The organism is Pseudaminobacter sp. Soil_N_29, from assembly GCF_057656055.1.
Genome location: NZ_JBDGLC010000001.1, coordinates 1109335 through 1167005 on the forward strand (window position 1 = coordinate 1109335; position 57671 = coordinate 1167005).

At 66.1% G+C, this 57671-nt stretch carries 47 protein-coding genes and 1 riboswitch (1 of these 48 running past the window's edge); of the genes, 18 read left to right on the forward strand and 29 right to left on the reverse strand.

Annotation, left to right across the window (positions count from 1 at the left end; genetic code table 11):
• Position 1 precedes the first annotated feature (1 nt).
• Positions 2-2965 (forward strand): DNA polymerase I, encoded by a 2964-nt coding sequence (gene polA / locus AC3A4H_RS05325; RefSeq protein ID WP_487765734.1) that lies wholly within the window; start codon positions 2-4, stop codon positions 2963-2965.
• A gap of 69 nt (positions 2966-3034) precedes the next feature.
• Here the strand turns inward: polA and AC3A4H_RS05330 are convergent, their stop codons facing one another.
• The 7 genes from AC3A4H_RS05330 to AC3A4H_RS05360 form a co-directional block, all read right to left on the reverse strand.
• Entirely contained in the window at positions 3035-3811 is a 777-nt protein-coding gene (locus AC3A4H_RS05330; RefSeq protein ID WP_487765735.1) for an ABC transporter ATP-binding protein, read from the reverse strand.
• Positions 3808-4809: a FecCD family ABC transporter permease gene (locus AC3A4H_RS05335; RefSeq protein ID WP_487765736.1), complete on the reverse strand. Its 1002-nt coding sequence runs from the start codon at positions 4807-4809 to the stop codon at positions 3808-3810. The genes AC3A4H_RS05330 and AC3A4H_RS05335 overlap by 4 nt, the downstream gene beginning before the upstream one ends.
• Positions 4806-5597: an ABC transporter substrate-binding protein gene (locus tag AC3A4H_RS05340; RefSeq protein WP_487765737.1), complete on the reverse strand. Its 792-nt coding sequence runs from the start codon at positions 5595-5597 to the stop codon at positions 4806-4808. Before AC3A4H_RS05340 ends, AC3A4H_RS05335 begins: the two co-directional genes overlap by 4 nt.
• 145 nt (positions 5598-5742) lie before the next feature.
• Positions 5743-7647, reverse strand: coding sequence for a TonB-dependent receptor domain-containing protein (locus AC3A4H_RS05345; RefSeq protein WP_487765738.1), 1905 nt, complete (start codon positions 7645-7647; stop codon positions 5743-5745).
• A 166-nt stretch (positions 7648-7813) separates the two neighbouring features.
• Positions 7814-8020, reverse strand: a riboswitch (cobalamin riboswitch).
• 94 nt (positions 8021-8114) lie between these two features.
• Positions 8115-8519, reverse strand: a complete 405-nt coding sequence (locus tag AC3A4H_RS05350) for a Fur family transcriptional regulator (RefSeq protein WP_487765739.1) — start codon at positions 8517-8519, stop codon at positions 8115-8117.
• Between the two features lie 153 nt (positions 8520-8672).
• A complete protein-coding gene (locus AC3A4H_RS05355; RefSeq protein WP_487765740.1) occupies positions 8673-9842 on the reverse strand; it encodes a Gfo/Idh/MocA family protein in 1170 nt (389 codons plus the stop codon).
• 42 nt (positions 9843-9884) lie between these two features.
• Positions 9885-10943 (reverse strand): sugar phosphate isomerase/epimerase family protein, encoded by a 1059-nt coding sequence (locus AC3A4H_RS05360; RefSeq protein ID WP_487765741.1) that lies wholly within the window; start codon positions 10941-10943, stop codon positions 9885-9887.
• Positions 10944-11322: 379 nt separating this feature from the next.
• Between AC3A4H_RS05360 and AC3A4H_RS05365 the strand changes: the two genes are divergently transcribed.
• The 4 genes from AC3A4H_RS05365 (at position 11323) to AC3A4H_RS05380 (ending at position 15164) form a co-directional block, all read left to right on the forward strand.
• A complete protein-coding gene (locus AC3A4H_RS05365) occupies positions 11323-12210 on the forward strand; it encodes a sugar phosphate isomerase/epimerase family protein (RefSeq protein ID WP_348779836.1) in 888 nt (295 codons plus the stop codon).
• A 69-nt stretch (positions 12211-12279) separates the two neighbouring features.
• Positions 12280-13449: a mandelate racemase/muconate lactonizing enzyme family protein gene (locus AC3A4H_RS05370; RefSeq protein WP_487765742.1), complete on the forward strand. Its 1170-nt coding sequence runs from the start codon at positions 12280-12282 to the stop codon at positions 13447-13449.
• Positions 13450-13451: 2 nt separating this feature from the next.
• A complete protein-coding gene (locus AC3A4H_RS05375; protein WP_487765743.1) occupies positions 13452-14183 on the forward strand; it encodes a FadR/GntR family transcriptional regulator in 732 nt (243 codons plus the stop codon).
• 6 nt (positions 14184-14189) lie between these two features.
• On the forward strand, positions 14190-15164 hold the full coding sequence (locus AC3A4H_RS05380) for a hydroxyacid dehydrogenase (protein WP_487765744.1): 975 nt from the start codon (positions 14190-14192) through the stop codon (positions 15162-15164).
• 222 nt (positions 15165-15386) lie between these two features.
• Here AC3A4H_RS05380 and AC3A4H_RS05385 read toward each other — a convergent pair whose 3' ends face one another.
• The gene (locus AC3A4H_RS05385) at positions 15387-16739 is read right to left on the reverse strand and encodes an amidase (RefSeq protein WP_487765745.1); all 1353 of its coding nucleotides are present in this window, start codon (positions 16737-16739) and stop codon (positions 15387-15389) included.
• A 115-nt stretch (positions 16740-16854) separates the two neighbouring features.
• On the opposite strand from AC3A4H_RS05385, the gene AC3A4H_RS05390 reads away from it, so the two are divergent.
• Positions 16855-17913, forward strand: coding sequence for a M14 family metallopeptidase (locus AC3A4H_RS05390; protein ID WP_487765746.1), 1059 nt, complete (start codon positions 16855-16857; stop codon positions 17911-17913).
• Positions 17914-18052: 139 nt separating this feature from the next.
• Here AC3A4H_RS05390 and AC3A4H_RS05395 read toward each other — a convergent pair whose 3' ends face one another.
• From AC3A4H_RS05395 to AC3A4H_RS05420, 6 genes are all read right to left on the reverse strand, one after another.
• On the reverse strand, positions 18053-19132 hold the full coding sequence (locus AC3A4H_RS05395; RefSeq protein WP_487765747.1) for an ABC transporter ATP-binding protein: 1080 nt from the start codon (positions 19130-19132) through the stop codon (positions 18053-18055).
• A gap of 196 nt (positions 19133-19328) precedes the next feature.
• A complete protein-coding gene (locus tag AC3A4H_RS05400; protein ID WP_487765748.1) occupies positions 19329-20438 on the reverse strand; it encodes an ABC transporter ATP-binding protein in 1110 nt (369 codons plus the stop codon).
• Positions 20435-20641 carry a hypothetical protein gene (locus AC3A4H_RS05405; protein ID WP_487765749.1) on the reverse strand — a complete coding sequence of 69 codons (207 nt, stop codon included), beginning with the start codon at positions 20639-20641 and terminating at the stop codon, positions 20435-20437. The genes AC3A4H_RS05400 and AC3A4H_RS05405 overlap by 4 nt, the downstream gene beginning before the upstream one ends.
• A complete protein-coding gene (locus AC3A4H_RS05410) occupies positions 20638-21597 on the reverse strand; it encodes a carbohydrate ABC transporter permease (protein WP_348779827.1) in 960 nt (319 codons plus the stop codon). The genes AC3A4H_RS05405 and AC3A4H_RS05410 overlap by 4 nt, the downstream gene beginning before the upstream one ends.
• A 176-nt stretch (positions 21598-21773) precedes the next feature.
• Complete coding sequence (locus tag AC3A4H_RS05415) at positions 21774-22679, reverse strand: carbohydrate ABC transporter permease (RefSeq protein WP_348779826.1); 906 nt, start codon at positions 22677-22679, stop codon at positions 21774-21776.
• 72 nt (positions 22680-22751) lie between these two features.
• Positions 22752-24062: an ABC transporter substrate-binding protein gene (locus AC3A4H_RS05420; protein ID WP_487765750.1), complete on the reverse strand. Its 1311-nt coding sequence runs from the start codon at positions 24060-24062 to the stop codon at positions 22752-22754.
• Positions 24063-24460: 398 nt separating this feature from the next.
• Between AC3A4H_RS05420 and phnC the strand changes: the two genes are divergently transcribed.
• The 5 genes from phnC (at position 24461) to AC3A4H_RS05445 (ending at position 30178) form a co-directional block, all read left to right on the forward strand.
• Entirely contained in the window at positions 24461-25303 is an 843-nt protein-coding gene (gene phnC / locus AC3A4H_RS05425; protein WP_487765751.1) for a phosphonate ABC transporter ATP-binding protein, read from the forward strand.
• A gap of 77 nt (positions 25304-25380) precedes the next feature.
• Positions 25381-26295 carry a phosphonate ABC transporter substrate-binding protein gene (gene phnD, locus AC3A4H_RS05430; protein ID WP_487765752.1) on the forward strand — a complete coding sequence of 305 codons (915 nt, stop codon included), beginning with the start codon at positions 25381-25383 and terminating at the stop codon, positions 26293-26295.
• A 321-nt stretch (positions 26296-26616) separates the two neighbouring features.
• Positions 26617-27576, forward strand: a complete 960-nt coding sequence (gene phnE / locus AC3A4H_RS05435; RefSeq protein WP_487765753.1) for a phosphonate ABC transporter, permease protein PhnE — start codon at positions 26617-26619, stop codon at positions 27574-27576.
• Between the two features lie 2 nt (positions 27577-27578).
• On the forward strand, positions 27579-28916 hold the full coding sequence (gene phnE, locus AC3A4H_RS05440; protein WP_487765754.1) for a phosphonate ABC transporter, permease protein PhnE: 1338 nt from the start codon (positions 27579-27581) through the stop codon (positions 28914-28916).
• Between the two features lie 77 nt (positions 28917-28993).
• Positions 28994-30178: a M24 family metallopeptidase gene (locus AC3A4H_RS05445; RefSeq protein ID WP_487765755.1), complete on the forward strand. Its 1185-nt coding sequence runs from the start codon at positions 28994-28996 to the stop codon at positions 30176-30178.
• 6 nt (positions 30179-30184) lie between these two features.
• Here the strand turns inward: AC3A4H_RS05445 and mobA are convergent, their stop codons facing one another.
• Both mobA and AC3A4H_RS05455 read right to left on the reverse strand, forming a co-directional pair.
• Positions 30185-30811: a molybdenum cofactor guanylyltransferase MobA gene (gene mobA / locus AC3A4H_RS05450; protein ID WP_487765756.1), complete on the reverse strand. Its 627-nt coding sequence runs from the start codon at positions 30809-30811 to the stop codon at positions 30185-30187.
• Positions 30804-31697 (reverse strand): formate dehydrogenase accessory sulfurtransferase FdhD, encoded by an 894-nt coding sequence (locus tag AC3A4H_RS05455; protein ID WP_487765757.1) that lies wholly within the window; start codon positions 31695-31697, stop codon positions 30804-30806. The genes mobA and AC3A4H_RS05455 overlap by 8 nt, the downstream gene beginning before the upstream one ends.
• A gap of 136 nt (positions 31698-31833) precedes the next feature.
• On the opposite strand from AC3A4H_RS05455, the gene AC3A4H_RS05460 reads away from it, so the two are divergent.
• The 4 genes from AC3A4H_RS05460 to fdhF all read left to right on the forward strand — a co-directional run bounded on the left by AC3A4H_RS05460 (position 31834) and on the right by fdhF (position 37942).
• Entirely contained in the window at positions 31834-33090 is a 1257-nt protein-coding gene (locus AC3A4H_RS05460) for a molybdopterin molybdotransferase MoeA (RefSeq protein ID WP_487765758.1), read from the forward strand.
• Positions 33091-33134: 44 nt separating this feature from the next.
• On the forward strand, positions 33135-33377 hold the full coding sequence (locus tag AC3A4H_RS05465; RefSeq protein ID WP_487765759.1) for a sulfurtransferase TusA family protein: 243 nt from the start codon (positions 33135-33137) through the stop codon (positions 33375-33377).
• Between the two features lie 96 nt (positions 33378-33473).
• The gene (locus tag AC3A4H_RS05470) at positions 33474-35156 is read left to right on the forward strand and encodes an NAD(P)H-dependent oxidoreductase subunit E (RefSeq protein ID WP_487765901.1); all 1683 of its coding nucleotides are present in this window, start codon (positions 33474-33476) and stop codon (positions 35154-35156) included.
• The gene (fdhF, locus tag AC3A4H_RS05475) at positions 35156-37942 is read left to right on the forward strand and encodes a formate dehydrogenase subunit alpha (protein WP_487765760.1); all 2787 of its coding nucleotides are present in this window, start codon (positions 35156-35158) and stop codon (positions 37940-37942) included. The genes AC3A4H_RS05470 and fdhF overlap by 1 nt, the downstream gene beginning before the upstream one ends.
• Positions 37943-37971: 29 nt before the next feature.
• On the opposite strand, the gene AC3A4H_RS05480 is transcribed toward fdhF, so the two are convergent.
• Genes AC3A4H_RS05480 through AC3A4H_RS05495 form a run of 4 tightly spaced genes read right to left on the reverse strand, consistent with a single transcriptional unit; the run spans position 37972 to position 40947 of the window.
• A complete protein-coding gene (locus AC3A4H_RS05480; protein ID WP_487765761.1) occupies positions 37972-38589 on the reverse strand; it encodes a DapH/DapD/GlmU-related protein in 618 nt (205 codons plus the stop codon).
• On the reverse strand, positions 38586-39293 hold the full coding sequence (gene phnL, locus AC3A4H_RS05485) for a phosphonate C-P lyase system protein PhnL (protein ID WP_487765762.1): 708 nt from the start codon (positions 39291-39293) through the stop codon (positions 38586-38588). Before phnL ends, AC3A4H_RS05480 begins: the two co-directional genes overlap by 4 nt.
• Positions 39294-39295: 2 nt before the next feature.
• Positions 39296-40072, reverse strand: coding sequence for a phosphonate C-P lyase system protein PhnK (phnK, locus tag AC3A4H_RS05490; protein ID WP_348779811.1), 777 nt, complete (start codon positions 40070-40072; stop codon positions 39296-39298).
• A complete protein-coding gene (locus AC3A4H_RS05495) occupies positions 40069-40947 on the reverse strand; it encodes an alpha-D-ribose 1-methylphosphonate 5-phosphate C-P-lyase PhnJ (protein ID WP_487765763.1) in 879 nt (292 codons plus the stop codon). Before AC3A4H_RS05495 ends, phnK begins: the two co-directional genes overlap by 4 nt.
• A gap of 104 nt (positions 40948-41051) precedes the next feature.
• Here AC3A4H_RS05495 and AC3A4H_RS05500 point away from each other — a divergent pair, with 104 nt between their 5' ends.
• Both AC3A4H_RS05500 and AC3A4H_RS05505 read left to right on the forward strand, forming a co-directional pair.
• Positions 41052-41246 (forward strand): type II toxin-antitoxin system HicA family toxin, encoded by a 195-nt coding sequence (locus AC3A4H_RS05500; RefSeq protein ID WP_487765764.1) that lies wholly within the window; start codon positions 41052-41054, stop codon positions 41244-41246.
• A gap of 48 nt (positions 41247-41294) precedes the next feature.
• A complete protein-coding gene (locus AC3A4H_RS05505) occupies positions 41295-41726 on the forward strand; it encodes a type II toxin-antitoxin system HicB family antitoxin (protein ID WP_487765765.1) in 432 nt (143 codons plus the stop codon).
• A 23-nt stretch (positions 41727-41749) separates the two neighbouring features.
• On the opposite strand, the gene AC3A4H_RS05510 is transcribed toward AC3A4H_RS05505, so the two are convergent.
• Genes AC3A4H_RS05510 through phnG form a run of 3 tightly spaced genes read right to left on the reverse strand, consistent with a single transcriptional unit; the run spans position 41750 to position 43932 of the window.
• Positions 41750-42853 carry a carbon-phosphorus lyase complex subunit gene (locus tag AC3A4H_RS05510; protein WP_487765766.1) on the reverse strand — a complete coding sequence of 368 codons (1104 nt, stop codon included), beginning with the start codon at positions 42851-42853 and terminating at the stop codon, positions 41750-41752.
• Positions 42854-42856: 3 nt separating this feature from the next.
• Positions 42857-43462 carry a phosphonate C-P lyase system protein PhnH gene (gene phnH, locus AC3A4H_RS05515; protein WP_487765767.1) on the reverse strand — a complete coding sequence of 202 codons (606 nt, stop codon included), beginning with the start codon at positions 43460-43462 and terminating at the stop codon, positions 42857-42859.
• Complete coding sequence (gene phnG, locus AC3A4H_RS05520; protein WP_487765768.1) at positions 43462-43932, reverse strand: phosphonate C-P lyase system protein PhnG; 471 nt, start codon at positions 43930-43932, stop codon at positions 43462-43464. Before phnG ends, phnH begins: the two co-directional genes overlap by 1 nt.
• Before the next feature lie 105 nt (positions 43933-44037).
• Here phnG and phnF point away from each other — a divergent pair, with 105 nt between their 5' ends.
• Complete coding sequence (gene phnF / locus AC3A4H_RS05525; protein ID WP_487765769.1) at positions 44038-44784, forward strand: phosphonate metabolism transcriptional regulator PhnF; 747 nt, start codon at positions 44038-44040, stop codon at positions 44782-44784.
• A 242-nt stretch (positions 44785-45026) separates the two neighbouring features.
• On the opposite strand, the gene hemN is transcribed toward phnF, so the two are convergent.
• The 6 genes from hemN to AC3A4H_RS05555 form a co-directional block, all read right to left on the reverse strand.
• Complete coding sequence (hemN, locus tag AC3A4H_RS05530; RefSeq protein ID WP_487765770.1) at positions 45027-46376, reverse strand: oxygen-independent coproporphyrinogen III oxidase; 1350 nt, start codon at positions 46374-46376, stop codon at positions 45027-45029.
• A gap of 136 nt (positions 46377-46512) precedes the next feature.
• Entirely contained in the window at positions 46513-51123 is a 4611-nt protein-coding gene (locus AC3A4H_RS05535; protein WP_487765771.1) for a translocation/assembly module TamB domain-containing protein, read from the reverse strand.
• Positions 51120-53048, reverse strand: coding sequence for an autotransporter assembly complex protein TamA (locus AC3A4H_RS05540; RefSeq protein WP_487765772.1), 1929 nt, complete (start codon positions 53046-53048; stop codon positions 51120-51122). Before AC3A4H_RS05540 ends, AC3A4H_RS05535 begins: the two co-directional genes overlap by 4 nt.
• Positions 53049-53280: 232 nt before the next feature.
• Positions 53281-53601, reverse strand: a complete 321-nt coding sequence (sugE, locus tag AC3A4H_RS05545; protein ID WP_487765773.1) for a quaternary ammonium compound efflux SMR transporter SugE — start codon at positions 53599-53601, stop codon at positions 53281-53283.
• Positions 53602-53958: 357 nt separating this feature from the next.
• On the reverse strand, positions 53959-56586 hold the full coding sequence (locus AC3A4H_RS05550) for an AAA family ATPase (RefSeq protein WP_487765774.1): 2628 nt from the start codon (positions 56584-56586) through the stop codon (positions 53959-53961).
• Positions 56573-57671: the 3' portion of a metallophosphoesterase family protein gene (locus AC3A4H_RS05555; RefSeq protein ID WP_487765775.1), read on the reverse strand. 26 nt of this gene lie beyond the right edge of the window; the window shows 1099 of its 1125 coding nt (coding positions 27-1125); its start codon lies off the right edge, out of view; its stop codon occupies positions 56573-56575. Before AC3A4H_RS05555 ends, AC3A4H_RS05550 begins: the two co-directional genes overlap by 14 nt.

Sequence of the window (57671 nt, forward strand, 5' to 3'; positions counted from 1 at the left end):
CATGAAAAAAGGCGACCACCTCTTCCTCATCGACGGCTCCGGATACATCTTCCGCGCCTATCACGCGCTGCCTCCGCTGACGCGCAAGTCGGACAGCCTTCCGGTCGGTGCGGTTTCCGGCTTCTGCAACATGCTGTGGAAGCTGATGAAAGACGCCCGCGACACCGAAGCCGGCACCGTGCCGACGCATTTCGCGGTGATCTTCGACCATTCGTCGAAGACGTTCCGCAACGACGTCTACGAGCACTACAAGGCCAACCGCTCGGCACCGCCAGAAGACCTCGTTCCGCAGTTCGGCCTGATCCGCCAGGCAACGCGAGCCTTCGACGTGCCGTGCCTGGAAATGCAGGGCTATGAAGCCGACGACCTCATCGCGACCTATGCGCGGCTCGCCTGCGAGGCCGGCGGCGACACCACCATCGTTTCGTCCGACAAGGACCTGATGCAGCTCGTCGGGCCCTCGGTCGCCATGTACGACCCGATGAAGGATCGCCATATCGGCGTGCCCGAGGTCGTCGAGAAATGGGGCGTGCCGCCCGAAAAGATGATCGACCTGCAGGCGCTGACCGGCGACTCCGTCGACAACGTGCCCGGGGTGCCGGGCATCGGCCCGAAAACCGCGGCGCAACTGCTCGAACAGTTCGGCGACCTCGATACGCTGCTGGCACGCGCCGGCGAGATCAAGCAGGACAAGCGTCGGCAGTCGATCATCGAGAACGCCGACAAGGCGCGCATCTCGCGCGAACTGGTCACGCTCAAGAACGACGTGCCGGTGAAGGAAGAGCTGAGCGAATTTCTTCTCCAGCCGCCGAACGGCCCCAAGCTGATCTCCTTCCTCAAGGCGATGGAGTTTTCGTCGCTGACCCGTCGCGTGGCCGAAGCCACCGGCGCCGAGCCTTCCGAAATCGAGCCGGCGCGTGTGGTCGTGCAATGGGGGAAGGAGGCGCATGGGCCGGACCTGGATCTCGGCCTCGCGCCTGTTTCCACGACCGCGCCTGCAGCCGAAGCGGGCGCCGCGGCGACAGCACCTTCCTCGGAAACGACTGCGGCGCGCGCGGAAGGGCTTTCTCCTGCCGCACTTGCCGAGGCGCGCGCCCATGCGGCAGTCGCCGAAAAGATAAATCCCGACGCCTATGTCTGCATACGCGACCTGCAGACCCTGGCCGACTGGGCGGCAGAGGCCACCGAGGCCGGCGTGGCGGCCTTCAACACCGAGACGACCTCGCTCGACCCGATGCTTGCCGAACTGTGCGGGCTTTCACTCGCCACGCGCTCCGGCCGCGCCGCCTATGTGCCGCTCAACCACAAGAACGGCGAGGGCGACCTGCTCGGCGGCGGCCTGGTAGACAACCAGATCGACATCCGCGACGCATTGGCGCTCATCAAGCCGCTGCTGGAGAATCCGGCCGTCCTGAAGATCGGCCACGACGTGAAATACGACCTCGTCGTAATGAACCGGCACGGCATCGACATCGCGCCCTATGACGACACGATGCTGATTTCCTACGCGCTCGAAGCCGGCGCGGGCGGCCATGGCAGGGACGCGCTTGCCGAACGCTGGCTTGGCCACAAGACCATTGCCCACAAGGAAGTGGCGGGCAGCGGCAGGTCGACGACGTCGTTCGATCTCGTCGACATCGAAAAGGCCACCCGCTACGGCGGCGAGCATGCCGACGTGACCCTGCGCCTCTGGCGCGTGCTGAAGCCGCGCCTGGCGGCAAAGGGCGTGGTCTCGGTCTACGAGCGACTGGAGCGACCTCTGGTGCCCGTGCTGGCGCAGATGGAGCAGCGAGGCATTTCCGTCGATCGCCAGATCCTGAGCCGGCTTTCGGGCGAACTGGCGCAGGGCGCGGCGGCGCTGGAGGACGAAATCTACCGCCTAGCCGGCGAGAAGCTGAACATCGGCTCGCCCAAGCAGCTCGGCGACATACTGTTCGGCAAGATGGGCCTGCCTGGCGGTTCCAAGACCAAGACCGGCCAATGGTCGACCTCGGCCCAGGTTCTGGAAGACCTGGCTGCCGCCGGCCACGAGCTGCCGCGCAAGATCGTCGACTGGCGCCAGCTTACCAAGCTGAAATCGACCTACACCGACGCCTTGCCGGGATACATCCACCCGGAGACCAAGCGCGTACACACCTCCTATGCGCTGGCAGCCACCACCACCGGCCGGCTGTCGTCGTCCGAGCCCAACCTGCAGAACATTCCGATCCGCACGGCCGAAGGGCGGCGGATCCGCACCGCTTTCATTGCCGACAAGGGCAACAAGCTGGTGTCGGCGGACTACAGCCAGATCGAACTGCGCGTGCTTGCGCACGTCGCCGAAATTCCGCAGCTCAGGCAGGCCTTCTCCGACGGCATCGACATCCATGCCATGACCGCGTCGGAAATGTTCGGCGTGCCCGTGGCCGGCATGCCGCCAGAGGTGCGCCGCCGCGCCAAGGCGATCAATTTCGGCATCATCTACGGCATCTCGGCCTTCGGTCTTGCCAACCAGCTTTCCATCCCGCGCGAGGAAGCAGGCGAGTACATCAAGCGCTATTTCGAGCGTTTCCCCGGCATTCGCGACTATATGGAGAGCACCAAGGCATTCGCCCGCGACAAGGGCTATGTCGAGACCATCTTCGGGCGGCGGGCGCACTATCCGGAGATCCGCGCATCCAACCCGCAGATACGTTCCTTCAACGAGCGCGCGGCGATCAACGCGCCGATCCAGGGATCGGCCGCCGACATCATCCGCCGCGCCATGGTGCGAATGGAAACGGCGCTGCCGGAAGCCGGCCTTGGCGCTCGCATGCTGCTGCAGGTGCATGACGAGCTGATCTTCGAGGTGCCGGAGGCCGAGGTGGAGGCGACGCTGCCGGTGGTGCGCACCGTAATGGAGAGCGCGGCCATGCCGGCCGTGGCGCTTAAGGTACCGCTGCAGGTCGAGGCCCGGGCCGCAAACAACTGGGACGAGGCGCACTGAGCCTCGTCATCTCAACGGCCCCGTGAATCGTCAGCCCCCGCCGGTTGCCATGCCCGGCGGCGGCTCGCGTCACCTCGCGGCCGTGTCCAGAGGCACGACCAGCATTCCACCGGCGGCCTCTGAGAGATGGGCTTCGACGCCGTAAACCGCGCGCAGGCGCTCCCGCGTCAACACCTCCCCGGGCGTTCCATCAGCGATGATGGCGCCTTTGTCGAGCAGGATCAGGCGCGTGCACCAGCGCGCAGCGAGGCTGAGATCGTGCAGCGACGCGACCACCCCGCGCCCTTCCCCGGCAAGCTCGGCAAACAGCCGCATCAACGCAATCTGGTGCGAGGGGTCGAGCCCGGCCGTCGGCTCGTCGGCAAGCAGGAGCGGCGCATCCTGCGCCAGCGCCCTCGCGATCAGCACCCGCGCCTTCTCGCCGCCCGAAAGCTCGGTCGCCGTGCGATGGCGAAACGCTTCCAGTTCCATGCGCCGGATCGCTTCTTCGATCTGCGCCCTGTCGGTGGCGTCGAGGCCGGCAAAGGCCGGCCGGTGTGGCGCCCTGCCGAGCGAAACCACGGTCTCGACGGAAACGGGCCAGCCGATCTCGCGCTCCTGCGGCAGATAGGCGATGCGGCGCGCCCGCTCCCGCGCGGTCATCGTGGCGGCGTCTTGCCCGGCAATCGTGACTTTCCCCTGCGCCGTGATGAGCCCGAGAGCCGCGCGAAGCAGCGTAGACTTGCCCGCACCGTTGGGGCCGATCAGGCCCACGAACTCACCTTCGCCGACGCGCAAGGAAATGCCGTTCAGCACCGTTCTGCGCCCAAGCGAAGCGTGCAGATTTTCCACCAACAGCAGGCTCACAGCAGTGTCCTCCGCGTGCGGTAGACGAGCCAGAGGAAGAACGGCGCGCCGACGATGGCCGTGAGCACGCCGAGCTTCAGGTCTTTTTCCGGCGTGATGACACGCACCAGGATATCGGCGGCGAGCAGCACGCAGGCGCCGCCCAGCGCGCTCGCGGGCAAGAGGTGCGACGGTCGCGCCCCGACCAGCGGCCGCAACAAATGCGGCACCACGAGGCCGACGAAGCCGATGGCGCCCGCCACGGCGGTAGCCGCCCCCACGGAAGCGGCCGTGCCTAGCACGGCCAGCAACTGCACCCGGCGCAGATTGACCCCCATGCTGGCGGCGGCATCTCTGCCGAGCGTCAGCGTATCGAGCGAGCGCCCCACGCTTGCCAGCATCGCCCAGCCGGCCACAATGAAGGGGCCGGCGAGCCAGACATGCGTCATCGAACGGTCGGCGAGCGAGCCCAGCATCCAGAACATGATTTCGACCGCGGCGAAGGGATTGGGCGACAGGTTAAGCGCCAGCGAGGTCATGGAAGCGGCAAAGCTCGACACCGCCACGCCGGCGAGGATGACCGTCAAGGCGCCGCCGCGCATGCCCGCCATGGCTTGCACCACCACGACCGCGACCACCGCGCCGGCCAAGGCGGCCAGCGGCAGGCCAAGCCGGAAAACGGCGGAGAAGCCGGTATAGATCGCGATCACCGCGCCCAGCGAAGCCGAAGCGCTGACGCCGAGCAGCGCGGGCTCCGCCAGCGGATTGCGCAGATAGCCCTGCAGCACCGCACCGGAGAGCCCGAGCGTGGCGCCGATCATCAGGCCGAGGACCGCGCGCGGCAGGCGGATTTCCTGCATGATCAGCGCCATCGGCTCGGCCTTGTCGGAAAACAGCGCAGCAATGCTTTCGCCGAAGCCGATTGCCGCCGGACCGACCGTGAGCGAGAGGCCAAACAGCAGCAGCACGGCTAAGCCAAGCAGGAAGAAAAGCAGCCGAAAGCGCGCGGTCTCGCTCATCTGGTCCCCTCCACGGTTCGCGCCGCTTCTCTCATGATGCGCACCGCTTCCAGCGTGAAAGGCGCCCCGCAGATCGTGTATTTGGCCGGGACGTTGACTGCCTTCTTTCCAGCCGTCAGCGCCTTGAAGGCGGGGTGGACATAGCCCTGCCCCGCCAGCGCCGGCGCGCCGTATTGCTCCTGACTGGTGACAACCAGGTCCGGGTTTTCGAGTGCCAGCAACTCCAGCGGCAGCTTGGTGGTGCCGGCCATCCCCAGCCTGTCGGCAATGTTCCGGAGGCCCGCCGCGCGCACCGTTTCATCCACCAGCGTGCCGGCGCCGGAGGTGTAGCCGTCGGTGTAGTAAAGCGCGATCGAGCGGTTTGATGCAGGCTGCGCGCGGAGGCGCGCCAGTTCCGCATCCATACCGGAAACCAGCGCCGCGGCCTTTTCCTGTTGCCCCAGCATCTCGCCCATGCGGGCGATTTGCGCGCGAATATCTTCGAAGGAGTCCGCCGGCGCGAACTCCTCCACGCGCAGTCCGAGCCGGCGCAACAGATCGACAGTCGTCCGGGTGGTATAGGTGCCCGCCACAATGAGGTCCGGCGACATCAGGAAGATTTCCTCGGCCAGGCCGTGATTGACCACATAGCTCGCGGCCGCATCGGCCAGCACCGATGCGGTCGGATCCGTCGCCAGATTGGACACCGAATAGAGCTGCCCCTGGCCCGCGATCAGCATGGCGAGCTGATCGGTGCAGACATTCAGCGAAACCACGCGGTGGGGCGGCTGCGCCGCGAAGACCGGCACGGAGGTCGCTGATGCGATAGCGATTGCTACGCCCACCCCACGCATGGAGTATCCCGCCGCGGTCATCGCTCTCCGCCTTGTCCCTTCAGCCAGTCCCATCGCGTGCCTTCAAACGAGAGCCCGTTGTGCCGGGCCAGCTTCAAACTCAGAAGTTTCGAGTGAAGCTCAACCCGATTGTACGCCCCGGCGCGAGATATCCCTGAGAATATGGCGGAACACCATCCGCGGCGGTCAAATATTGCTCGTCGAAGACGTTCTCGACCGACAACTTGAGCTGGGATTGTGAATCCAGCGCATAGAGCGCCGTGAAATCCACCGTCACATAGTCCGCCAGCTTCCCCGTGTTTGCGGCATCGGCGTAGCGCGCCGCGCCATAGAGCAGCCTGGCCGAAAGGTTGAGCGCTTCCGTCGGGCTGTAGTTCAGCTCGGCGGTAGCCTTGAAGAGGTCGCGGTAGGGAAGATAGTTGCCGGTGTCCTGGTTCAGCGGCTGGCGGATGTCGAGTGTCGTCTTGCCGCTCCATTCCTCGCTGAACTGGTGGGCCAGCGCCGCCTCGAACCCAGTGATGCGGGCGCGGGCTACGTTCTCGGGCGTGTAGCTCGGCGCAAAGGAGGCGATCGCGTCGGTCACCCAGGTCTGGTAAAAGGCGAGGTCCAGGCTGGTGCCGGCGGCCGCCTGCCAGTTCAGCCCGACCTCATAGGAGCGCGACTTCTCCGGCTTCAGGTTCGGATTGGAAAAGCCCGGATAGTACAGCTCGTTGAAGGTCGGCGCCCGGAAGCCGGTGGCAAAGGATGCGCGCAGCACCAGATCGGCAAGCACGTCGTAACTCGCACCCACATTGTAGGTCGTCGCGCCGCCAAACTGTTCGTTGTGGTCGTAGCGAATGCCGCTGTCGACGCGAAGCGCCTCATATTCCAGCGAATACTGGCTGAAAACCGCGGCGAGCGTGCGCGAAGTGACGGCGTAGTCAATCGTGGAATCGACGTGCTCGCGATAGGCCTCGAAGCCCCCGGCCAGGATATGCGCCACGCTGCCGGTCTGGAAACCTTTCTCCGTCGAGGCAAATATGCCGTGGCGCTGCGTGTCGTATTTGGTGCTGCCGGCCACGCCCTTGCGGAAATTGGTCGAGTAGTCGAGCCCCGAGCTTGCTTCGACGGTCGAGGACCAGTCGTCCCCGTGCAGGATCTGCGCGCCGAGCTTTCCGGCGAAGGTGCTGGCATCAACCTCGTTGTCGTAGGGATAGGCGCTGTCATACTGGCTGCGGCCAGATGCAAAAAGGCCATCGGCGTAGAGCCTGCCCCAATCGAAATCCTTCGACAGCGACAGGTTCAACGAGCCCTGGAGAAAGCCTTCGTCGCCCGGTTCGTGGTCCCAGGCGAGCGGCGTGGTGAAGTCGTAGCCGCGGGTGCCGAGAATACTGCCGCCGACCGAGTAGTCCATCCCGTTGGAGGTACGCCCTTGAGCGTAGCCGGAAACGTAGCCGCCCCAAGGGTGGGTGATGCCGGTCGTTACGCTGGCGCAGGCGTCGCGGCCATCGGCGCAGGGGCCGCCCTGCCTGGTGATGATGTTGACGACGCCGCCCATGGCGTCGGCGCCATATTGCGCCGAATGCGCCCCCTTGGCCACTTCGATGCGCTCGATGGCGCTCAGCGGAATGTTGAAGATCGAGGCGGTTCCGGTCGTGGCCGCGCTTGCCCGCACGCCGTTGATGAGAACCAGCGTCTGGCTGGCCGACATGCCACGCATGTGGATATTGGCCGCGGCTCCCTGACCGCCATAGGAGACGATGGACACGCCGGTGTGGGCCCTCAACAGCGACGGCAGGTCCGGCGCGGCAGATTGCTCGATCTCCTTGGCATCGATCACGGTGACGGAGGATGTCGACCCCACCAGCGAGCTTTCTCGTCTCAGCGGCGTCGTCACGACGATGCGTTCCAGAAGCGTGGTTTCATCGTCGACCTGCTCGGCCGATGCGGTCTGGGGGAACACGATTGCCGCACAGCCGGTTGCGGCGAGCGCAAGAACACTTGCGCGCAAATTCAGTCTCTTCATTCAGCACTCCATTCGACCTGCAAGCGGGAGTTCAGCATGCAAGCTCAGAGCCGCCGATCGGAGATGTCCGGGACTGGGTCCGTCAGAATCGTCCGGGCGCGCGGCAACACTTTTTTCAAATGTCACCGCCACGGACGACCGCGCCTGAACACACCCCGTATTCAAGCATGGGTGACCGGAACAGGCAGGTCTCCTGACTTCCGGGTCAACGCTTCGCCTTCGCCTTCCCAATCGCGCGCTGCGCTCTTAGTGGCTTGGTTGAAGGAAAGCTCGCCGGTTACAGTTGCGGGGGCAGTCTCGGCTTCGACCCGAAGGTCTCACCGTGTTCCCTTTTCATCCGCCGCGAAGCGGAACCAATTCCGAATCGATTGGTAGCCACGCGGGGTTCGAAGGTCAACAGCAGAAGAGTTCGTCGCTTCCGGCCGGTGGTGGCGCGCGGCCGCATCACCTGAGGCGAGCGCGCCGGCCTATGCGGCCAACGCCGCGCATTTGGCGCAGGTGCCGCGAAATTCGATCACAGCCCTCTTCGCCGCAAAGCCGGTCGAACCGATCCAGGCGTCGAGCTGCTCGCCGATGATCTCGTCGGAGAACTCCGAGACCTGACCGCACTTGTCACATATGGCGAAGGCGATCAGCCGGTGGCTGTGGTCGTGCGGCTCGGAACATGCAACGAAGGCATTCATGCTCTCCAGCCGGTGGACGAAGCCGGCATTCATCAGGCCATCGAGCGCGCGATAGACCTGCAGCGGCGCACGAAAACCCTGCTCGCGCAGTTGGTCGAGCAGCATGTAGGCGCTGAGCGGGCCGCTCGCAGCCTCGAGTTTCTCGAGCACGCGAAGCTGGTTCTTCGTCAGCTTTTCCCTTGCCGCCATGATGCCGCTCGCCCTTCCTAAACCCTGCAACCGAAACTTGGCCCGAATTGCCGGGTTTGTCACCTTTGAGAGCTCACATAGCGATTGGCCGGGCAAAATGCCACTGCCGGGGCCCGGCGGTGGCAATGGTGAGGGCAGCCCCAGCCAATTCCGTCAGAGTTTGGTCCAGGCCGCGTTCTTCTTGGAAGACTTCACGCAGGCTTCGACGAAGGCCACGCCTTCCACGCCGTCCTCCACCGTGGGGTAGAGCACGTCGTTGCCCGGATTGCCGTTGCGGCGCGCGGCGCGGATCGCTTTGGCAGCCTCTGCATAGATGGTGGCAAAGCCTTCCAGATAGCCCTCCGGGTGCCCAGCCGGCACGCGCGTGACCCGCGCTGCGGCCGGCCCGGCGCCCGCGCCGGCACGGGTCAGCAGCCGCTTGGGCTCGCCGAAGGGCGTGTGCCAAAGGTAGTTCGGGTCGCTCTGCGTCCACTCGATGCCGCCTTTGGTGCCGTAGACCCTGAGTTTCAGGCCATTTTCGTTACCGGGCGCGACCTGGCTTGCCCACAGCATGCCCTTGGCCCCGCCCTTGAAGCGCAGCATGACATGCGCATTGTCGTCGAGCTGGCGGCCGGGCACGAAGGCGTCGAGGTCGGCCGAAAGACTGTCCAGCTCCAGCCCGGTGACGAAACGGGCGAGATTGTAGGCATGGGTGCCGATATCGCCGGTGGAGCCGCCGGCGCCCGACTGCTTGGGGTCGGTGCGCCAAGCCGCCTGCTTGGACCCATGATCCTCCGCCTTCTCGGTCAGCCAGTCCTGCGGATATTCGGCCTGCACGACACGGATTTCGCCGAGCTGGCCATTCTGCACCATCTCGCGGGCCTGCCGGATCATCGGATAGCCGGTGTAGTTGTGGGTGAGGACGAAGACCTTGCCGGTTTTTTCCACCAGCGCGGCAAGCTTCCTGGCGTCGGCCAGGTTGGAGGTCAGCGGCTTGTCGGAGATGACGTGGATGCCCGCCTCCAGGAACGCCTTGGCGGCCGGATAATGCATGTGGTTGGGCGTCACGATCGCCACCGCCTCGATGCCGTCCGGGCGCTTGGCCTCGGTCTTGGCCATCTCCTGGAACGAGCCATAGCTGCGCTCCGGATCAAGCCCGAGTTCGGCGCCCGATGCTCTCGCCCTTTCGGGATCGGACGAAAGCGCGCCGGCCACCAGCTCGAATTCGCCGTCGAGGCGAGCGGCGATGCGGTGCACCCCGCCTATGAAAGCACCCTGCCCGCCGCCCACCATGCCGTAGCGGATCGGGCCTTCCCTGCGCTCGCTGCGTCCCTCAATGGTCATCTTGAAACCTCCCCTCCTCGCTCGTCCGGTCTCGTCTCGATTTCAGGCAATGCCCATCATCTTGCGCAGCGCCGCCCGGTCCGTTTCCCCGCCCGCAAAATCGTCGAATGCCTTTTCCGTCACCCGGATGATATGGCTGTCGATGAAGGGCGCGCCCTCGGCAGCACCCACTTCCGGATGCTTCAGGCAGCACTCCCATTCCAGCACCGCCCAGCTGTCATAGTCATAGGCAGCGAGCTTGGAGAAAATGCCCGAGAAATCGACCTGCCCGTCGCCGAGCGAGCGGAAGCGGCCGGCGCGTTGCACCCAGCCCTGGTAGCCCGAATAGACACCCTGCCGCCCGTCCGGATTGAACTCGGCGTCCTTGACGTGAAACGCCTTGATGCGTTCGTGGTAGATGTCGATGAAGGCGAGATAGTCGAGCTGCTGCAGCAGGAAATGCGACGGGTCGTAATTGATGTTGCAGCGCTTGTGGCCGCCGACGGCATCGAGGAACATCTCGAAGGTCGCTCCGTCGAACACGTCCTCGCCCGGATGGATCTCGTAGCAGAGGTCGACGCCCGACTCCTCATAGGCGTCGAGGATAGGCTTCCAGCGCCTGCCGAGTTCGCCGAACGCCTCCTCGATCAGCCCCGCCGGCCGCTGCGGCCAGGGGTAGAGGTAAGGGAAGGCCAGCGCACCGGAGAAGCTGACCGAGGCCTTGAGCCCGAGATGCTCAGAGGCCTTGGCGCCGAACATCATCTGTTCGACGGCCCATTTCTGGCGCGCGCTCGGGTTGTTGTGGACCTCTGCCGGCGCAAACCCGTCGAACTGGCTGTCATAGGCGGGATGCACGGCGACGAGTTGGCCCTGCAAATGCGTCGACAACTCGGTGATCTCGACGCCCGCCTCGGCGCAGATCCCCTTGACCTCGTCGCAATAGGCCTTGGACGACGCTGCCTTCCTGAGATCGAACAGGCGCCCGTCCCAGGTCGGGATCTGCACGCCCTTGTAGCCGAGCTCGGCCGCCCATTCCGCAATGCTTTTCAATGAATTGAACGGCGCGGCGTCGCCGGCGAACTGCGCCAGAAATATGCCGGGACCTTTCAGCGTCTTTGCCATGCTCCTGCTCCCTCTCCTCAAGCGCTCACCGAATCCAGGTGGAAGGCTACAACAAACCGCCAGCCGGTTCGCCCGGATGCCTTCACCTATCAACAATCTCTCTGGTAATACCAAATAGAAGTTTCCGGTCAAGCAGCCTGTTTACCGCCCGCGCCAGCTTCACACGAGCGGAACGCCTCCAGAAAGCATTGTTTTACAAAGAATTACCTTAGGATTTGGCCTGCATGGCACCACTTCTTGCGAGCAGGTTCGAAATCGTCTAGAAATCCGCATATACCTAATTGGTCGAACCAGTTGAAACTGGCGCGCCTTGCGGGAGGAGGAACCGCTTCGCCACCCGGCGAAGCCGATTGCAGGCGAATTGTTGAAGGGAAAGACCATGCATCTTTCGACGCACAACTGGATGCGCGCCGAACCGCTGGGCAAGACCTTGGCCCGGATCAAGAAGTTCGGCTACGAGAGCATCGAAATTTCCGGCGAGCCGGCGCAATACGACGTCAAGGAAACGCGCGCGCTTCTCAATGAGCACGGCATCCGCTGCTGGGGCGCCGTGACGCTGACGCTCGGCGAGCGCAACCTGGCCGCCAGGGACGAGGGCCAGCGTGCCCGCTCGGTCGACTACGTCAAGAGCGTCATCACCATGGTCAGCGAACTCGACGGCGAGATCGTCACGCTGGTGCCGGCCACCGTGGGCAAGGTGACACCCGACGGCACCGAGGAAGAAGAGTGGAACTGGGTGGTGGACGCCACCCGCGAGTGCTTCGCCCACGCACAGAAGAAAGGCGTGCGGATCGCCATCGAGCCGCTAAACCGCTTCGAGACCTATCTGTTCAACCGAGCCTCGCAGGCGCTGGCGCTGGCCGACGCGGTGAGCCCCGAATGCGGCGTCTGCCTCGATGCCTTCCACCTCAATATCGAGGAGGAGGACATGTACGACGCCATACGCCTTGCCGGAAAGCGCCTGTTCGACTTCCACGTCGCCGACAACAACCGCTTCGCCGCCGGCCTCGGCCAGCTCGACTGGCCGCAGATCATCGGCACGCTGAAGGAGATCGGCTACGAAGGTGCCGTCACCAACGAATTTGTCGCGCCGGTCGACCGCACGCCCGCCAACAAATATCCGACCATGGTGGAGCGCAACCCGGTCGACATTCCGCCCGAGCAGCTGAAGTTCATCCAGGACCACGGCTCGAGCCTGCTGACCGAAGATTTTTATGCCGACCAGATGCGCATTACGGCGGAAACCATCCTGCCGCTGATCAAGTAAGGGCCAGCCGGAGTTGCCGGCGTTTTCAAGCCTTTCCGCCTCGCCAGGGCGGGAAGGCCGAGGTGCGAGATGCGCATAAGACACGTTCAGGCATGGTGGGTTCGCGTGCCCATCCAGACGGACCGGCAACACCGTAGCGACTTCGGTCAGGTGCGGACCTTCGACGCCGCCATATTGCGCATCGAGACCGGCGACGGGCTCGTCGGCTGGGGCGAAGGCAAGAACGCGGCTGGCAGCGCAGGCACCTATGGCGCGCTCGTCCACATGCTCAACCACGAGATCGCCCCGCAGCTCGTCGGCCGGCATGCCGGCGACATCGGCGTCATCTGGGAAATGCTCTACAACGGCGTGCGCCACGAGACCGCAGCCGCCGCCGGCCACGCCATGCCGCAGCTGGCGCGGCGCGGCCTTTCCATCGCGGCGATCAGCGCGGTCGACATCGCACTGTGGGACATTCTGGGCAAGTCGCTCGGCAAGCCGGTCTGGCAGCTGCTAGGCGGTCGCAAGCTGGAGCGCATGCCGGCCTATGCCTCCGGCGGCTGGGCGAATGCCGAAATGATCGGCGACCAGCTGAAATCCTATGTCGAGGCCGGCGGCTTCAAGGCGGTGAAGATGCGCGTCGGCGCCATGGACGGCGCGCCGCACATCTCGGCTGAACGCGTGCGCGCCGCGCGCAAGGCGCTCGGCCCCGGCATCGACATCATGGTCGACGCACACGGCACCTACACCGTGGCCGAGGCCAAGCGCTTCGCCAGCCTCGTCGCCGACTGCGACATCGCCTGGTTCGAGGAGCCGGTTATCGCCGACGACAAGCCGGGCATGGCCGAGCTGCGCGCCGCGACCAGCGTGCCAATCGCCACCGGCGAGAGCGAGGCAACGCGCTATGCCTTCCGCGACCTCGCGGTGCTGAAATCGGCAGACATCTTCCAGCCCGACCCGGCCTTCTGCGGCGGCATAAGCGAGGCGATGAAGATCGGCACGCTGGCCAGCGCCTTCAACCTGCGCTTCGCGCCGCACCTGTGGGCCGGCGCGCCATGTTTCTTCGCCGGGCTCCATGTCTGCGCCGCCTCGCCGGCGAGCTTCACCATCGAATATTCGCTGGGCGCGAATCCGATGATCCACGAGCTGATCGAGGAGACTGTGACGGTCGAGGGGGGTATGATTGCGATCCCCGATTCTCCCGGTCTGGGGTTCACGGTCTCCGAACGGTTCCTGGAGGCCCACAAGCAGAGCGCCTGACGATGAAAGACAACAACCTGCTCGCGGAACTTGCCGCCTACCTGTTTTCCTGCTCCGACGCCGAGACCGGTCGCACCCCTTCCGAACGCGAGCTGGCCGAGCATTTTTCGGTGAGCCGCGGCCAGATCCGCGAGGCGCTGGCCATCCTCGAGGCGATGCGCATCGTGGAGCGTCGCGCCAAGTCCGGCATCTATCTCACCACCCGCCAGGCCAGCGTGGAGGCCATGGCGCTGTTCGCCAGGGCGGGCGTGCCGCTCGACCCGATCCAGATCTACGAGACGGTGGAGTTGCGCAAGATCCACGAGATCAAGGCCGCCGAACTCGCCTGCTCGCGCGCCACGGAGGAAAACTACGAGCGGCTGCGCGAGATCCTGAAGGAATCCGAGGAGCGCCTCGAAGCTGGCGAGGATCTCGCCAAGCAGGACCGCGACTTCCACCTCGAGATCGTGCGGGCGACCAAGAACAGCGTCTTCCACCGGATCTGCAGCGTCTACTACGTCATGGGCGAGCAGCGCCTGCCGATCTATTTCAACGACCCGGAGCGCGGCCGCAAATCGCATGCCGAGCACATCCAGATCTACGAGGCGCTGCTGCGCCGCGACGGCAACCTCGCCCAGGCGCTGATGAGCGCGCATCTGCAGGGCGCGGAGAGCTACTGGAAGGGCCTGATCGCCGGCACCGAAGCCGGCGCGCCCGCAGAGACCGGGCACTCGACCGGCGCCGGGCGGGAGTGACGCGGGGTGGCGGTGATCTTCTCAACTCATCCGCTGCACCCCAAGGCAACCGCCATCCTCGCCGATGCCGGCGAACTCAAGATCGCTTCGGCGCTCGATGACGCCACATTGACCCGCGAGGCGGCCGACGCCGAGATCGTCATCGTGCGTGCCCCTTTGCCGGTCGCTCTGTTTTCCAACGCGCCAAAACTGCGCGCCGCGATCCGCCATGGCGCGGGGCTCGACATGATTCCGGTGGAGGCGGCCACGCAAGCCGGCGTGCTGGTGGCAAACGTGCCGGGCGTCAATGCCCGCTCGGTGGCCGAGCACGTCATCTTCGTCACGCTTTCGCTGCTGCGCCGCTTTCGCGCCATGGACCGCGACCTGCGCACGCGGGGCTGGCTTGCCGGCCGCGAACACGCCAACCTCACCAATGAGCTTGCCGGCCGCACGATCGGCATCGTCGGCATGGGCAGCGTCGGCCACGCCGTCCTTTCCATCGCCCGGCACGGCTTCGGCCTCGACGTTCTGGCCACCAGCCGCAGCGAAAAGAGCCTGCCGGATGGGGCGCGCTTCGTCGGCCTCGACGAACTTGTCGAGCAAAGCGACGTTGTCGTGCTGTGCTGCCCGCTGACGCCGGAGACCACCGGCCTGATGAGCCGCGACCGCATCGCCCGCATGAAGCCCGGCGCGCTGCTTATCAATGTCGCGCGCGGGCCGGTGGTGGACGACGAAGCACTGATCGAGGCGCTGCGCGAGGAGCGCATTGGCGGTGCCGCCCTCGACGTCTTTGCCACCCAGCCGCTGCCGGCCGACCACCCGTATTTTTCGTTTCCCAACGTGATCGTGACGCCGCACATGGCCGGCATCACCGAGGAAAGCATGGAGCGCATGGGGGTGGGCGCGGCGCAAGAAGCGGTGCGGGTGCTCTCCGGCGAGCTGCCCATAAACCTGCGCAACCCCGAGGCGGTGGAGCATTATCGGCGGCGGTTTGCGGGGTAGCGGCGCTCAATCCGTCATCCTCGGGCCGAAGCACGAGCGAAGCGACGTGAGGGTATGACGGAAGCCTCAAATCCGTCGTCCTCGGGCCGGAGCACGCGCGAAGCGACGTGCGGAGGTTCCGGGGACCCAGGCCTCGGACTCGCCACCGGCAGTCCGAGGCAGGTTGGGGACCAATGCTGCCGTGTGTCGCCAGCAAGCCAAGCCCCCCTTTTGCGCCCCGCCCTATCCCGCCTTGCCCAGCGCCGCCTCCACGGCAGTCGCTATCGCGAGCAGGCGGTGGTCGTGGCCGTGGCGGGCAAACATCATCAGCCCGCCGGGAAGTTCCATGCCCGGCATGGGCAGCGAAATCGCGGTGAGATCGAACTGGTTGGCGACCTGCGGGTTGCGCAGCACGAGATCGTCTGTGCGGTTCTGGGCCGTGATATCGTTTTCCACCGAGGCGATGAGCGGGGCGACGATGGGCGTGGTCGGCAGTGCGAGCACGTCGATTTCCGCCAGGCGCTCGTCCATGGCGCGGGCAAGCGCCGCGCGGCGCTCGATGAGCCTTATGTAGGCGCCCGCAGGCACTGTGGCGCGGCGCGCCAGCGTCTCGGCAACGCGCGGATCGACCTGTGCCGCGAGAGCCGGATCGGCCAGCCAGTCGGCATGCACGGCGGCCGCCTCGATGCCGGCAATGGAGCCGCCCCGTGTGGCGTCGATCATGGAGTCGACAAGATCGTCTATGCCGTGGTCGGCCAGGCGGGCGCCGGCCGTTTCCAGCAGGTGCAGGCTGTGCCGGAAGCCGGCGTCGACCGCAGGCTCCATGTCCCCGAACAGGCGCCCGCGCGGCAGGCCGATGCGCAGGCCTGCAAGCGGCACGGCGCGCGGGGCGCAAAACTCCTCGCCGGCCATGATGGCGTCGGCCAAGGCGCAGTCGGTCACGCTTTTGGCCAACGGCCCGAGCGAATCCAGGGTGGAGGACAGCGGAAACGCTCCATCGAGCGGCACACGCCGCGCGGTGGGCTTGAAGCCGACCACGCCGTTGAGCGCGGCCGGGATGCGGATGGAGCCGCCAGTGTCCGAGCCGATGGCGATCTCACTGGTGCCCTCGCCCGCGGAAACGCCGGCACCCGAGGAAGAACCGCCGGGGATGCGGGCGGGATCGGCCGCATTGCCCGGCGTGCCGAAATGCGGATTGGTGCCGACGGCGGTGAAGGCGAATTCGGTCATCGCCGTCTTGCCGACGATGACGGCGCCGGCGCGGCGCAGGCGCTGGACGACGAGCGCGTCGCGCGCGGCAGGCGGCGCTTCGCGGCGGATGGCCGAGCCGGCCAGGGTGGGCTCGCCTGCGACATCCAGCAAGTCCTTGATCGAGACGAGCCGGCCGTCGAGCGCGCCCAGCGACACGCCGGCCCTGCGGCGGGCATCGGCGGCGTCTGCCGCGACACGTGCCGCCTCGGCATAGACACGGGTGAAGACGCGCTCCTCGCCGGCGCGGGCCGACAGGCGCGCCAGGACGGCTTCGAGACGGTCGCGGCTAGACTGCATGGCTCCCCCAGCTTGCTTCGCTCCGGCGCGGCTGTTTAAAAGAGGCATCGGCGTTCCCTTCCAAGGGGCGCTATCCAGCTATCCAACCACGGCATTTTGGGGAAACCGGTTCCCATTTTTCGGGCATCCGGTCAAGGCGAACGCAGGACCAAGGAAAAGCACGATGCAGAAGACGATCGAGACGATCAGGGGCAATGGCGACGGGGTAACTTACGAATTTCCCGTCTTCCGCATCGCGGGCTCGGCGCCGGACGCGCCGAACGCCTATATCCAGGCCGCACTGCACAGCGACGAGCTGCCGGGCGTGGTGGCGGTGGACGCGCTGATGCCGAAGCTGCGCAAGGCAGAGGCCGAGGGCCGCGTGCGCGGCAACCTGACCATCGTGCCGCGCGCCAACCCGGTGGGCCGCGCGCAGCAGTTCTTCGGCGCTACGCAAGGGCGCTTCCATCTCGGCACGCGCACCAACTTCAACCGCGACTTCCCACTGATCGACAGGCCGGACGCCAGCCTGCTGCCGGGCGACGACACGCCGCTGAACGCCGACGAGCAGCTTAAAGCACGGCTGATCAAGCTCTCGCTCGGCCACGAGATCGTGCTGGACCTGCACTGCGACGACGAGGGCCTGCCCTATCTCTACATCCAGAGCGACCTGTGGCCGGCCATGGCCGATTGCGCCGCCTGCATCGGTGTGGACGCGGTGGTGCTGTGGAGCGACGCTTCCGGCGCCTCCTTCGACGAGGCGGCGCTGCGCCCCTATCTGCAGCTGCCGGCCGCGGAGGCGAAGCTGGAGCGCCGCGTCGTGACCACTGTGGAATATCGCGGCATTCTCGACGTGGAGGCCGGCCATGCCGAGGCCGACGCCGAAGGGCTCTACCGGCTTCTGGTGGCGCGCGGCGTGATCGAGGACAAGTCGGTGGAGACGCCGAAGGCGTTCAAAGGCGAGGTGGCGCCGATCGACCATATCGAGATGATGCCCGCGCCGGCGGCCGGCGCGATCCTCTACGACGTCAAGCCCGGCGACCGGGTGAAGGCCGGCCAGCGGCTGGCGACCATCGTGGCGGCACCCGGCGAGGAAGGCGGCCGCGTGGAAGTGCTGGCGCCGCAGGACGGCTTTATCCTGACCCGCCGCGCCACCCGCTCGATCCGCGCCGGCGAGGACCTGGTGAAGCTGGTGGGCGTGGCCCGCAGCGCCGATGCGCGGTCCGGCGCGCTGGAGGACTAGGCAAAAAAGCCCCGCGCGAGGGGCCTTCGCGCGGGGCGCCAAACCCGGAACAGACCGAAAGCGGGGGAATTCGGCTTTCGGGAAATGCCTGCTCCGGCAGATTTTCGAACCGCGTGCCGCCTGGCTCGTCGTAGAGAACCTACCCGGCGTGGCGCAGGCTGATACCGCTGGCGCGGTCGAACAGCACTACTTTCCTGGGGTTCCAGGCAAAGCGCACCGCTTCCTCCAGCGCCACGTCGGTGCGCGCGGGCACGGTGGCATGCAGCATGGCGTTGCCCACCCGCAGTGTGAGGATCTTTTCCACGCCGTGGTTTTCCACGTCGTGCACCCTGGCCTCCACCGGCGCGCCGGATTCCAGATGCAGGTCCTCCGGGCGGATGCCGAAGGTGAGGCCGCGCCCATCAGGTGCAAGGGCGGCCGCGCCGTCATAGGGCAAGGCAAAGCCCGGCTCCGACATGACAGCGCGGCCGCTGCGCAGCTCGCCGTCGAGGAGGTTCATGGGCGGCGAGCCGACTGAACGGGCAACAAAAGTGTTGAGCGGGTTGTTGTAGATCTCATGCGGCGTGCCGGTCTGCACCAGGCGGCCCTCGTTGAGCACGCCGATCTTGTCGCCCATCGACATCGCCTCGATCTGGTCGTGGGTGACGAACAGGAATGTCGCGCCGAGATTGACCTGCAGGTTCTTCAGTTCGGTGCGCAGCGCCTCGCGCAGCTTGGCGTCGAGCGCCGACAGCGGCTCGTCCATGAGGAACACGCGCGGCTGGCGCACGATGGCGCGGCCGATGGAGACGCGCTGCATCTCGCCGCCGGAGAGCCGGTCGGTCTTGCGGTCGAGCAGGTGCTCGATGCGCAAGGTTTTGGCCACGCGCGCCACGCGCTCGTCGATCTCGGCCTGGTCGAGGCGGCGGATTTTCGGCTTGAGTGGAAACTCGAGGTTTTCGCGCACCGTGTAGCGCGGATAGAGCGAATATTGCTGCAGCACCAGCGCCACGTCGCGCTCGGCCGCCCCCCAGGCGCCGACATCGGTGCCGTCGATGAGGATCCTGCCCGCGTCGGGTTTTTCCAGCCCGGCGATGACGCGCAGCGTGGTGGTCTTGCCCGCCCCGGTCTGGCCGAGCAGGACGAAGAACTCGCCATCGGCGATCTCGAGGTCGAGGCCCTTCAGTGCGACATGGGCGCCGAATTTCTTGACGATGTTTTCGAGCCGGATATGGGCCATGGTCAGGTGTTCTCCGGATCGACATCGTTCAAAGAGGCAAGCACCCCCACTCCGGTTTGCTGCGCAAACCACCTCTCCCCCTGCCCGGGGGAGAGGAAAGGCCGGCCGCGTGCACCGCGCCCTTCCTCTCCCCCGTCGAACGGGGGAGAGGTGTCGAGGCGAAGCCGAGACGGAGTGGGGGTCGAATTTCTCGCCATCACAGCCTCACCCCCAGCGAATTGCCGCTTTTCGTGTCGAAGAAATGCGCCTGCGCCGGGTCGAGGCGGGCGAAGACCCGCGCCCCGGCATTGGCGACATAACCGCTCCGGGTGCGGGCGCGCAGTGTCTGCGAGCCGACCTTGAGGTCGACGATATCGTAGGCGCCGAGCGGCTCGATGAGCTGCGCATCGACCGGCAGAAAACCGTCATGCGCCTCGTGCCGGACGATGACGCCCTCGGGCCGGATGCCCAGCGCCAGGTGGCCATTGGCGGCTTTCAGGCCGTCGAGCCGGCCGAGCAGTTCAGCGGGGAAGAAAAAGCCCTGCTGCGCGCCGTCGACGGTGACGCGGGCCTGGCCGCCTTCGGACGAGACCGAGGCGGGCGTGACGTTCATGACGGGGCTGCCGACGAACTGCGCCACGAAGAGATTGGCCGGATAGGCATAGACCTCGGCCGGACTGCCGATCTGCTGCAGCACGCCTTCATGCATGATGACAATGCGGTCGGCGAGGCTCATCGCCTCGACCTGGTCATGCGTGACATAGATGGTGGTGGAGCCCTGCTTCATGTGCAGGCGCTTGATCTCGGCGCGCATCTCCTCGCGCAGCTTGGCGTCGAGCGCGCCGATGGGCTCGTCCATCAACAGCGCCTTGGGGCGCCGGACCAGCGCCCGGCCGATCGCCACGCGCTGCATGTCGCCGCCCGACAGCGCCGACGGCCGATGGCCGAGCAGATGGGTGATGCGTAGCGTCTCGGCCACGCTCCTCACCTCGCTGTCGACCTCGCTGCTGCTCTTGCGCGTGGCCTTGAGCGGGAAGGCGATGTTCTCGAACACGCTCATATGCGGATAGAGCGCGAAGGACTGGAACACGAAGGCGATGTCGCGGTCGGACGCCTTCATGTGCTGCACCGGCTTGCCGTCGATCAGGATATCGCCCTGGTCGATGGTTTCCAGCCCGGCGATGGCACGCAGCGTAGTTGTCTTGCCGCATCCGGACTGGCCGAGCAGCACGATGAACTCGTTGTGGTCGATATGGAGGTTCAGGTCCTTGATGACCTGGACGGCGCCGAAAAATTTCTCGACGCCGCGAAGCTCGATCTGTGTCACTGCCGCGCCCCCTCGTCTGCCTGCTGCTCCTCGGGCGCGATCTTGGAGGTGACCATGAAGCCGACGAGGCCGATCAGGATCGTGGTGACGCCGTAGCGATGCAGCGCGAGGCTCCAGGGCTGGCACAGCGCCGCGATGCCCAGCACCATGAGCAGGATCGAGCCGGGCTCGAAATATTTCCGGTTCAAGGCGCGCCAGCTCATTTGCGGATCGCTCCGAAGGACATGCCGCGCAGAAGGTGGTTGCGCAGGAGGAAGGTGAAGATGGCGACCGGTAGCAGGAACAGCACGGTGCCGGCGGCGATCACGGTCCAGTCGGGCAGGCCCGAGCCGACCTGCGACGGGATGAAGGGTGGCGCTGTCTGCGCGCGCCGGTTGGTCATGATCAGCGCGAAGGCATATTCGTTCCACGCGGTGATGAAGCAGAACACGGCGGTGGCGGCGATGCCGGTGGCGGCCTCGGGCAGCACGATCCTGAAGAAGGCCTGCATGCGCGTGTAGCCGTCGACGAGCGCCGCTTCCTCATATTCCTTCGGGATCTCATCGATGAACCCCTTCATCAGCCAAACCGAGAAAGACAGGTTGAAGGCGGTGTAGAGGATGATCAGGCCCCAATGCGTGTCGTTGAGGCCGACCGCCCGGTACATCAGGAACATGGGGATCGCCACCACCACCGGCGGCAGCATGCGCGTGGACAGGATGAAGAACAGAAGATCGGCCTCGCCCTTCACCTTGAACCGGGAGAAGCCATAGGCGGTGAGCGTGCCCATGCTGACGGCGAGCGCCGTGGAGGTAATGGCGATGATGAGGCTGTTGAGGAAGCGGCTGGGATAGCCGGAGGGCTGGATCTCGCCCTTGCCCGAGCGCACGACCTTTTCGCCGCCGTCGAAGATCAGCCGCTCCCACCAGGGGGCAGCGGCATATTCCTCGGGCGTGGGCGCGGTGCGAAGCTGCGAGCGCTTTGTGAAAAGTTTCACAAAGGGCGAAATCTCCGGCTCGAACACGATGGTCGGCGGCACGGTGGTGGCGAGATTGCGCGGCTTGAAGGCGGTGGAGGTGATCCAGTAGATCGGCGCCAGGAAGACCAGCGTAATGACCAGAACGGCCGCGATGGCGAGACGGTTGAGCGCGACTTCGCCGCGCGTGCGAACTGCGGCCATGTCAGCGCCCTCCCGGCGTTGCGTTGCACTTCAGACCCCCACCCCTTACCCCTCCCCACAAGGGGGAGGGGGTCGTCAGCGTCTCAGAATCCCCCTGCCCCTTGTGGGGAGGGGTAAGGGGTGGGGGTAAAGGCAAGGACTGCCCGATCAAAGAACTGACCGAAGGAACCCTCATCTCAGCGCTCCTTCACCTTGTTCAAATACTTCACGTAGATGTTGGTGATGGCGATGACCATGATCAGCACGATGTAGGCCAGCGCGCAGGAGCGGCCGGTCTGCCATTCCTGGAACGCCATCTTGTAGAGCCGGATCGAAATGACCTCGGTGGTGGGCTGGCTGGTGAGGATGTAGGCCAGATCGAAGGTCTTGAACGCCTCCATGGTGCGGAAGATGATCGCGATCATCAGGATCGGCGCCACCAGCGGGAGCGTGATGCGGAAGAATGTGTAGAAGCTGCCCGCCCGGTCGATCGCCGCCGCCTCGTAAAGATGCTTGGGCACCGCGGACAAGCCCGCCAGCGAAAGCAGCATGACGAAGGGCGCCCACATCCAGATGTCGGTGATGGCGACCGCATAGAGCGCCATGTCCGGATTGGCGAGCCACTCGAAGGTGCCCAGGCCCAGCGCATGGTTGATGATGCCGAAGGACGGGTCGTAGAGCAGCTTCCAGAACAGGCCGACGACGGCCATGGACAGCATCATCGGCAAGAGCAGCAGCGTGGTCAAAAGCCCCTTGAAGGGGATTTGCCGGTTGAGCAGAAGTGCCACCCCGAAGCCGACCAGCACCTGCCCGGTCACCGAGACGATGACGTATTTGGCGGTGATGGAAAAGTTCGACCAGATGAAGGGGTCATTGAGCAGCTCGCGATAGTTCTGCAGGCCGACGAAATTCGCCTCGGCGTTGGTCGAGGCGCGAAAGTCCGTGAAGGAATAATAGAGCGAATAGAGCAGCGGAAAGATGTTGAAGACGATCAGGAACAGGATCGTCGGGATGATGAAGAGGTTGCGGATCGAGAGATCGCTCATGCCGCGCGCGGCGGCCCGGGAACCCGGATCCAGCGTTGTCATGACTGCGGTCGCCAAGGCGTCGTTCCCCTGCAATGCCGGAAATGATGGAGGGGGCGGGCTGCGCCCCCTCCGACACTTCTGTTGCCGCTATTGGCCGCGGCCGTATTTGGCGAAGGTGGCCTTCCAGTCGCCGGCCAGCGCGTCGAGCACTTCCTTGGACGTGCCCTCGCCGCCGACGATGTGCGGATAGAGGCGCTGGTTGAGCTGCTGCAGCAGCTCGGCGTATTCCGGCACGGCCCAGAAGTCCTTCACCTTGAACATGGTCTCGTAGAAGGCCTTGTTGTACGGCGTCGCATTCTGGAACTCGTCGGACTGGAGCACGGCCGCGCTGCACGTGTAGCCGCCGAGTTCGGCCCACTTCTTCTGGGTCTCGTCCTTGATGAACCATTCGAGGAATTTCATCGCCTCGTCCTGGTTCTTCGAATAGGACACGATCGAGATGCCCTGCCCACCGAGCGCGGCGAACTGGTCGCCGTCGGGGCCGGGCGGATTGGCGAAGAAGCCGGTGTTCTTGGCGTGCGGGTTGGTGGCCTCGTTGAGCAAGGACGGGAAGAAGGCGAAGTAGTTCATGCTCATCGCCGCCAGGCCTTCGGTGATGGCCTGGTTGTTTTCCACGAAGAAGGTCTTGGCCCAGCCCGGGGGCGTGTACTTGTAGAGCTCCTTGTAGGCATCGAGGGCTGCCACCGCCTTGTCGGAATTGATGTAGCCGTCGACCTTGTAGGTGGCCATGTCGCCCAGCTCGCCGCCATAGGAGAACAGCGCGTTCTCGAAGCCCATCGCCATCGCGTCATAGGAATTGTCGGTGTAGATGGCGATGCCGTAGCGCTTCTCGTCCGGGCGGTGGAAGAACTCGGCTATGTCACGCAGCGCCTTCCAGTCCTTCGGCGCGGCAAGGTCGTAACCGTACTTGGCCTTGAAGGCCTCCATTTCCTTGGGGTCTTCGAACCAGTCCTTGCGATAGGACCAGCCGACGGCGTCGCCCTCGAGCGGGATCGCCCAGTACTTGCCGCTGTTGCCGGGATATTCGGCGTAATATTTCACCGTGGCCGGGGCCATGACCTCGCCGAGCTTGTGCTTGTTGAAGAAGTCGGTGAGGTCGACATAGTGCCCACCGGTGGAGCCGGCGCCGAGCCACTGGCTGTCGCCGACGATCAGGTCATAGGCGTCGCCCTTGGCGTTGAATTCGGTGAAGGCCTTGGTCTGGAAATCGGCCCAGGGCGTTGTCTCGACAGTAACCTTCACGCCGGTCTCGGCTTCGTACAGGTTGACGAGTTCCTGGAGATAGTTGGCCGGGTCCCATTCGGCCCAGAAGATGGTGAGTTCCTGCGCGAACGCCGATGTGCTGCAGGCAAGCGACAGGCCTATGCCGGCAAGCATGCCGGTCAGTGTCTTGCGCATTTGAGTTCCTCCCTTGTGCGCACTCTACCTTCTTGTCGAAGCCGCGCCGGACCGATGGTCGCTGGCTGCTCCGGGTAGTCTCAATGCACTGCTTGGGAACCGCCATCCCGCCGGTTCTAAATCGATTTAGGCTTTGACGCCCAATCCGCTCCTCCTCCAAAATCTGGTATTACCAATTGGCGCCAAGCCGTCAAGTGCTTTCTTTGGCAAAGCAGTATCGTAGCAGACCGAACCGCCATGTCATTCCATCTGGCAGGACCAGTTGTGGGTTGGCCACCAGAAAATTCGCCGTCGACTGTGCAGCGTAACAAAACTGACACGCAACTGACACGGCCGTTTCATGATGCTCCGTTAGCGGACTCCCCCAGAGGCTGGAACAGCCAAACGGGGAAAGCACCATGCTGGAAATCCGCAACGTCTCGCGTCGCTTCGGCAAGAAGACCGCCGTGGACAGCGTCGCGCTCGAAATCGAACAGGGCCAGATGGTCGGCATCATCGGTCGCTCCGGCGCCGGCAAGTCGACCCTTCTGCGCATGATTAATCGCCTCATCGACCCCTCCGATGGGGCGATTTTTTTTGATGGCAGGCAAGTGTCAGCCCACAAGGCCGCCACGCTTCGCCGCTGGCAGCGCGATTGCGCCATGGTGTTCCAGCAGTTCAATCTGGTGCCGCGCCTCGACGTGCTGACCAACGTGCTGCTCGGGCGTCTGAACCACCGCTCCACCGCGCTCAACCTGATGGGCATCTTCTCCCGCGAGGAGCGCGCGCTGGCGCTTGCAGCCCTCGAGCGGCTGGACATCGCCCAGACCGCGCTGCAGCGCGCCGGCACGCTTTCGGGCGGCCAGCAACAGCGCGTGGCGATTGCGCGCGCACTCATGCAGCAGCCGAAGCTGATCCTGGCCGACGAGCCGATCGCCTCGCTCGACCCGATGAACGCCAAGGTGGTGATGGACTCGCTGCGCGACATCAATCTGCGCGAAGGCATCACCGTCATCACCAACCTGCACACGCTCGACACCGCGCGCGCCTATTGCAACCGCATCATCGGCATGGCCGGCGGCAAGGTGGTGTTCGACGGCCCGCCGGAAGAGCTGACGCGCGAGGCCGTGCGCCTGGTCTATGGCGCCGACGCCAATGGCGAGGAAATCTCCGAAACCATCACCTCCACCAGCATCCGCCCCGAGCGGCTGCGCAAAATAGAATCCGCCGGAAGCCTGGTGCCCGCCTTTGCCGGGCACTGAACGACCGTGATCGTCTCGCCCGCGTGAAGGGCTGCTAGCAGTCGAAAATGCAATCCGACTTAACAGGAGAGAACTCCATGTCGCTCAAGAAAGCCCTTCTGGGCGCGCTCGCCCTCGCCCTTTCCTGCGGCACCGCCGCCCGCGCCGAAACCCTGGAAACCTTCCGCGTCGGCATCCTCGGCGGCGAGAACGAGGCCGACAGCCTTCGCAACTACCAGTGCCTCGCCGACAAGCTGCCGGCCGCCATCGGCGTCAAGGAAGTGAAGCTGTTCCCGGCCACCGACTATGACGGCGTCATCCAGGGCCTGCTGGGCGGCACGCTCGACTATGCCGAGCTCGGCGCCTCGGGCTATGCCAAGATCTACCTGGCCAACGCCGACGCGGTCGAGCCGATCCTGACCACGGTGCAGACCGACGGTTCGCAGGGCTACTACTCGATCATGGTCGCCCGCAAGGATTCCGGCATCAAGACCCTGGTCGACATGAAGGGCAAGAAGCTCGGCTTCGCCGATCCGGACTCGACCTCGGGCTACCTGATCCCGGTCACCTCGCTGCCCAAGGACCTCGGCAACGTCGCTGTGAAAGAATTCTTCGGCGAGACCGGCTTCGGCGGCGGCCATGAAAACCTCGTGCTCGCCGTCAAGGACGGCAAGTTCGACGCCGGCACCACCTTCGGCTCGGGCGTGGGCGATTTCGACGAGGGCTACACCTCGGGCAACCTGCACAAGATGGTGTCCAAGGGCATGATCGACATGAAGGACTTCGTCGAGCTCTGGAAGTCGCCGCTGATCCCGAACGGCCCGATCGTCGTCCGCACCGCTCTGGACGCCGACCTCAAGACCAAGTTCAAGCAGTTCATGGTCGACCTGCCGAAGACCGACCCGGCCTGCTTCTCCGCCATCCAGGGCGGCGACTTCACCAGCTACACCGAAGTCACGCCGGAATTCTACCAGCCGATCATCGACGCCCGTAAGGCGCAGATCGGCGGCTGATTGTCCTCCCAAGGGCGCTGCGGGGGTGAGGCTTCGGCCTTGCCCCCTCATCCGCATTTCATTGCAGGGCCAATCGGTTGCGGCGGTAGGGCAATTGCACATGGCGCGACCTACCCCCACTCCGCCTCGCTTCGCTCGGCACCTCTCCCCCTCAAAAGGCGAGAGGAAGGGTGCCAGCCTTGCGGACGGCGCTTCCTCTCCCCCGTCGATCGGGGGAGAGGTGGTTTGCTAAGCAAACCGGAGTGGGGGTCGAAATTCCATATGCGATCGCCCTGCCCAAGCATCCATCCTTTCCAAAACCCAGTCTGAGTTGGAGACGGCATGAGCCAGACTGCCCACACCCTGTCCGCCGAAGGCATGGCCATCGAGCGGCACTGGCATGAACTGGCGGCGCGGCGCCGTCTCTACTCAGCCCTCATCGTCGGCGCATTGGCGGTGGCGCTCGGCGCCTCGCTCTGGTTCGCCAATGAATCCAATGCCGGCAAGTTCTTCGACCGGCTGCCGCACTTCTTCGACTTCGTCGGCGACATGCTGCCCCGCGACGGCCTCGAGGTGTGGCGCGCGCTGTTCGACCTGCCCTCCCCCTATTTCGACGGCAGCCTGAAATACGACTACCCCGAAGGCCGCGTCTATCTGTTCGGCTCAGGCTTCTACGTCCCTGAATATTTCTACAAGATGCTGGCGACGCTGAACATCGCAGCACTCTCCACGCTGATCGGCTTCGTCTTCGGCTTCCTGCTCTGCTTCCTCGCCGCCAAGAACCTCGTTGCCAGCCGCGCACTGCGCTTCGTGGTGCGGCGCTATATGGAAATCGTGCGCGCCTTCCCCGAGATCGTCATTGCCGGCTTCTTCGCCGCCGTGCTGTCGCTCGGCGCCATACCGGCCATCCTGGCGGTGGGCATCCACACCATCGGCGCGCTGGGAAAACTGTTCTACGAAGTGGTCGAGAACGCCGACATGAAGGCCGAGGAAGGCCTGCGCGCGGTGGGCGCCAACTGGTTCGAGCGCGTGGGCTTCGCCATCGTGCCGCAGGTGATGCCCAACTTCATGTCCTATGCGCTGCTGCGCTTCGAGATCAATGTGCGCGCCTCCACCATCATCGGCGCGGTGGGCGGCGGCGGCATCGGCGAGGAGCTGCGGCTTTCCATCGGCCGCGGCCACGAAGCCAAGACGCTCGCCATCATCCTTCTGCTGTTCGTCACCATCGTTTCGGTCGACCAGCTTTCGGCCTGGCTGCGCCGCAAGCTGGTGGGCGCGCAATCCTTCGACTTCGGACGCTGACCATGACGCATCTTTCCGCCGCCGAACTGAGCGCAATCGAAGGCCGCCACCCGGACGTGTTCCATCGGCCACTGCTCAAGCGCTCGCTGCCCCTGCTGATCGTGCTGGGGACCCTTGTCTATGTCGTCTATTGCTGGTGGTTCTTCTCCATCGGCGCGGTGATCGGCGGTGGCCAATGGGAACGCGCCGAGCTCTATGCGCGGCAATGGTATTCCTATGACCTGCGGCCGACGATCCGCTTCTCGGGCGACGACGCGAAGGTCACATGGCCGCGCTTCTCGCCGCTTGGCGACAATCCCGATCCGGACTGGGTGGCGCAGGACGGCCGGAAGGTGACCGTGGACTTCGGTTCGGCTGGCCGCATCGTGGCCGATGCCAAGCTGGTCGAGATCGAGCATCGCGGCGAGAAGCTGACGGTGGTTGTCGAACCCACAGGCGCCAAGCCGCAGGGGCAACTGCCAGGCTGGGCGACGCTGCGCGAAGACGAGGTGAAGGCCGATTTCGGCTTTGCCGGCGAAGTGCGTGTCATGCCCGAGCGCGTGTCGTTGAGCCGCCGCTTCCTGGGCTGGCCGAACTTCCTGTTCGATCCGCGCTCGCCCTTCTGGGGCAAGGATCTGACGGAAGTGGCGGGATTGGTCGCGTCGGGCGAGCGCATCAAGCCGGAGATGTCGAACGCCGCACTTGCCTTCGACAACATCTGGAACAACTCGCAATGGCAGCACGGCGACGTCTGGACGAAGCTCCTGCAGACTATCGTGATGGCCTTTGTCGGCACGCTGTTCGCCTCCTTCATCGCGCTGCCACTGGCCTTCATCGCTGCGCGCAACATCACGCCGAGTTTTTTCGCCAACCAGGCTACAAAACGCTTCTTCGACTTCCTGCGCTCGGTGGACATGCTGATCTGGGCGCTGTTCTTCACCCGCGCCTTCGGCCCGGGACCGCTGGCCGGCATCTCGGCCATTTTCTTCACCGACACCGGCACGCTCGGAAAGGTCTATTCCGAGACGCTGGAAAACATCGACGACAAGCAGCGCGAGGGTGTGCGCTCGGTGGGTGCCTCGCCGGTGGTGGTGCAGCGCTATGGCGTGATGCCGCAAGTGCTGCCGGTGTTCGTCAGCCAGGCGCTCTACTTCTGGGAATCCAACACGCGCTCGGCCACCATCATCGGCGCGGTGGGTGCGGGCGGCATCGGCCTGAAGCTCTGGGAAGCCATGCGCACCAACTCGAACTGGGCCAACGTCGCCTACATGGTGCTGCTGATCCTGATCGTGGTGTTCATCTTCGACAACATCTCCAACGCGCTGCGGCGCCGGCTGATGGAAGGCGGCGCGGGACGCTAAGTCTGCCTTTGCCTCTCGCCTGAATTCGCCTAATCTGGTCCGACCAGATAGAGTGACGGCATTCAGGGAGGGAAGCGATGAATATTGCAGCGGGGACGACCCGGGAAGGCAACCCGCCATTCGACCACGCAAAGCTCGACCGGCTGATGGACGAAGCCGGCATCGACGTGCTGGTCGCGACATCCAAGCACAATGTGCAGTACCTGCTCGGCGGCTACAAATTCATCTTCTTCTCGGCCATGGATGCGATAGGCCACAGCCGCTACCTGCCGGTGCTGATCTATGAAAAGGGCCAGCCCGAACATGCCGCCTATATCGGCAACCGCATGGAAGGCGGCGAGCATCACAACAACCCGTTCTGGACGCCGACGGTGGAGACCGCGAGCTGGGGCTCGGTGGATGCCGCCACGCTGGCTGCCGCACATCTGCAGAAGATCGGCAGGCAGGGCGCGCGCATCGGCATCGAGCCGGCCTTCCTGCCCTCGGACGCGCATGGCGTGCTGGCGCAGGCGCTGGGCAACGAAAGGCTGGTGGACGCCACCGGCACGCTGGAGCGACTGCGCGCGATCAAGACGCCGCAGGAACTCGACCTGCTGCGGCAGGCTTCGGAGCTGATCACCGACGCGATGCTGGCCGTGTTTTCCGGCCAGCGCGGGGGCGCGAGCAAGCGCGAGATCGTGGAGGCGCTGCGCCGCGAGGAGACCAATCGCGGGCTGCAGTTCGAATATTGCCTGATCACCATCGGCGCCAGCCACAATCGGGCCGTCTCGCCGCAGGCGTGGAACAAGGGCGAGGTGCTGTCTCTCGATTCCGGCGGCAATTTCCACGGCTATATCGGCGACCTCTGCCGCATGGGCGTGATGGGCGAGCCGGACCAGGAGCTGCAACACCTGCTGGCCGAGATCGACGCCGTGCAGCAGGCGGCCTTCTCGCACTGCCAGCCCGGCACGAAGGGCGGCGATATGATCGCCCACGCTGAGAGCGTGCTGAAGGCATCGCCGGTTGCCGCCTATACGGATTTCTTCGCGCATGGCATGGGGCTGATCACCCATGAGGTGCCGTTCCTCATGACCAACCACCCGGTAGCCTATGAGGGTGTCGATGCCGACAGGCCGCTTGAGCCCGGCATGGTGCTTTCGGTGGAGACGACGATGCTCCACCCCACGCGCGGCTTCATCAAGCTGGAGGACACGGTGGCCATCACCGCGGACGGGCACGAGATGTTCGGCAAACGCGGCCGCGGCTGGAATGTGGGCGGCTGAGGCGGCTCAGCCCGCCAGCGCCGCCAGCTTCTCGGCCTCGGCGAGATCTTCCACCGTATTGGCATTGAAGAACGGGTCGACCGGCTCGGCCGGCCAGGACACGGTGGCGAGCGGGTAGCGCGCGGTCCAGCGGTCGATCTTGCGGATGTCTTTCACCACAAGCGCGTGGCGCAGTTCCTCGCGCAGCGCCACGCTCCACAGGCCGATCACCGGATGCGACTGGCCGGCCGAGGCCGCCACCGCCAGCTTGGCGCCTTCAGCGGCACGCACGTCATGCAGCCGCGCCACCAGATCGCGCGGCAGGAACGGGCAGTCGCCGGCAACGCTCGCCACCCATTGCACGCCGGGCCGCATTTGCGCGGTCCAGTCGAGCGCGGCGAGTATGCCGGCGAGCGGGCCGGGAAAATCCGCCACGCTGTCGGCCACCACCGGCAGGCCAAAGGCGGCAAAGCGAGCAGGATCGCCATTGGCGTTGAGGATCAGGCCGGCGCATTGCGGCTCAAAACGCTCGATCACGTGGTCGAGGATGGTGCGCCCGCCGATGGCGCGGATCGGCTTGTCGCCCCCGCCCATGCGCCGCGCCAGCCCGCCGGCGAGGATCACGCCGATCGTTTCGGTGGTCGTTTCAGTCATCGTGCTCCGCGCCCTTGCGATGATGCCGGGATGCTTCCTCCTCGACGGAAGCGAGGTCCTGGTCGAACACGATCCGCTCTTCGCCCGACACGGCGATGAAGCGCTTTCCGCGCGCACGGCCCACCAGCGTCAGCCCCGCCTGGCGGGCGAGCGAGACGCCCCAGGCGGTGAAGCCGGAGCGCGAGACGAGGATGGGTATGCCCATGCGAACGGTCTTGATCGTCATTTCCGAGGTCAGCCGGCCGGTGGTGTAGAGGATCTTGTCGGCCGGGTCGACATCGTGGAGGTACATCCAGCCGGCCAGCTTGTCGACGGCGTTGTGGCGGCCGACATCCTCCATGTAGCAGAGCGGCCGGCTCTCCCGGCACAGCACGCAGCCATGGATGGCGCCCGCCGCGAGATAGAGCGAGGGCGTGGTGTTGATGGTCTTGGTCATCTCGTAGAGCCAGGAGGTACGCAGCTCCGCGTCCGGCAGGTCGATCTCCTCCAGCGCCTCCATCAGGTCGCCGAAGGCGGTGCCCTGCGCGCAGCCCGAGGTCAGGGTTCGTTTCTTCAGCTTTTGCTCGTAATTGGTGTGGTGCTCGGTGCGCACCACGGCCACCTGCAACTCGTCGTCGTAGTCGACGCCGGTCACCACGTCGTCGGGCTTCAGCATGTTCTGGTTTAGCAGGTAGCCGAGCGCCAGATACTCGGGATAGTCGTTGATCGTCATCATGGTGACGATCTCCTGCGCGTTGAGATAAAGCGTCAGCGCGCGTTCCACCGGCACCATCACCTCGACGATCGCGCGGGTGTGGTCGACGCCGATGACGCGCTCGGTCAGGCGCGGGTCTTCCGGGTGGGGCAGGATCACGGCCGGGTCGGCCTTGGGTTTTGTCTGCTGCATGACGCTCTCGTCCCTGCTCGCTTGACCCCCACTCTATAGCCTGTTCAAATCCAGGCCAATCTTGAAAGGGCGAGGGCCCTTCCGGGATAAGCTCAGGCCGGCCTTCCCGCCCGGCGAAGACCGGAGGGAACAGACCATGGCGCAACTTTCCGATGACTGCTTCGCCTTTGGTGGGCCGCTGATGCCGGTAGACGAGGCGGTGGCGCTGATCGCCTCGCGGCTGACGCCGGTCGCCGAGTTGGAGACGGTGGCGCTCGCCGAAGCCGATGGGCGCGTGCTGGCAGAAGATCTCGTCGCACCCTTGCCGCTGCCGCCTTTCACCAATTCGGCGGTGGACGGCTATGCACTGCATGGCGCCGACCTTCCGGCGGAGGGGGAAGCCGTTTTTCCCGTTTCCGCCCGCGTGCAGGCCGGCATGGCGCCGGGCGAGCCGATCGAGCCTGGCCATGCCGTGCGCATCTTCACCGGCGCGCCCATGCCCGAGGGCGCCGACACCGTGTTCATGCAGGAGGATGTGCGGCTGGACGAGGCCGGCGGCGTGATCCTGCCGGCGGGCCTCAGGCGCGGCGCCAATGTGCGCCCTGCGGGCGAGGATATTTCTGTCGGCAGCACGGTGCTGCGCGCCGGGCAAATTCTGCGGCCGCAGGACGTGGCGCTGGTCGCCGCGCTGGGACTTACCGAGGTTTCCGTGCGCCGGCGCGTACGGGTGGCGGTGTTTTCCACGGGCGATGAAATCGTCGCGCCGGGCAGCGCGCGTGGGCCCGCGCAGCTTTTCGATGCCAACCGCTTCATGCTGCGGGCGATGCTGGCCCGGCTCGGCTGCGCCGTCACCGACCTCGGCATATTGCGCGATGAAGGCGACCTGATCGCCCGCGTGCTGGCCGCGGCCGCGGCCGCGCACGACCTGATCCTCACCTCCGGCGGCGTCTCCACCGGCGAGGCCGACCATGTGAAGGCCAGCGTGGAAAGCGTCGGCTCGCTGGTGTTCTGGCGGGTTGCGATCAAGCCCGGGCGGCCGGTCGCCATGGGCGTCATCCGCGGCGCGGCCTTCATCGGCCTGCCCGGCAATCCGGTGGCGAGTTTTGTCACCTTCGCCCACGTCGCGCGACCGGCCATCCGGGCGCTTGCCGGGGCAAAGCCTGAAACCCTGCTGGCGATGCCGCTGCGCGCCGCCTTCTCCTATCGCAAGAAGGACGGCCGGCGGGAATATGTGCGGGCAAGCCTGCGCAGGGGCGCAGACGGAACATATGAGGCGGAGAAATTCCCACGCGAGGGGGCGGGACTGCTGTCCTCGCTCGTAGATACCGACGGGCTGGTCGAGCTCGGCGAGGAGATCACAAGCGTCAAGCCGGGCGACGTCGTCCACTTCCTGCCCTATTCGAGCCTGCTGTAGGCCCGATTGACCATCCGATGCCCGTGGGTCATCGTTGGCCTGACATGACGAAGCTTGATCTGAGCGGATTGAAATGTCCCTTGCCGGCTCTGAAGACGCGCAAGGCGCTTCGCGGGCTTGCCCCGGGCGAACGCATCGAGGTCGTCTGCACCGACCCGCTCGCTTCCATAGACATTCCCAACCTGCTCGCCGAGACCGGAGACCGTCTTGTTGCGACGGAACGGCAGGCCGGGCGCATCGCTTTCGTGATCGAGAAGGCAAGCGAGGCCGCCAATGGTGGGGGTTGATTTACCTAGCGTCACCTGATTGGCTTGCCCTATAGTGGTTGCAGGCTGGAATTGCTCCGACATCGACGCGAAATGCGGGAGGTGGCGCAGGTGAACATCCAGGACCAGAAATTCAGGCGAGGCGGCGGTCGCGACCGTGGCCCAAAGGGCCGAGGCCTCGATGACAAGGCGCTGCACGAGGTGCGCGACCTGCTGATCGACAGGCCCCGCAGGCGCGACCTGCTGATCGAATTCCTGCACCTGATCCAGGACCACTATGGCTGCCTTTCGGCCGCGCATCTGCGCGCTCTGGCCGAGGAGATGCGGCTGTCGCAGACCGAGGTCTACGAGGTCGCCACGTTCTACGACCATTTCGACATCGTCAAGGAAGGCGAGACACCGCCCGCGCCGCTGACCATCCGCGTCTGCGATTCGGTCAGCTGCATGGTGGCCGGTTGCGAGACGCTGCTGAAGGAACTCGCCGCCGGCGTCGATCCGAAGGAAATACGCGTGGTTCGCGCCCCTTGCATGGGCCGCTGCGCCACGGCGCCCGCGGTGCGCATCGGCAGCCGCGAGGTCGACCACGCCACCAGCGACGGCCTGATCAAGATGGCCCGCGACGGCGAGACCAAGACAGTCGTGCCCTCCTATATCGGGCTCGATGCCTATCGCGCCGCCGGCGGCTACCGCCTGCTGGAACGGGTGCGCGCAGGCGAGATCGGCGCCGACGCGCTGATCGAAACCATGCAGGCCGCTGGCCTGCGCGGCCTTGGCGGCGCCGGGTTTCCGGCCGGCAGGAAGTGGAGCATAGTGCGCTCCTTCAAGGGGCCGCGGCTGATGACCGTCAATGGCGACGAGGGCGAACCCGGCACCTTCAAGGACCGCTTCTATCTCGAAAGCGACCCGCACCGCGCGCTGGAGGGCGCGCTGATTGCCGCGCACGCGGTCGAGGCCGAGCGCGTCTATTTCTACATGCGCGACGAATATCCGGCTGTGCTGGAAATCCTGCGCACCGAGTTCGCAGCACTCGCACAGGCCGGCATCATTGCCTCGGGCTTCATCGAACTGAGGCGCGGCGCCGGCGCCTATATATGTGGCGAGGAAAGCGCGATGCTGGAAAGCATCGAGGGCAAGCGCGGACTGCCGCGCAACCGCCCGCCCTACATCGCCGAGGTCGGGCTGTTCGGCCGGCCCACCCTCAACCACAATGTCGAGACGCTCTGGTGGGTGCGTGACGTGATCGAGAATGGCGCGGAATGGTTCGCGGCCAAGGGGCTGCCCGGCCATCCCGGCATCCGCTCATGGTCCGTTTCGGGCCGGGTAAAGCAGCCGGGGGTGAAGCTGGCACCGGCCGGCATCACCGCGCGCCAGCTTATCGAGGACTATTGCGGCGGCATGGCCGACCGCCACGAGTTCAAGGCCTATCTGCCCGGCGGCGCCTCGGGCGGCATCCTGCCTGCGTCGCTGGGCGACGTGCCGCTGGATTTCGGCGGCGATCTCACCAGGCTCGATTCCCTGGTGGGCTCGCATGCGATTGTGGTGTTTTCGCAGGCCGACAACGTCAAGGACATCACGCTCAACTTGCTGAAATTCTTCAAGCATGAAAGCTGCGGCCAGTGCACCCCGTGCCGTGAAGGCACGGCCAAGCTGCTCGCGCTCCTAAACAGGCCGGCACCGCTGGACGAGGTAGCGATACGCGATCTGGAAGGCGTCATGCGCGACTCCTCGATCTGCGGGCTGGGCCAGGCCGCGCCCAACCCGGTCAACCACCTGTTGAAATACTTCCGGGACGAACTGTGATGGCTGGCACGATCAAATTCACGCTCGACGGCAAGCCGGTCGTCGCCGCCGAAGGCGAGACGATCTGGAACGTGGCCAAGCGCGAAGGCACGCTTATCCCGCATCTGTGCCATGTCGACATGCCCGGCTACCGTCCCGACGGCAATTGCCGCGCCTGCATGGTCGATGTCGAGGGGGAGCGCCTGCTCGCCGCCTCCTGCATCCGGAAGGTGACCGAGGGCATGGTGGTGCGCACCGACACCGAGCGCGCCAAGAAATCGCGCGAAATGGTGTTCGAGCTTCTGGCGAGCAACATGCCCCCGGCGGAAGAGGGGCCGGACAACCAGTCGGTCTTCTGGCTATGGGCCGCTTCCATGGGTATTTCGGGCAGCAGCCGCTATCCCTCCAAGTTTCAGACCGAGCCTGCCGAGTTCGACATCACCAACCCGGCCATTGCGGTCAATCTCGACGCCTGCATCTCCTGCAATGCCTGCGTGCGCGCCTGCCGCGAGGTGCAGGTCAATGACGTGATCGGGATGGCAAACCGCAGCGACCACGCCCTCCCCGTCTTCGACATGCACGACCCGATGGGACATTCGACCTGCGTCACCTGCGGCGAATGCGTGCAGGCCTGCCCCACCGGTGCGCTTTATGAAAAAACGCTCATGGACGAGGAGTTCCGCACCCGCGCCGTGCAATCCTTCGACCGGGTGGTGGACACGCTATGCCCCTATTGCGGCGTGGGCTGCCAGACCCGTGTAGGGGTGAAGGACAACCGCATCGTCCAGGTCGATGGGCGCAACGGTTTTGCCAACCAGAACCGGCTATGCGTGAAGGGCCGCTTCGGCTTCGACTACGCCATGTCGCCCGAGCGGCTGACCAAGCCGCTGATCCGCCGCGACGATGCGCCGAAGGACGCCAATGCCGACCTGCGCGATGTCGACCCGCTGACCATATTCCGCGAGGCGACGTGGGAAGAGGCGATGGAGCGTGCAGCGGCCGGACTGGTGGCGATCCGCAACGAGCGTGGCGGCAAGGGGCTGGCCGGGTTCGGCTCCGCCAAGGGCTCCAACGAGGAGGCCTATCTGTTCCAGAAGCTGGTGCGGCAGGGTTTCGGCACCAACAATGTCGACCACTGCACGCGGCTCTGCCACGCTTCGTCGGTGGCGGCGCTGATGGAAGGCGTTGGCTCCGGCGCGGTCTCGGCGCCCTTCAACGATGCGATGAAGGCCGATTGCATCCTCGTCATCGGCGCGCGCCCGACGGTCAACCATCCGGTGGCGGCGACTTTCTTCAAGCAGGCGGCCAAGCAGGGCAAGAAGCTGATCGTCATCGACCCGCGCGGCCAGGACCTGATGCGCCATGCCACCTATGCGCTGCGGTTCACCGCCGGCAGCGACGTGGCCCTGCTGAACGCTCTCATCCACACCATCATCGAGGAAAAGCTCTACGACGAGCAGTATATCCAGGCCAATGTCTCCGGCTTCGAGGCGCTGAAGTCCAAGGTCAGGGACTTTTCGCCCGAGGCGATGGCGCCGGTCTGCGGCGTGGAGGCGGCGGTGATCCGCGATGTGGCACGCATCTATGCCAAGTCCGAGCACTCGATCATCTTCTGGGGCATGGGCATTTCGCAGCATGTCCACGGCACCGACAATTCGCGCTGCCTGATCGCGCTGGCGCTGATCACCGGCCAGGTCGGCCGGCCAGGCACCGGGCTGCACCCGCTGCGCGGCCAGAACAATGTGCAGGGCGCTTCCGATGCCGGGCTGATCCCGATGTACTATCCCGACTACAAATCGGTCGACAATGTCGACATCCGCAGCCAGTACGAGAATTTCTGGGGCCAGACGCTGGACCCCAAGACCGGCCTGACGGTGGTCGAGATCATCGATGCCATCCATGCCGGCGAGATCCGGGGCATGTACATCATGGGCGAGAACCCGGCCATGTCGGACCCCGACCAGACCCACGCCCGCAAGGCGCTGGCGATGCTGGAGCACCTGGTGGTGCAGGACATCTTCTTCACCGAGACCGCCTGGCATGCCGATGTCATCCTTCCGGCCTCGGCCCATGCCGAAAAGTGGGGCACCTACACCAACACCAACCGCCAGATACAGATTGGCCGGCCCGCGCTCGACATGCCGGGTGAGGCGCGGCAGGACCTGGAGATCATCGTCGACCTCGCCAACCGCATCGGGCTCGACTGGCACTATGGCGACGTGTCGGAGGTCTACACCGAGATGGCGAGCGTCATGCCCTCGCTGAACCACATTTCATGGGAACGCATCGATCGCGAGGATTCGGTCATCTATCCCGCCGACGCCGACGACAAGCCCGGCAACGAGGTGGTGTTTACGTCCGGTTTCCCGACAGCGGACGGGCGCGGCCGCATCGTGCCGGCCGACCTTCTGCCTCCCGACGAGGTGCCGGACGAAAACTATCCGCTGGTGCTGACCACCGGACGCCTGCTGGAACACTGGCACACCGGCGCCATGACGCGCCGGGCCGGCGTGCTGGATGCCATCGAGCCCTATGGCATCGCCGCCATGAACCCCTACGAGATCGCCCGCAACAATCTAACCCCTGGCGACATGATCACGGTGGAGACGCGGCGCGGCATCATCGAGGCGATATTGCGGGCCGACCGCGAGGTGGCCGACGGCACCATCTTCATGCCGTTCTGCTTCAACGAAAGCCCGGCCAACAAGCTGACCAATCCGATGCTGGACCCTTACGGCAAGATACCGGAGTTCAAATATTGCGCCGCGCGCATCGGCAAGGTGCGGCATGCGGAGGCGGCCGAGTAGCCGCCCGCGCGATGTTGCGCGGCGGGGCTCTACCCGCCGTGCTTTTCCAGAAATGCCTCGGCCGAAAGCTCGCGGAAATCGTCGAGTGCTGCGCGCAGGCGGGCATGGTCCCAATCCCACCAGGCAAGCGCCTGATAGCGTTCGGCGGTGCGGCGGTCGAAGCGTTCACGGATCGGCTTGGCCGACACGCCGGCGACGATCGTGTAGGGCGGGACGTCCTTGGTCACCACAGCACCCGAACCGACGACGGCGCCATCGCCGATCGTGACGCCGGGCAGAACCGTCACGCCATGGCCGAGCCAGGTGTCGTGGCCGATACGCACGGCGTTAGAGCGCCGCCAATCGAAGAACTCTTCCTCGTGAGCGGCGTCTTCCCAGTAATCCGCGGCGCGGTAGGTGAAGTGATGCAACGTCGGCCGCCAGGTCGGGTGGTTGGTGGCGTTGATGCGCACGGCGGCCGCGATGTTGGAGAACTTGCCGATCTCGGCGCACCAGACGCCGCAATCCTGCATGACGTAGGAATAATCGCCGAGCGTGCTCTCGTGCACGCGGCTGCGGTCGGCGATCTCGGTGTAGCGGCCAAGCGTCGACTGGCTGACTTCCGCCGTCGGATGAACCAGCGGCTGTTCCGATAGTTTTGTCGTCATGCCGCGATTCTTTCCGGTGCGAACTTCGTCACGTCGATGATCCGGTCGGCCACGGCATCGCGCACGTCCTGGTCGTGGAAGATGCCGAGCAGCGCCACGCCCTCCCGCTTCTTCTGCGCGATCATGCCAACGACGACCTCGCGGTTCACGGCGTCGAGCGAGGCGGTCGGCTCGTCGAGCAGAAGCACCGGATGGCTGGTGATGAAGCCGCGCGCGATGTTGACGCGCTGCTGCTCGCCGCCCGAGAAGGTTGCCGGCGGAAGCAGCCACAGTCTTTCCGGCAGGTTGAGACGCGACAGCAACTCGCGCGCCTTGTCGCGCGCCGGCTCCCTGCCCTCGCCCAGTGCCACCAGCGGCTCGGCAACCACGTCAAGCGCGGAGACGCGCGGCACGGTGCGCAGGAACTGGCTGACATAGCCGATGGTGTCGCGGCGGATGGCAAGCACGGTGCGCGGGCTGGCCGAAGCGAGATCGACCAGCTGGCCGCCGTGATCGACGATGATCTGGCCTTCGTCCACGGCATAGTTGCCGTAGAGCATTTTCAGGATCGAGCTCTTGCCCGCGCCCGAGGGCCCGCCCAGCACGGCGCATTCGCCGGCCTCGAGCGCAAAGGACACACTGGCCACCACCGGCAGCTTGATGCCGTCGCGCAAGTGCATGGTAAAACTCTTGGCGACGTCGGAAACGACGAGAGGTGTGGGCATGGTTACACCTGCAGAATGGAGGAGACGAGAAGCTGGGTGTAGGGCGCGCGCGGATCGTCGAGCACGCGGTCGGTGAGACCGGCTTCGACGACATGGCCGTCCTTCATCACCATCATGCGCTGCGAGAGCAGGCGCGCGACGGCGAGGTCGTGCGTGACGACGATAGCCGCAAGGCCGAGGTCGGTGACCAGCCCGCGCAGCAGGTCGAGCAGGCGCGCCTGCACCGAGACATCGAGGCCGCCGGTGGGCTCATCCATGAAGACGAGACGCGGGCCGGTGACGAGGTTGCGCGCGATCTGCAGGCGCTGGCGCATGCCGCCCGAGAAGGAGCGCGGCTCGTCGTCGATGCGGTCCTCGCCGATCTCGACGCGCGAGAGCCAGTCGATCGCGGTCGAACGGATTCGGCCATAATGGCGGTCGCCCACCGCCATCAGCCGCTCGCCGACATTGGCGCCGGCCGACACGGTCATGCGCAGGCCGTCGGCCGGGTTCTGGTGGACAAAACCCCAGTCGGTGCGCATGAGGAAGCGGCGCTCGGCCTCGCTCATGCGGTAGAGGTCGCGCCAGCTGCCATCGCGCATGCGATAGCTGACGGTGCCGGAAGTGGGCAGCAGCCGGGTCGACAGGCTGTTGAGCAGCGTGGTCTTGCCCGATCCGGATTCCCCGACCACGGCCAGAACTTCGCCCGGCCACAGGTCGAAGGAGACATCCTCGCAGCCCAGCCGCGCGCCGTAATATTTGGACAGCGCGTTGACGCGCAGAAGCGGTTCGTCGGTCATTCGGCAGGCTCCATGGCTTCGGGGGCGAGATGGCCGCGATGGCCTTCCGCCTGGCGCGTTTCGCAGTGGTCGGTGTCTGAGCAGACGAACATGTGCCCGCCCTTGTCGTCGAGGATGACCTCATCGAGGTAAACCTGCTCGGCCCCGCACAGCGCGCAGGGCTGGTCGAAGGTCTGGATCTCGAAGGGATGATCCTCGAAGTCCAGGCTGACCACTTCCGTAAACGGCGGGATGGCGTAGATGCGCTTTTCGCGGCCCGCGCCGAACAGCTGCAGCGCCGGCGACATGTGCATCTTGGGATTGTCGAACTTCGGCGTCGGCGACGGATCCATCACATAGCGGCCCTCGACCTTGACCGGATAGGCATAGGTGGTGGCGATACGGCCATGCTTGGCGATGTCCTCGTAGAGCTTCACATGCATGAGGCCGTATTCCTCCAGCGCATGCATCTTGCGGGTCTCGGTCTCGCGCGGCTCGAGGAAGCGCAGCGGCTCGGGGATCGGCACCTGGTAGACCAGCGTCTGGCCCGCTTGCAGCGGATATTCCGGAATGCGGTGGCGGGTCTGGATGATGGTAGCCGTCGCCGTCTCCGTGGTGACGGCGACGTCGGCGACCTTCCTGAAGAAGGCGCGGATGGAGACGGCGTTGGTGGTATCGTCAGCGCCCTGGTCGATGACCTTCAGCACATCGTCCGGCCCAATGATGGAGGCGGTGACCTGCACGCCGCCGGTGCCCCAGCCATAGGGCATGGGCATCTCGCGGCTGGCAAACGGCACCTGGTAGCCCGGAATGGCGATGCCCTTGAGGATGGCGCGGCGGATCATCCGCTTGGTCTGCTCATCCAGATAGGCGAAGTTGTAGTCGGCTATGTTCATTGCGCTGGCTCCGAAGATGCGCTGGGTGATACGGACTGCGGGGCCAGTCCGGATTGCGCTTCGCACAAAAATGTGCGAGGCTTAGTCTCGAGGGGAAGAGAGACATGAAACGCGAAGCTCTGATCCGCGAGCTTCGGGCGCTGGCCAGAAAGCAGAACCAGACCTTCGAAGTGTTCACCGATCGGGGCAAGGGCTCGCACTACCGGATAAGACTTGGCGACAGGCTGACGACCGTTCCATCCGGGGATTTGTCCGAGCTGATGGTGAGGACCATCAAGAAGCAGCTGGGTGTTCTGTGATGAGCAACGCGCCTCGAGTGCAGCGGTAGCCGACTGGAGTTGTACAAAATGGAATACATCTACTCGGCTAGGATCGAACCCGATCCGGAAGGCGGCTTTCTGGTTACGTTTCCGGACGTTCCGGAAGCGATCACCGCCGGCGAGACACTGATCGGGGCCCGCGCCAACGCCTCCGAGGCGCTCGGACTGGCGCTGCGGGGCTATCTGGTTCTCGGTCGTCCGCTTCCGACGCTGGCCACAAAGCGCAAGGGGCTGGTGGAAGTGCCTGTCGACGCAACTACGGCGTTGAAGCTGGCCGTGGTCGAAGCCTTCAACGCAAGTGGCATTTCGAAGTCGGATCTTGCCCGCAGGCTGGGCAAGGCAGAGGGCGAGGCTCGCCGCATCCTCGATCCCGATCATCCGACCAAGGTTCAGGCGCTGGAGGCGGCGCTTGCTGCGCTCGGCAAGGAGATCGTCATTTCGGTGCGGGACGCCGCGTGAACGGGTGGAGATAGCAGAAGGGCTCATTCCGCCGCCTCGCGCTGTTCTTCCACATCCTCGCGCGCATCGTGCTCGGCGCGCATGCGGCGGATGAGGTCGAGCTCGGCCTGGAAGTCGACATAGTGCGGCAGCTTCAGGTGCTCGACGAAGCCGGTGGCCTGGACGTTGTCGGAATGCGAGATGACGAATTCCTCGTCCTGCGCAGGCGCGACGACATCCTCGCCGAATTCGCGGGCTCGCAGGGCGCGGTCGCAAAGCGACATGGACATGGCCTTGCGCTCGGACTGACCGAAGACGAGCCCATAGCCGCGCGTGAACTGCGGCGGCACCTTGGCCGAGCCCTTGAACTGGGTGACCATCTGGCACTCGGTGACACGGATGCGGCCGAGCGGCACGGCAAAGGGCAGTTCCGGCACTTCCAGCTCGAGTTCCACCTCGCCGATGCGGATCTCGCCGACGAAGGGGTGGTTGCGGCCATAGCCGCGCTGGGTGGAATAGCCGAGCGCGAGCAGAAAGCCCTCGTCACCGCGCGCCAGCGCCTGAAGGCGCAGGTCACGCTCGATGGGGAAGTCCAGCGGCTCGCGTGTCAGGTCGCCGGTCACATGATCCAGCGGCATGTCGCCATCGCCTTCGATCAGGCCCTCATGCGCCAGGATTTCCGAGACGCGCGGCATGCGCCCGCCCTCGGCCTCGCGCTGCTCGGGTTCTTCGACCGGCGCGCCGGCGGCGATCTCGGGGTCGAGCAGGCGGTGCGTGTAGTCGAAGGTGGGGCCGAGCAGCTGGCCGCCCGGCAGGTCCTTGTAGGTTGCAGAAACGCGACGCTCGACCAGCATGGCGCCGGTGTCGATGGCGTTGGTGTAGCCGAAGCGCGGCAGCGTGGTGCGATAGGCGCGCACCAGAAAGACGGCTTCGATCAGGTCGCCACGCGACTGGGCAATGGCGAGGGCTGCCAGCTCGCGGTCATAAAGCGAGCCTTCGGCCATGACGCGATCGACGCCGAGCGCGAGCTGTTCCACGATCTGGTCGAGGCGCAGCGCCGGCACCGAACGGTCGCCGCGGCGGCGGTCGGCAAGCAGCTTGTGCGCATTGGAAATGGCGGCATCGCCGCCCTTTACGGCCACATACATGGGTCAGGCCTCCATGGTCTTGATGCGCGTGGTGCGCGGCAGGCAGGCCACCCCTTCGGGTGCCGCCAGGATGACGTCGACGCCTCGCGGGAAGCGGGCGCGGTTCTGCTTCCACTGCTCGACAAAGTGGCGCGGCAGGGAAACAGACGCGAAGGCGAACGACGTTTCGATGCCGGGGCCTTCGAGATGCAGCGTCTCGCCACCCGAAAGGCTGGGCACCTGCAGGATCAGCGTGGTGGAACGATCGGGATATTCCTGCGTGCCCTGCGCAAAATTCTCGAGCGCGATCAGTTCGGCCGGGTCCGACACGAGCGCGAAATGCGCATCCGCCGGGGTGTGAGCGAGCGGCGCGCCGGTGTGGAAGCCGAGCCAGTGCCTGGCAGCGGAGGACGCCTGCAGGGCCGGATCGAGCCAGAGCGGCGTATCGGCATCGCAGAGCGCGAGGGCGACGGCAGCCGCCACCGGCGCGAGCGGCGCGGGCGGAGCAGTGAGTTCGCCGCAGGGCTGGATGGTGCCGGGGCGGGCCATGGCGTCCATGACCGCGCGGAACACCACCTGCGCGTCAAAGACCGGATTGGCGAAGCCGCCGTCTATTGCCTCGGTTTGCATCAGTCCTCTCCGCGTACCATGGTGAAGAAGTCGACCTTGGTCGCCGCCGTCTCGGCGCGGCGACGCTCATCGGCTTCGGCCTGCGCTGCCTGCAGTGGCGCGATGATTTTTGTTTCGATGTCGTCGCGGCGCGACGCGTCCTGCCACAGCGCATCGGCTATGGCCGAAAGCAGCGCCTTCTGCTTGTCGCGGCCGAGCGCATAGGCGTGGCCCACAGCGCCGCCTTCCACGCGCACGGTGGCGCGGGTGACGGTCGCCTCGCCGAAGTTGAACGGCGCACCGCCGCCGCCAATGCGCCCACGCACCGTGACCAGCCCGGTTTCGGGCCCGCGCAGCCGCTGCGCGTCGCGCGGCAGGCCGGCCTCGTCCCACAGCGCCTTCAGCGTTTCGCCCGGCGCATTGGCCAGCGCGGCCATTGCCGCCTTGCGGGCCTGCGCCTCTTCATGTTCGTGCCGCCTGTCGGTCTTCATGGCCGCTCCATCGCCTTCCATATTTGTCTATTGCTCTATACAACTGAACAAATTATATTTTCTTTCTAGCGGCTGTCCATGACGGCTGAATGACGGAGCGGAAAAATGAATTCGAAGGCTGGCGAAAGCGGCATGGAACGCCGAAGCGGCGTGGCGCTGTGGCGGCAGGTGGCCGACCGCATCCGGCTGGGCATCAGCAACGGGACGCTCGGCGAAGGCGGCAAGCTGCCGCCGGAGATCACGCTGTCGCAGCTATTCGGCGTGAACCGCCACACGGTGCGGGCGGCAATCTCGGCCCTTGTGCAGGAAGGCGTGCTGCGCGCCGAGCAGGGGCGCGGCACCTTCATCGAACGTCGCAAGCGGCTGGCCTATCCGATCAGCACCCGCACCCGGTTTTCGACCGGCTTGCAGGACCAGACGCGGGCGCGCAAGGCGATCTTGCTCGGCCATTGGGTGGAGCCGGCAACGGAACGCGTGGGGGAGGCGCTGGGCCTCGAAGCCGGCGCGCCGGTGCTGCGGCTGGAGACCGTGACGGAGGCAGACAACCGGCGCATCTCGCGTGCAACGAACTGGTTTGACGCCACGCGTTTTGCCGGGTTCGCGGATGTCTTTGCCGAGACGGAGTCGGTGACGGCTAGCTTCGCGCGCTTCGGCGTGGACGACTATGTGCGCCGCACCACGCTGATATCGTCACGGCATGCGGATGCCGACGACCTCGACAACCTGAAACTGTCGCCCGGCGCCATCGTGCTGGTGACCGTGGCCATCAACGACGATCTTGACGGCAGGCCGATCCAGTTCGCCGAAACGCGCTTTGCCGCCGATCTGGTGGAGCTGACGATAGAGACGTAGCGCCAGCTTACCTACCTTCGGTAGTGCTGTCGTCTACTGAGGCTCGCTGATCTTACCGGCCTGTACCCCCACCCCTAGCCCCTCCCCACAAGGGGGAGGGGGACGATTTTGCCGCCCCGACCGCCAAAGCCGGCCAAGGGTGGTGTTAGGCAGCTACACAGCAGAGTTCCCCCTCCCCCTTGTGGGGAGGGGCTAGGGGTGGGGGTCATTTCAAATGCAGACAGGAGAGGATCAGGCCTCTCTCACACCGCTATCGAATGCCGCGCGCCGTTGTTGCCCAGATAGGCGTCGAAGGCCGAGACCACCGCGCGTACCACCGGGCGGCCGCGGTCGGTGACGACAAAGCGGTCGCCTTCGCGCACGATCAGGCCGTCCTCGTCCTCCGCCACCAACCGGTCGGCCAGATCGATCACCGGCGCTCCACCGGCGCCGAAGCTGCGGGCGAACTCGGACCGCGAGAAGAAGAAGTCGCACATCAGCCGCTCGATCACCCAGGCGCGCATGCGGTCTTCCTCCGACAGCGCAAACCCCTTTGTGACGGCAAGCCCGCTTTCGGACACCAGCCGCTCATATTCGCCGGTGGCGGTGCTGTTCTGGACATAGCCCTGAGGCAGCTTGCCGATAGAAGAGGCGCCGAAGCCGACCAGCGTGTCGAGATCGTCGACCGTGTAGCCCTGGAAATTACGGCGCAGCCGGCCTTCGCGATGGGCAACCGCCATGGAGTCCGCCGGCTTGGCGAAGTGGTCGATGCCGATCGTCTGATAGCCGTGGCCCGAAATGATATCGGCCGCGCGACTGGACTGTTCGAAACGCTCCATCACGTCCGGCAGCGCTGCCTCGTCGATCATGGTCTGGTGCTTGCGCATCCACGGCACATGGGCATAGCCGAACAGCGCGATGCGGTCGGGCTCGAGCGAAAGCGCCTGTTCCACCGTCGCCGCGACGCTGTCTGCCGTCTGGTGCGGCAGGCCGTAGAGCAGGTCGAGATTGACCGACTGCGCGCCGCGCGCGCGGGCGGCATCCACCACTGCCTTGGTCTGCGCAAAACTCTGCTCGCGATTGATCGCGGTCTGCACTTTCGGGTCGAAATCCTGCACGCCGAGGCTGACGCGCGTCATGCCGATCTCGGCCAGCGCATCGAAGCGCGCCTCGTCCATGTCGTTGGGGTCGATCTCGACGCTGATCTCGGCATTTTCGCGGAAGGAGAAGCCCGTGCGCAGGATAGCGTTCAGCACGCGCATGTCGTCCGGGGTGAGCATGGTGGGCGAGCCGCCGCCGAAATGCAGCGCGCCCACCTCCGCCTTGCCCGCCACGAGTTCGGCCACCGTGACGATCTCGCGGTAGAGATATTGCAGATATTTGGCGACCGGCTCGTAGCGGCGCGTCTGCCTGGTGTTGCAGGCGCAGAACCAGCACAGGCGGTCGCAGTAGGGAATGTGGACATAGAGCGAGAGCGCGGTGCCCGGCTCGATCGCACCGAGCCAATCCCGGTAAGTCGCGGAGGAGACGCCCTCGTGGAAATGCGGCGCGGTCGGGTAACTGGTGTAGCGCGGAACGGGCGCTGCATGCTTGCGGATGAGATCTTGCTGCATTCGTCGGGCTCCGTGAGACTAAGCCAGACATAAAGGCGGCCCGCGCGGCGTCGTTGATCTCGATCAAGGCCGCCGGAGAGGTCTTTCGCGCCGCGCCCTGCCCCGGCGTGGCGGCGAGCCCGCTAGGAAAGCGGGCTCAATAGTCCTTTTCGTAGAACACGCCGAGGCTGGAATCCCCATCGGACCCCACCGCGCCCTTTGCCTTGAGGTCCTGGGTAATGTCGAGATTGATGGTGCCGCGCGTGGAGCCCTGGGCGCCCGCCTCCACGCCCAGATAGATGTTGTCCTGGATATAGCGGCCGGCGCGCACGGCGGCATTGCCCTTGCTGTCGGTGACCACGTCGAGATCGTCGAGGCCGGTGGCGTTGCGCAGGCTGCCCAGCAGCGAGTTGTTGGAGCCGCCGGCCAGCTCGGCGGCCGCGGCGGCGAGCTGCGCGATCTGGAAGGCCGATAGCTCGTCGATGCCGCGGTTGAAGATCAGGCGGGCGAGCACTTCGTCCTGCGGAAGCTCGGGCTGCGAGGAGAACGTTACCCCGATGTCGGAGGCGCGCCCCGAAACCGTGATGAACACGGTGATGTCGGTGCCCTCCGAGCGCGCCACGAAGTTGAGGAAGGGATTGAGGTCGCCCACCAGCGTGACGGTGCCTTCGTCGAAGGTGATGCGCTGGCTGAGGATGCTGAGCCGGCCGCGGATGAGCTGGAAGCCGCCCACCGGCTGGATGTCGGACACCGGGCCGGTGAGCTTGACCTGCCCGCCGAGCTCGGCATCGAGCCCGCGCCCGCGCACGAAGACGCGGGCCGGCGCATTGACGCTGACGTCGAGCCGCATGACGCTCGGCCGGCCGGTCGGAGTGGGCGTTCCGTCATTGGCGCGCGCGCGCTTCAGCGTCTCGGCCACGGCCAGCGGGGCCTTGAGGTGCTTGACGTCGAGCGCAGCCGCACCACCGGCAAAGCTTTCCGGCACGGTGATCTCGGCGCGGCTGACATTGATATTGCCCGAAAGCACCGGATCGCGCGCAAGCGGGCCGGTGATGGCGAGGCTGCCGCCCACGGTGGCCACGACGAGCGTGCCGTCGGAATAGCGGGCATCGTTGAGCGTGACGCGGATGTCGGCCGGGAAGCTTGCCGCCGCGTCGAGCGAGATGGTGCCGGTGGCGCTGACCGAGCCGCCGGCGGCGAGATTGGCCGAGGCGTTGCGGATCGTGACCTGGTCGCCGTCGATGGTGCCCATGACCGCGATGGAGCGCAGGCGCACATTGCTGTCTGGATCGACGAATTCGGCCCCTTGCGTGGAGAACATGCCGCGGATGGAGGGCTTCTTCAGGCTGCCGGAAATGGTGGCATTGGCCGAAAGCGTGCCGCCCGCCTGCGCGCCGCGCTCGGCCAGGAAGCGGTTGGCCAGCGCCAACGGCGCCTCCCCATGCACCGTGAGGTCGACGCCCTCGCCGGAGACCGGCACGCGGCCGCTGGCGGTGAGCGACAGGCCCTGCGGACCGCTGGCGGTGGCCGACGACAGCGTCAGCACCTTGTCGGCGAAATGGCCGGAAGCGGCGATTTCGAGGGGGGCCGCGCCGGCTTCTTCCAAAGCGGCCGCGCGGATGCCCGCGCCGCGCAGGTTGAACGTCGCCGCCGGGTTGGCGAGCTGGCCGGAAACCTTGGCGGTGCCGGAGATGTTGCCGCCGAGGCGCTGCTGGGGCGCCACGGCATTGAGCAGCGCAAGCGGGAAGGATTCGAGCCCGATGTCGAGCGCCAGCGCGCCCTTGTCGAGCGGCACCGCGCCGTGTGCCGTGGCGCGCAGGCCATCAGGGCTGGTCACCGCCGCCTTGACGTTCAGCCGGCTTGCGGTGGAGTTGCCCTCGGCCTCTAGGTTGATCGAGGCAAGGCCCGCCTCGCGCAGGGCGGCGGCGGCAATCGAATTGCCCTTCAGCGAGAAGCGTACGTCCGGATTGGCCCGGGTGCCGCCGATTTTGGCGGTGCCGTCGACCGTGCCGGCCAGCGCAAGGTCGGGGCGGACGGCGTTGGCGATGGCCAGCGGCAGTTTCGCGACGCTGACGGCGAGATCCAGCTTTTCGTCGATCTCTCCGCGCGCGCTGACGCGCCCGCCGCCGACGTCGAGCACGAGATCGTCGATGGAGATCTTTTCGCCGCGCATCTGCAGGGCCGCCGGCTCGGCGAGCTTCGCCGAGAGATTGCCCTGGGTCAGTTGCGCCTGCTGCAGGGCGAGCTGGTAGCCGCCCTCGATCGGCGACAACGCGCCGGCGGCGGCGGCGACGGCGCCATTCTCCAGCCTCGCATTGGTCTGGAAATTCGTCGTCCGGCCTTCCTGCCGCGCATTGGCCTGCAGCGTGGCGACGTCGACGCCGCCGGCGACAAGCTTGCTGGCGTTCAGCGTGCCGTCGGCGATCGGCACGCCGAACAGGTCGGCCACCGTCGCGTTGAGATCGGCCTTGCCGACGCGGACGGTGTCGACCACCAGCTTATTGATGTCGGCGCGGACGGTAGCGTTCTGCCTGCCGTCCTGATGGGTCAGCGCAATATCGGCATTGACCGCGCCGGCGGCCTGCTTCAGCAGCAATGCAGCGGCGGTGGAAACATCGGGCGCGGCCAGCGAGAGCTTGCCGTCAAGCAGTCCGTCCCTGTTCTGCGCCACCTCGCCGGTGATGCGCGCGCCGCCGGCAGTGAATGTCAGGTCGCCGACGCGCTTTTCGTTGTCATTCGCGGCAATGGCCGAGGCGACATCGACCCTTACGCCGTCGAGGAAGGCGTTGCCGGTGACATTGCCGTTGAGATCGCCCTTCTGCAGCGTGCCCTCGAAGCCGAGCACGGCATCTTTCAGCGTCTTGCCGACGAGCGTGCCGGTCGGAACCTCGGCGCCGAAGGTAAGCCCGATCAGCCCTTCCGTGCCGGAAGCGCGGCCCTTGGCGGTGAGGCGGCCGGCAGCCTTGTCGGACACCAGCGCCAGATCGGCCACCGAGAGGTCGAAGCCGAAATCGGCCGCACCGGTGGCGAAGCGGCCATCGGCCCTGGCCTCGACCTGGTCGTTGAAGATGCGCAGCTGCCGCGCCACCAGGCCGGTCTCGCCGCGCGCGACGCCGCCGGTGATGCGGGTTTGGCCATGCAGCAGATTGTCGGCGGCCGGCGTTCCGATGCCCAGCCCCTCGGCCGTGCCGTCGAGCGCGAGGTCGAAGGCGCCGGTGAGCGGCTTCAGCTCGCCCTTCGCGACGAGATCGGCGCCGCCCGAAAGCTGCCGGCCAGCCAGGCTGGAGAACGGAGCCAGCGACCTGGCCTTGAGGCCGACGTCGCCCTTGAAGACGAATTCGGAAATGTCGCCGGCAAGCGAGAGCGCAAAGCCGTTGGCCGCGATTTCGGCCTTGGCGAGCTTCACCGGCGCGCCAGCGGTCCATTCGCCGCCGACGTCGAGCGCGATACGGTCGCCCAGCGCTTCGGTGACATCGGCGCGGGTGGCGACGATGCCGGACACGCCGCCGGTGGCGACGAAGGTGAGATGGCGCGACGCCGGGTTGGAAATATTCTGCGCCAGGCCCGAGAGCAGCATCTCGGCCGACTTGGACGAAAAAGTCTCAGTGGCGAGGTCGTCGATTTTCAGCGAGCCCGACCACTCGTCGCCTGGCTTGTCGCCGAAGGCCAGCGCGAGGCTGGCGCGCTGCACGGTGTTTTGCCCCGGTACTGGCAGAAGCACAGGCTTGCCGGCGGGGTCGGCGATGTCGGCGCTCAGCGTCAGGCGCTGGAGGAAGCCGTCGGGGGCCGTCTCGGCTGCAGCCTTGAGGTCAAGCGCCGCGCTTTGCAGGTCGAGCTTTTCCAAGAGCACGCCGCCGCCGTCGCGCACCAGGCCGGCGGTCTGGAGCGTCGTCTCGGCACCGAAGAAGTCGCGGAAGCGCGGCGACACCAGCTTGGCGATAGGGCCGTAGAGGTCGGCGCTGAACCCGTAGCCGTCGGCCCGATGACGAACTTCGGCGGTGCCAGTCAGCGCGCGCAGGCCGGCGGCATCGAGCGTCAGGTTGAGGTCGAGCTCCGAGATCGGTCCCTTGCCGCCGAGCGCCAGCGCCATGGGCGGGCGCCCCTCGACATTGAGAAGATTGGCGACGACGCCGTTGGCCGGCTCGTCGAGCTTCAGGTCGAGGTCGAGCACCTGCGTGGAATTGGCGTAAGCCGCGCGGAGCGCAAGCTGGCCGCCCGGCCCGTCGAGGCGGTTGACGTTGAGCGTGGTGTCGAGCGAGCCGTCGGCAAGCTGCAGGTTGCCGGTGATGGCCACATCGGCGGCAAGGCCGAAGACGCTTTCGCCGAAGGTGACATGCGGCACCTCCAGCGCGCCGAGCGAGATGGAAAGCGGCAACTCGGGCAACTGGAAGCCGCCGGCTTCCGGCGCCGGCGCGCCTTCCGCCGGCAAGGGCTTGCGAATGACGTCGATGCGGTCGGCGGCCAGCCTGTCCACCGATAGCCGGCCGAGCAGCAGCGCCGAGCGGGTCCAGACGATGCGCGCATTGGTGATGCGCAGCCACACGCCCTCGCGGTCGGCGATGGTGATCTCGCCGATGGTGGCGTCGGACGACAGCGCGCCCTGGATGTTGTCGATATGGATCTGGCGATCCGGCGTCGAAAGCTGGTTCTCGACGAAGCCGACGAAATAGGAGCGCTCGGCGTCGGCCGATTCCTGCGCGAATGCGGACAGCACCAGGGCAGGCAGCGCGCAGACGAAAAGGGCGATGGCCAGAAAGATCCGGGTCAAAACGCTTGTCCTATTCCGACATAGAAGCCGATGGTGGGATCGCCCGGGCCGCGATTGAGCGGCACGGCTGCGTCGAGCCTGATCGGCCCAAGCCCGGTGATGTAGCGCACACCGCCGCCAACGCCGACGCGCAGATCGTCGTTGAAGTTCGGGATGGAATCGCCGCCGACATAGCCGGCATCGGCGAAGCCGACCAAGCCGATGGTGTCGGTGACGCGGGCGCGCAGCTCGGCCGAACCCTCGATCAGGGAGCGTCCGCCGATGATGCGGCCGTCGCCCACCGGCACGCCGATATTGCGATAGGCATAGCCGCGCACCGAGCCGCCGCCGCCGGCGAAGAACAGCTTGTCGGGCGCGATCTCGGCCACCGAAGGGCCGGCAATGGCACCGAGCTTGAGGCGTCCGGCCGCGACGATGCGGCTTTCGTCGCCGAAGCCGAAATAGGCGCGGCCCTCGGCGACCGCCCGCATCGCCGGATTGCCGTAGTTGAACTCGTAGAACGGCTCGAGCGTCACTTCGGCATAGTAGCCCTCCGTGGCGTCGGCCTTGTCGTCTCGGCTGTCATAGATGCCGCCGCCGACCAAGCCGAGATTGACGAAGTTGCGGCGGCCGAAAACGTCGTCCTCGAAGCGGGCTGCACCCGCATTGAGCGCCATGCGGGCGGACAGCTGGTCGCTGAAGATGTGGGCAAGACCTGTCTCGGCGCCGCCGCCGGTGCGGGTATAGGCGTCGAGCACCTCGCGCTCGCCCACCGCGGAGGCGTAGTAGTCGGTATCGGGCGTATAGACGCCCGGCCTGGTGAAGGTGGCGCCGAGTCGATAGGTCAGTTCCTTCGGGTTGAAGGAATTGACCAGGCCCAGCACCTTGGCGTCCAGGCGCAGCCGCTCGGCATGGCCGAACAGGTTGCGGTGGAGCCAGTAGGCCTCCACCCCTGCCCCGTCGAGCGTGGAATAGCTGCCGCCGAAACCGAAGCGGCGCGGCAGGCGCTCCTGCACGACAAGGCTGATGGGCAACTGGCCGTCCGCGCCGATGGCGTCGCCTTCCTGGAAGCGCATGGCGCGGAACACGTCCAGCCGCGACAGCCGCTTGCTGGCGCGGGCGAGATCGTCGGGGTCGTATTCCTGGCCGGGCTCCAGCCCCGTCATCCAGGCGAGGAATTTCGGGTCGATGCGCTCGGTGCCCTCGACCTCGACCGGCGCATAATAGGCCATGCGGCCGGGCTCGATGGTGAGCGTGGCGTCGAGAACGTCGCGGTCGTGGGCTGCCTCGACGCGGCGGTCGGCCACGCTTGCCTTGGCATAGCCCTGCTGGCGCCAAGCCTCGACCGCCAGCCGTTCGGCGGAAAGGATGACGCCCGAGCGGGCCACCTCGCCCGGCGCGAAGCCGGCGTGCTCGGGCTGCTCGACCTCGTCGTCAGGCCTCACCGGCGGCGGGGCGCGGTTGACGATGCTGGTTTCGCCGAACAGGAAGACGGGCCCCGGATTGACAACGACGCGAACCGCAACCGGATCGGGCAGTTCGGTGTCGGGCGGCAGGTCGGCCGCCTCGCGGCCGCCGACGAGAATGCTGATGCTGCCGCCATAGCGGCCTTCGCTGTAGAGCGCGGCGAGCAGGCGGCGATAGTCGCCGCGCGCCTTGGCAAGCAGGCCGGCGGCACCCGATGCGGGCTTTTCATGATCCTTCCAAAGGGTGGAAGCGCCCTTGAGCTTCGATTCCACGTCCTCATTGCCGCCGGGGACGGAGAAGTCGACCGTGTAGTTCTGCGGCTCGCCGATGACCTCCTCCGCCGAGTCGGTCTTCTTGGCTCCGAAGATGTGGATGCCGAACAGCTCGAACGCCGCCGCCGGCGCGACCGGCGCGGCAGACAGACTTATTCCGGCAAGCAGGCAGAGCCCCCGCGAAGTCCTGGCAGTAAAAACTCTCACTCAAGCTCCTAGACGCGGTCGAAAAGACCAAACGCACCAAAACCAGCACGCCTCGAAAAGCTCTCCGCCCCTTCAAGAGAGGAGGCGGATGCTAGGTGATCGCGGAATCGAAAAAAAGCCTTGGCACGACTTGAGGCAGAGGGCGGCATGCAATTTTCGGTCGGCATGTTGCCGAAAGTAGACGCCAATGGTTGCAGCTTTGCAAATGCGCCCCGGGCGCCCCGGCTTCCCGTCAATGCCCAGAGCTGAGCTTCAAACCGATCAGCCCCGCGACGATGAGCGACACACTGACGAGGCGGAACAGGGTGGCGGCCTCGCCAAAGGCCACGATGCCGACGATGAATGCGCCGATGGCGCCGATGCCGGTCCAGATGGCGTAGGCGGTGCCGAGCGGCAGGCTCCTGAGGGCCAGCGCCAGCAGCCCCAGGCTGATGAGCATTGTGACACCGGTGACAAGGGAGGGCGTGAGCCTGGTGAAGCCATCCGACTGCTTCATCGTCGTGGCCCAGACGACTTCGAAGATGCCGGCGAAGAAAAGATAGATCCATGCCATTTACTTGCGGTCCTTTATGCTGGCAGGGCGCCTGGGAGGCAGCGCCGATATGAAAATCCGCAATGAGCGCAGCACAGATCGCGCCGCAGGGTGCCGGGCGCGCAATTTCGGCCCGGTGCAGGCCAGGTCGCCTGCCGGGCGGCGCGCGCAAACGGTCTGCGCCGGAGCAGAGCGTAGCGGATTTTCGAAACGGTGATCGGGAAAGTGGCGGGCGGTGGTTTCCATCACTTCGGTGCTCCGAAACAATGGGGCCGTCCCCGTTGGTCTTGAATCGCGGGCCGTCCCGCGCGGGCCCCATATAGGCAATTCCGGTGGCAATGGCCAGAGCCGGAGGCGCGCAGCTTCAGCCGGCGGGCACTACATCCGCCGGATCGGCGCGCCGAGCTGGAGAAAATCGCGTTCGCGGCAGGTAAGCACCAGAACCTGCTGGTTCTGCGCCGCCTTACCCAGCACCAGATGCATGCGCTCCAGCCGCTCTTCGTCGGTGTTGACCAGCGCATCGTCGAGCACGATGCAGGCCTCCTGCCCCGCCTCGCGCAAAATATCGGCCAGCGCGATGCGGGTGATGACCGCGATCTGCTCGCGCGCACCGACGCTCAGACCGCCGAAAGGCTCGGCCACGCCGTTGCGCACCAGCTGCTCGATCTCGAAGGTCTCGTCGTGCAGCACGATGTCGCTGTCGGCCTGGATCAGCCGCAGATAGGGCGCGGAACGCTCGCGCACCGGCGCCAGCCAGCGGTCCTTGGTCTCGCGCTGGGCGTCGGCCAGCGTGGCATGAAGCAGTTTTGCGGCGTCCGCTTCCAGCGTCATGGCCTTCAGCCGTGCCTCGCTGTGAGCGATCTGGCCTTCGAGCTGCGCAAGCTGCTCGCCCAGGCCGTCCCTGCCGAGCGCGCGCAATGCGGCCTCGATCTCGCGCCTTTCATTGTCGAGCCGGTTGATGTCGGCCTGGATCTCGCGTTCCGACTGCTCGGCCTGCTTCAGGGCGAGTTGCTTGGCTTCCGGATCGGCACCGGCGAGCGCGGATCGGGCCGCAGTACGAGCCTGTTCGGCATGCCGGAAGGCCTGTTCCTCGCGCACGCAGTCCTCATCCACGGCTCGGTCGTCTGCTTCCGCGCGCGCGGCTGTCAACTCTTCCTGGCGCTTGGCACACCGCGCCTCGGCGACCGAGACGCGTTCTTCCAGCACGGCCAGATCGCGCCGTGCTGTCTCGACGGCGGCGCCGCGTTCCTTCGCCTCGGCCTCGACCCCGCGCAGCGCAGCGCCTGCCTCGCCGCATTCGCGCCGCGCGGCTTCGATGTCGGCCGGTTCGCAAGCTTCCGCCTCACCGCCCTCGGCCAGCAGAGCGTTGCGGGCCATTTCCTGCCGCAGCGCCTCGATGCCGCTCGGCGCAAGTGCTGCAAGCGTCGCGCCATGCGCCTTCACCTCGGCGCGTGCGGCCTCCTGCTGGCGCAGCGCCGCGCGCGCGGCCGCGACATCGGCCAGCTCCAGCCGGCGCAGCGCCTTGTCGAGTGTTTGCCTGGCCTGCTCCGCAGCCTGCGCCAGCTCTTCCGTGCCGCCGCCGGGGTGGATGCCGATCTCGCCATAGCCTTCGAGGAAAAGTCTTGTGTCGCGCGACAGCGAAAGTTCTGTCCCGGCCTCGACGGGCTTGCCGTCGAGATGCGCGGCCTGCGCGCCCGTGGGATGCAGCGTGATGCGCACGCTGGCCGCCTCCAGCCGCATGCGCGCCTGCTCGACGGCGCGTTCCAGCTTCTCCAGCCCCGCGATGTCCTCGGCCGTCAGCGTAGCGGCTTGCGCGAGCACCAGCGCCTTGCGGCGGGCGTCGTCGGCCTGCTCGGCAAGCTTCAACTGGCCTGTCAGGCGTTCCACCGCCTGTGCCGCCTGCCGGCGGGCGAGCGCCTGCTCCATGCCCCGCAGGCGCGCCGTGGCCTGCCGCTCGGCTGACCTCGCTGCCTCCAGGCGGGTAGCAGCCTCGGCGGCGACGGCATCCAGCCGGGCAAGCGCGGCCAATGCCTCGTCGCGGGCGGCGCGAGCGGCATCCGAAGCGCTCTGATCGGCAGCGAGATCGGCCACAAGCTTGCGCCGCGCCGCATTGCGGGCGGCGGCCGCGTCGAGCTTCAGCCTAGCGCGCTCCACCGCGCCTTCGGCGGCACGCAGTGCTTCCTCGAGGCCGGCAACCGCGGCGGCGGCCTGCCGGGCGACGGCGGCGCGCTTGCGGCTTGCCTCCAGCGTGTCGTCGCGGCGGTAGCGGGCGAGGATGTTGTGAATGCCGGCGAGCTTGGAAACCCGCTCGTCATGCTCGGCCATCCGCCTCTTCAGATCGGCCAGTTGCTGGCGGTCGGTGTCCAGCTGGACGGCAAGCGCCTTGAACTCGCCGCGGGCGTTGCCGCGCTTGTCCCAGAACTGGTCCCGGCGTGCCTCTGCTGCGGCCAGCAGCGCGCGGCCGCGCTCGCCGCCGGTGACCTGGCCGATCTCGCGCTCCAGCGCCGACGCCAGATGGTTGCGGCCGGCGCCGATGCCCAGCTGCCGGTGCGACATGCCCTGCTCGACCCAAAGCAGGCCGAACACGCCGTGATGCTCCTGCGGCTTGGTGCCGCCCGAGCTTGCGGGCGTGAAGCCGAACATCTCGGCAAGTTTTTCCTCAACCGCATCGCCGGTGTAGCGCTCGCCATTGCCGGCGAGCTCCGCCTCCTGGCGCTGGCAGAACGCCTTGCGCAGGGTCCAGATCGCGCCGCCGCGCTCGAATTCGACCAAAACTTCCGGCCGCACCGACTGGTTGTAGGGCTGCATGGCGGCGGCCGCCGCGCCGCCGACGCGGTGGCGCTCGAACAAGGCGGCGCGCAATGCGGCAAGGAGCGTTGATTTGCCGGCTTCGTTGTCGCCGACGATGACGTTGAGCCCATCGCCGAGCTCGTCGATGACGACATGGCCGAGCTTGCGAAAATCCCTGACCTCGATGCGGCGCAGCTTCATCTCAGCGCCCGCCATTCATGTGATCGACATACATCATGCGCAGCGCCACACGCGCGGCGGCCGCCTGCGGGTCGGCATCATTGGCCGCCTGGGCTTTCAGTCGCTCGACCGCCAGCCGCACGAAGCCGGACGAATCCAGCGCGTCGAGGTCGTCGTCGGTCGGCTCCTCGAACAGGCCGAGATCGTCGATGTCGAGATGGTGGAATCGGTTGCGCCACTTCTCCAGCTCGATCTCGAGCTGGTAGCGCTCGGCAAGGCCGATGCCCCCCTTCAGCGTCAGCGAAACGACGCGGCGGGCGGCATCTGCCTCGAGCTCCGCCAGCGCATCGAGGCCGGCATTGCAGGTGCCGTCGAGCATTTCGGCCTCGACCTGATGCCACTGGAAATGACTTGTCGGCACGGCCTCCACGCGCTCGGGCGCCTCCGGCCCGTCGAGCTCGACGATGTGCACGAAACCGGAGCGATTGGCGCGGTGACGGTCGGTTTCCGGCGTGCCGGAATACCAGGTGCGCTGCGCGATCTGCAGCGAGCCGTGCCAGTCGCCTAGCGCAAGGTAGGACACGCCGGCGGTAAGCGCCCGGTCCTCCGGGATTTCGTTGCTGGCCTCGGCCGCACCCGGCAGGCGGTTGGCCACGCTGCCATGGGCAAGGCCGACGCGGATCGCGCCTTCCGGCGTGGCGGCGGCGCCGAACCATTCGGTCTGGTCGAGCGATTCGCGCCGGCGCGTCAGCGGCGCGGGCAGGATGGCGGCACGCCCATCCCAGCCTTCGATAGGCTGCGGCCGGTCGGCGATGACGATGTTTTCTTCCGGCCCCATCTGGCGCAGGCGGCTCCAGACGCTGTGTGCGAGCGCCGCGTCATGATTGCCGGGCAGAAAAATCCACCGGCCGGAAAAGGGTTTCAGCGCATCCAGCGTACGCAGGATGGTGCGGTCCTGCACCTCGTTGCTGTCGAAGGCGTCACCCGCCACCAGCACGGCATCGACATTGCGCGCGGCGGCAAGCCGGGCGATCTCGCCGATGGTGGCGATGCGCTGGGCGCGCAGTTCCGCACCCGCATCGCCCGGAACGTTGCCGAAGGGCTTGCCGATCTGCCAGTCT

What these genes read in the sequence shown, in the direction of transcription:
- phnH (WP_487765767.1), bottom strand. Translation starts at nt 43,462, where the DNA reads ATGCAAACCGAGGCAATAGACGGCGGCTTCGCCAATCCGGTCTTTGAC.
- phnE (WP_487765753.1), top strand. Translation starts at nt 26,617, where the DNA reads ATGAGCCAGACTGCCCACACCCTGTCCGCCGAAGGCATGGCCATCGAG.
- mobA (WP_487765756.1), bottom strand. Translation starts at nt 30,811, where the DNA reads ATGACTGAAACGACCACCGAAACGATCGGCGTGATCCTCGCCGGCGGG.
- AC3A4H_RS05500 (WP_487765764.1), top strand. Translation starts at nt 41,052, where the DNA reads ATGAAACGCGAAGCTCTGATCCGCGAGCTTCGGGCGCTGGCCAGAAAG.
- AC3A4H_RS05395 (WP_487765747.1), bottom strand. Translation starts at nt 19,132, where the DNA reads ATGGCCCATATCCGGCTCGAAAACATCGTCAAGAAATTCGGCGCCCAT.
- hemN (WP_487765770.1), bottom strand. Translation starts at nt 46,376, where the DNA reads ATGCAGCAAGATCTCATCCGCAAGCATGCAGCGCCCGTTCCGCGCTAC.
- AC3A4H_RS05370 (WP_487765742.1), top strand. Translation starts at nt 12,280, where the DNA reads ATGCGCATAAGACACGTTCAGGCATGGTGGGTTCGCGTGCCCATCCAG.
- AC3A4H_RS05455 (WP_487765757.1), bottom strand. Translation starts at nt 31,697, where the DNA reads ATGCAGCAGACAAAACCCAAGGCCGACCCGGCCGTGATCCTGCCCCAC.
- AC3A4H_RS05410 (WP_348779827.1), bottom strand. Translation starts at nt 21,597, where the DNA reads ATGGCCGCAGTTCGCACGCGCGGCGAAGTCGCGCTCAACCGTCTCGCC.
- AC3A4H_RS05365 (WP_348779836.1), top strand. Translation starts at nt 11,323, where the DNA reads ATGCATCTTTCGACGCACAACTGGATGCGCGCCGAACCGCTGGGCAAG.
- fdhF (WP_487765760.1), top strand. Translation starts at nt 35,156, where the DNA reads ATGGCTGGCACGATCAAATTCACGCTCGACGGCAAGCCGGTCGTCGCC.
- AC3A4H_RS05355 (WP_487765740.1), bottom strand. Translation starts at nt 9,842, where the DNA reads ATGACCATTGAGGGACGCAGCGAGCGCAGGGAAGGCCCGATCCGCTAC.
- AC3A4H_RS05460 (WP_487765758.1), top strand. Translation starts at nt 31,834, where the DNA reads ATGGCGCAACTTTCCGATGACTGCTTCGCCTTTGGTGGGCCGCTGATG.
- AC3A4H_RS05550 (WP_487765774.1), bottom strand. Translation starts at nt 56,586, where the DNA reads ATGGCGGGCGCTGAGATGAAGCTGCGCCGCATCGAGGTCAGGGATTTT.
- AC3A4H_RS05360 (WP_487765741.1), bottom strand. Translation starts at nt 10,943, where the DNA reads ATGGCAAAGACGCTGAAAGGTCCCGGCATATTTCTGGCGCAGTTCGCC.
- AC3A4H_RS05405 (WP_487765749.1), bottom strand. Translation starts at nt 20,641, where the DNA reads ATGAGCTGGCGCGCCTTGAACCGGAAATATTTCGAGCCCGGCTCGATC.
- AC3A4H_RS05445 (WP_487765755.1), top strand. Translation starts at nt 28,994, where the DNA reads ATGAATATTGCAGCGGGGACGACCCGGGAAGGCAACCCGCCATTCGAC.
- phnL (WP_487765762.1), bottom strand. Translation starts at nt 39,293, where the DNA reads ATGCCCACACCTCTCGTCGTTTCCGACGTCGCCAAGAGTTTTACCATG.
- AC3A4H_RS05420 (WP_487765750.1), bottom strand. Translation starts at nt 24,062, where the DNA reads ATGCGCAAGACACTGACCGGCATGCTTGCCGGCATAGGCCTGTCGCTT.
- phnG (WP_487765768.1), bottom strand. Translation starts at nt 43,932, where the DNA reads ATGAAGACCGACAGGCGGCACGAACATGAAGAGGCGCAGGCCCGCAAG.
- AC3A4H_RS05505 (WP_487765765.1), top strand. Translation starts at nt 41,295, where the DNA reads ATGGAATACATCTACTCGGCTAGGATCGAACCCGATCCGGAAGGCGGC.
- AC3A4H_RS05390 (WP_487765746.1), top strand. Translation starts at nt 16,855, where the DNA reads ATGCAGAAGACGATCGAGACGATCAGGGGCAATGGCGACGGGGTAACT.
- phnF (WP_487765769.1), top strand. Translation starts at nt 44,038, where the DNA reads ATGAATTCGAAGGCTGGCGAAAGCGGCATGGAACGCCGAAGCGGCGTG.
- AC3A4H_RS05495 (WP_487765763.1), bottom strand. Translation starts at nt 40,947, where the DNA reads ATGAACATAGCCGACTACAACTTCGCCTATCTGGATGAGCAGACCAAG.
- phnK (WP_348779811.1), bottom strand. Translation starts at nt 40,072, where the DNA reads ATGACCGACGAACCGCTTCTGCGCGTCAACGCGCTGTCCAAATATTAC.
- phnD (WP_487765752.1), top strand. Translation starts at nt 25,381, where the DNA reads ATGTCGCTCAAGAAAGCCCTTCTGGGCGCGCTCGCCCTCGCCCTTTCC.
- AC3A4H_RS05480 (WP_487765761.1), bottom strand. Translation starts at nt 38,589, where the DNA reads ATGACGACAAAACTATCGGAACAGCCGCTGGTTCATCCGACGGCGGAA.
- AC3A4H_RS05375 (WP_487765743.1), top strand. Translation starts at nt 13,452, where the DNA reads ATGAAAGACAACAACCTGCTCGCGGAACTTGCCGCCTACCTGTTTTCC.
- phnE (WP_487765754.1), top strand. Translation starts at nt 27,579, where the DNA reads ATGACGCATCTTTCCGCCGCCGAACTGAGCGCAATCGAAGGCCGCCAC.
- AC3A4H_RS05335 (WP_487765736.1), bottom strand. Translation starts at nt 4,809, where the DNA reads ATGAGCGAGACCGCGCGCTTTCGGCTGCTTTTCTTCCTGCTTGGCTTA.
- phnC (WP_487765751.1), top strand. Translation starts at nt 24,461, where the DNA reads ATGCTGGAAATCCGCAACGTCTCGCGTCGCTTCGGCAAGAAGACCGCC.
- sugE (WP_487765773.1), bottom strand. Translation starts at nt 53,601, where the DNA reads ATGGCATGGATCTATCTTTTCTTCGCCGGCATCTTCGAAGTCGTCTGG.
- AC3A4H_RS05350 (WP_487765739.1), bottom strand. Translation starts at nt 8,519, where the DNA reads ATGGCGGCAAGGGAAAAGCTGACGAAGAACCAGCTTCGCGTGCTCGAG.
- AC3A4H_RS05345 (WP_487765738.1), bottom strand. Translation starts at nt 7,647, where the DNA reads ATGAAGAGACTGAATTTGCGCGCAAGTGTTCTTGCGCTCGCCGCAACC.
- polA (WP_487765734.1), top strand. Translation starts at nt 2, where the DNA reads ATGAAAAAAGGCGACCACCTCTTCCTCATCGACGGCTCCGGATACATC.
- AC3A4H_RS05510 (WP_487765766.1), bottom strand. Translation starts at nt 42,853, where the DNA reads ATGTATGTGGCCGTAAAGGGCGGCGATGCCGCCATTTCCAATGCGCAC.
- AC3A4H_RS05465 (WP_487765759.1), top strand. Translation starts at nt 33,135, where the DNA reads ATGACGAAGCTTGATCTGAGCGGATTGAAATGTCCCTTGCCGGCTCTG.
- AC3A4H_RS05385 (WP_487765745.1), bottom strand. Translation starts at nt 16,739, where the DNA reads ATGCCTCTTTTAAACAGCCGCGCCGGAGCGAAGCAAGCTGGGGGAGCC.